Genomic DNA, 57,671 nt, shown 5'->3' with positions numbered 1-57,671 from the left:
CAGGCGACGTCAATGTCGAGGACAGCTTCCCAGAAGATTGGGACGCCAATGCTGGAGCACAGATCCAAGCCGGCATTGAAACCAGCTGTGGCAGCGAGTGTGTCGAAGCCACCGGCAACGGCAGCTACCGCTACACCTTCTCCCTACCGCTAGACCAATATCCCGTCATTGACGGGCTCGACACCAGCTTTGATGCAAACCTGACACACCGCGTGACCATGGAATTACGTCGCTTCCGCGGTGACGTTAAAGAGGCGCTCGTTAACACCTATTATGACTTTATCCCCGCCACCGGCGCAGAAGCGTCCGCTGACGAGACCCGCGAGCTCGTAGTGCTGGAGCAGGCTTGTCTACGCTGCCACAGCAATGACTACGACAACAGTGCCGCTCACCCGCTTATCTTGCACGGCGGTGCTCGCTTCGAGCTGCAAAACTGTACCGTCTGCCACACCACCTACTCGGGCGATCCCGAGACTGGCGCAACCATAGATTTAGGCTCCATGGTGCATCAGATCCACAAAGCCGAATACTTTATGATCGGCTTCGGTGGCAACGGTAACGACTTCCGTGAACTCACCTTCCCCGCCAATGGAAACGAATGCGGTGTCTGCCACCTTGAAGGTGACGATGCCCCAGCTCAGGCCACCAACTGGTACTTCCACCGTCAGGAAGCCTGCTTAAGTTGCCACGAAAAGTTTGCACCTGAAGATTGGGACGGAACAGCCAGAAGCCTATTCCATGACGACAGTTTCACACCCTACGCCGAAGGTAACTGTGCCGGCTGCCATGCCGACGATACCAACCCTGACGGCTCCGCGATTTACCACAGTGCACAATCTCTGGCCATTACTAACGCTCGCGAGGCTTATGCCTACGAGTTGGGTAACGGCACATATGATGCTGAAGCCGGCACACTGAGCTTTACGCTGACGTGGGCAGCGAACACGGCCCCAGAAACCGATCCAAACGTCAGTGCGTTCTGGGTCTCGGCGGCGGCTTTTGACGGCCTCGAGTACGATCTTGGTGGCACACGGGGTGACAGCGACGGCGTATTTGGTCGACACAAATCGCGCATCGCGTTTGATCTCACCACAGCCAACACCGCTGACAGTCCAGTGACCTCCATTGTGAATGAATCGAGTGTCACCTATACCGTCAGCCAAATCGATGCCGAACTGAAAGATCTCTTCGCGCAAACCGGACAAGGCTTCCTCACTGGCAAACTGTTTGTCTGCGCGGATTCGTCCGTCGTCGATATGGATACCTCAACCCTCGTACCAATCGCGTGTGACAACACCGAGACTCGAGTCACCGAAACCATCGTCGCCGGAAATCAAGCGAGCTTCTCTACTGATGGCAGCGATATTGACCTACGTCGCGTCGTGGCAATGGAGATGGGCTGTGTGAATTGTCATGCCGAACAAGCCGACTTTTCAGCGGCTCATGTGGGCACCCGTGGCGACGAAGAGTACCCGCCAAACAGTGATTGTGGCTCCTGCCACGCCGGAACCCCCAACACTGCGGTAGCCCTAACCGATGGCAGTTGCGTTAGCTGCCACAACCCTGGCGGTTCAGCTCACTCCAACAAAGCGTTTGAACGGGGCTTTGACTACAAGGTGATGATCCACCAGATCCATGCGGGTACACGCTCTGAACGTCGCACCACGGATCTTGAGATCACCTATCCGGATACGCCAGCGAACTGTCTTACCTGTCACGCCGAAGGGCAGCTGGATCTGGCAACACTGCCCGCCGTGCCAGCCTTCGTCGCTGACGATGGCGAATTCAGCCCAACGGTCGCAGCGTGCGCCAGTTGCCACGCAACCTCGGAAGAAGCGAACGCCGCAGCCGTTGCTCACTTCCGTCAAAATGGTGGGGTTTTCGCGGGTACCGTCGGTCAGTATGAAGCCGAAGGCAACAGTGAATCCTGCGCCACTTGCCACGCTGCCGGCCGCAGCTCTGGCTATGACGTGGTGCACGGTCTTGAGTGATCCCTGTCGATAACCATCAAAGGGGCGCCTTAACACGGCGCCCCTTCTTTAAGCAAAGCACCACGCCCCAAACGCACCAACTAGCGAAACCTCGCTATACCCAAGCAGCCAAAGATGTAGTGCCATTGTTGCATCAACCAAACAAGTCTTCCTGCGCTCTCCACGGCAGCCATTCATCGATTGAAACATTGCCAACTTCAACGAATGAAGACCATATAAGAGGACGGGAATTGGCTAACCAGTACAGCTTGCGTATCCCGTAATCTCACCGTTGAATTTGCCACAACGGAGGAGACGGCGCCAATGACGGACGTTGATCGACTGGCTACCGTTACGCAGAACTCACGGCAAGCCATCAGCACAAAAATTGCACTGACCTAAGTAGACAACATCTATTCGCTTGCGCACTACACCACCCAATTTCTCACTGGGTGAATTCAATTACCCAAAGGCTGTTGTGGGAGGCCGACTCCCGAGGGAGCCAATCACCATTGAAGCGCAGGAAGGTTTTACTTACCGTCATTTACCTCATATGCCTAAGGTTCAATACCTCTTATCAACTTAGGAAGGTTCCTTACCATTTTGTGAAGCCAGTCACCCCAGCAAATCCTCACCAAAAGATCACACCAGGAATTTCATTTTTTAACATCAGCAAGTTCCACATATCGCAATCGCCGATTCCCCAACCTGATTTTTGAATAAAAACCCATGTTTTCCCGATAATTAATGGGACATTTTGGTCACCAATCTCCTTCCAGTCACGACTAAATGGCCTTCACTGCAACCTCCCGTTTACATTTGCAATAGGCAGATCCCGTTACCCCGATCACGTTACCTCGCAGCCCGCTTAAATAGACTCTATCAAGCCCCACACTTTCTGTGGGTAACCTAATAAATCTTTTCAATTTGCAGGGAAAAGAGATGATCGTAAAAAACAATAACTGGAAAGTGCTGGCGACCGCCGCTGCAGTTTCCGCCATGCTGGCCGGTTGTTCCGACGGCAAAGATGGCTCCGACGGTATCGATGGAGCCCCGGGTGACATCACTATCGACATTACTCGTGCTTCAGCCATTAACAGCACGTTTGGTGCTGTTGCATACGATTCAGCTAGCAACGTATTGAGCGCAGAGTTTTCTCTTAGCGACAACCTTGGTGTTGCTATTTCTGGCGTTCAAATGAGCGACATCAGTACCCAAAAATTTGGCCGTATCGGTGTCGTATCCGAACTGCCAGAAGACCCTGATGCTCCAGAGAACGAAAAAGACGTTGACCGTGAAATCTGGTTGTCTTACCACAACCAAGCAGACACCAATAAAGGTCGTATCAGCGCTTGTAGCGATGATAATTGTACTTTGGAAGCAACTGACGTAGCCGGTACTTATGTACTGACCATCAATGATGCCATCACTGCAGAAGCGGATCGCGAAGACAATATCCTGTACTTCGACTATGATGCGACTCAACCACACGGCCTGATGTTGCGGATCAAAGGTGCTGACTTCAACACCTATCACAACCACTACTTCACCGAAACCAGTGCAGTAGAGCGTCCAAAGACCGTCGTCACTGACGAAACTTGTCAGGCGTGTCACAAGCCAGAGCAGGAAGAAGGCACCTACCGCTTTGCTTCCAACAGCCACTACGGTCTGGAACTGGAAACCTGTATCCACTGTCACACCGACTACTCCCAGAGCAGCAGCACCACGGCAACTGGCGACTGGTCTATCAAGGGTCTGGTTCACCATATCCACACCACTCGCACTACTGCCGACTTCCAGGATGTTGCCAAGTTTGACAATGTAATCTGGCAAGGTGACAAGGGTGCCATTGATGATGGTCTGTACCCTCAATCCGCAGCCAACTGTAACGCCTGCCACACCCCAGCCTTTGGTGACGAAACTGTTGCTGACGACAGTGGCCTGACCGTGCACGCTCTGGACTGGTTCAAAGACGTTGATAACACCTGTATTGACTGTCACGACTACCACAAGCCAGCAGATAACTGCATTGCATGTCACAACGACGACGTACGCCACAGCGGTGAAGATCCAACCCGCAACGGTATCGGCGGTGCTTCCCGCCACTTCGCAGGCCTAAATCTGGCTAACCACTCTCAGGCTCGAGCCATCGAAGCAGGCAAGCTGATTGAAGTCAGCTACAACGGCATCGAAGTAATTGGTAACGAGATTGTCGGTAACGTTGAATTGAGCTACCTGGGTGAGCCGGTTTCCTTGGATCAACTGTCCTCCACCACCGTTTACCTGAATGCCATCTCCAACGAAGCGCCGGACATGTTCGTTAACTACCGTGTCCAAACTCCTTTGGTTGAAATTCAAGGTGAAGCTGGTCAATTCACGTTCAACGCAATTGATAGCGAAGATAAGACAGATGTGGCTAAGCTGGCTGCACTACTGAATGATAACCACACTCTGGCCATCTCCACCTATGTCAATGCATGCTTTGGCAATAAGAAAGATGCGCTGCAAGTTTGTACCGACAGCTCCGTTCAAAGCCCGAATGTGCACCTTGTTGAGTACTTCAACCTGCAAGGCGAAGACGTGGTTGAGCGCGTAAGTGCAGCCAACTATGAAAGCTGCCTGGCTTGTCACAACGAAGATATGGCCGTTCGCTCCGGTGGCAGTTTGCACTACCGTAACGGCGACCTGGCTTCCTGTGCCCAGTGTCACGAAGGTGACACTGACTATAATGCTCTGTCCGTTCGCATCCACGGCACTTTCGGTAAAGCCCACGGTCAACCGATGATCGACGGCAATCGCGAGCGTGACTTCTTCTCTAGCCAACAGTGTACCGCTTGTCACTTGGAAGGCGATTACGAACTCAGCAATGCCCGTCAGTCTGTAATCCGCTGGGATCGTGAGAAGAACTCTGACAACAACTTCTCCAGCCCACAAGCCGGTGTCTGTGCTTCCTGCCACACCAATGCTGACCTGTTTGGTGAATCTCAGGCAGAGACTGCAGCAAATCACATCGCCAAAGAAGGTGGCGTGATTGGTGCAGAGACATACGAAGAAGCGGCCGACGCTAACGAAACCTGTATGGTTTGTCACACCGGCAACAACATCCGTAAGAACCACAAGTTCTAATTGATTTTGCTTTAAGTGGAAAGCGGCCCCGGAGGCCGCTTTTTATTTGATCGAGGTCGTACTACCAATCTGGTAAAGCGAACGCTTTTTACTTGCACAGACAATAGTGCAGCATGTGGAATTCCGTGTTGAAAAAGTCCAGTAAATGGAAGACCTACATCACGGTTTCCCTTGACTCGAATTGCTATAAAACACCCTGACTGCTCAAGTGTCTGCCAGCTTTTGGTGGCGGAAAAACAATAACGCAGTTCGGCATAACAACGTGCCCCATATTCTTTTGCAGGGAATAGATGATGACTAATCAGAAACAACTTTGGCGCCTTGGCGCCATCGCAGCGGTTGTGGCCACCGGCCTGACCGGTTGTAATGACGGTAATGACGGTAGTGACGGTACCGATGGCCGTCCTGGCGGTGCTCCGGCTGAGGTGATCAACACCCTCAACCTCGACGTAACCAATGTACAAAACAATGGCGACACCACCACTGTCACCGTGCTGGCGACCAATGAAAACGATGAGTCTGTGGTTGGCCTTGAAGGCTTTACCGCACGCCGCACCCAGCTGTTACCCGCTGGTGAGCGTGGTGTTGGCGATCGTGCCGGTTGGCAAAGCCTGAACAAGTCCGGTGCTGAAATCTCTGATCTGGCCAACGGCTACTACGAGATTGAATTCACCAATGGCGACACCGTGAACAACAGCCTGACTCAAAAGGTCGGCCTGATCGTGACCCCGGGTACGCTGATCGACGGCACCACCGAAGTGCCATACACCGAGGCGTTCGCGACCTTCGCGGCTGACGGCTCTGCCGCCCGCTTTGACAACAACACCGTCGCAGGCGACGCCTGTATCGCCTGTCACAGCGACTCTGAGACCATCTACCACGGCCACGGCCACGGCAACGATCGCGGTGCGGACTTTCAGACCTGCGTAATGTGTCACGATGACGAAGAAACTCAGCGTCGCGATCTGACCCTGATTGTCCACGACAAGCACATCTTGTCTGGTTTTGACGGCATTGCCGGCACCCCAGGCAGCGAGTTAGGCAACAACTGTTCCACTTGCCACGTTGACGCCGTAGGCTACGGCGAATGGGGCAACTGGATGAACGTGCCGACCATCGAAAGCTGCACCATCTGTCACAATGATGGACACGTAGTTGACGGTTCTCGTCGTTTCCCGATCCCGACCAAGCACATGCAACAGCTGGGCGATAACAGCCAGTGTGCCGCTTGTCACACAGCGGAAGGCACCGGTGTGGTGATCGGTACATACGACGCGCACATGGGAGGTTTTGACTCCGTTAGCCAGCTGATCAACGACATCACCTTTACCGCTGAGTCCAGCATCAATGACGACAACTCCGTCACCGTAACCGTTGAGTTCTTCAATAAAAACGACGCCATCAGTATTGTTGATATTGCAGACAACATCGACATGGCGGAATTCGTTTCCAACATTGGCCCTAACTTCCCTGTTCTGGGTTACTCCGGCAAAGATTCCGGTGTTCTGCACGCTGAAGATATTGCCGGTGCTATCGTTGATGGCCAGCTGAGCTACACCACCAAGGCACTGCCATTTGGCGAAGGCGACGCAGCCACTGCGTTCACCATGATTGGCATGCGTGTTTGTGGCGAGAACGGTGCATTGGTAGCGTGCTCCGACAGCGCGGAAAAGGTAGCTCTAAACGCCTTTACTTCGTTTGTTGCAACTGAGAACAACACCGTTGCTCAGCGTCACAGCACTCTGGATAACGCCAACTGCTTGGCCTGTCACACCGACACCTTCCAACTGCACAACGGCAGCCACCACACCGGTTTTGTCCTGAACGAAAATGTTCAGGTTGGCGATTGTGCTTCTTGCCACACTCCGGAAGGCACGTACGCGCCAACCAACATGGGTGCGATTGAGCTGAAACTGCACAAAGTGCACGGTGAGCAGAAGATCGTTGCTGACTGCGCTCAGTGTCACACCGACTTTGACCTCGCGTCCTTCGAGAACAAGGCTGGTATCAACACCGGTGCCGATGCCTTTGGTGAAGCGCTATACAGCACGCCTCGCGCTGCCACCTGTATCTCCTGTCACAGCGATCTGGACAAGGACATCGGTGGTATCACCCTGAAAAACCACATGGAAGAATGGTCCGGTGCGGCGGTTAATACCGACCGTGAGGTTGCAGATGACAAGGCTCAGTCCGAATCTTGCTTCTACTGCCACAAGCCAACTCTGGAAGATCACACCGTGACTTTCCAGTTCTAAACCAAGCCTGGGAGGGCTAGCCCTCCCTTGTTGTGAACACAGATAGGAAACGCATCATTATGAATGCAAAGAATCTGATCGCTTCTGTGCTTGGCACGGCCGCTTTGGTGCTGGGACTGTCCGTCTCGGCCCAAGCCGGAACCTGGGACGAGATGCCTCAGGCCGAGATGGAGCAGATCCTCGACACCAAGTTCGCCGACGGGAAATACTCTCGCCAAGGCGCCGACGGCTGTTTGATGTGTCACCGTCGCAACGACACCGTCATGGCGTTGTTCGATGGCGTGCACGGCCGTGCTGACCAATCCAAGAGCCCAATGGCGGGCCTGCAATGTGAAGCCTGTCACGGCCCACAAGGCACCCACCGCAACAAGTCCGAGCCGATGATCGTGTTCGGTGGCGACGCACCGCTGTCCGCTGAAAAGCAAAACAGCGTCTGCATGTCCTGTCACCAGGGCGAAGAGCGGATGGCGTGGCACACTTCGACCCACAACCTAGAAGAAGTGGCTTGTGCCGATTGTCACAAGGTTCACGTGGCGCAGGATCCGATCCTCGACAAAGCCACCGAAGTTGAGACCTGCACCAGCTGTCACACCCGTGAAAAAGCGGACATGAACAAGCGCTCTTCTCACCCAATGCAATGGGGCGAGATGACCTGTACTTCCTGTCACAACCCGCACGGCTCCATGGCTGAAGCGGACTTGATCAGCTTCAACCTGAACGACACCTGCTACGCCTGTCACGCTGAAAAGCGTGGTCCGTTCCTGTGGGAGCACCAGCCGGTTGTTGACAACTGCGCGGCGTGTCACAACCCGCATGGCAGTGTTAACGATGGCATGCTGACCCAGCGTGCCCCGCAACTGTGTCTGGACTGTCACCAAGGTCACAATGCTGACCGCGATGGCACCTCCATCCACACTGCAGGCCAAAGCTGTCTGAACTGCCACACCCAGGTGCACGGTTCTAACCACCCAGACCGAGCCGGCAGTAAGCTGCAGCGCTAAGGAGAGCTAAAGATGAAAACTCGTTTAGGTTTGATCGCTCTGGCGGTTGCCAGCAGCTTCTCCGGTGCCGCCATGGCCAACTACGGTCTGGCCAACGCCAACCTGGAAGCTGTCGATACCAGCAAGTGGGAATGTAAGCGCTGTGAGCCAGTGAACGGCTACCACGGTGAAGTCAGTGTTGGTGCTGGTTTTGTGGATGCACAAGACAACCACGCCGCTAACCGTCTGGGCGATACCGACGGTTTTGCTGGCGAAGTTGACGCAGACATCCGCTACCGCAGTGAAACCGGCTACCAAGCCGCCATCGATGCCAACAAGCTGGGCAGCGAGAACGGCTCGGTACGTCTCGCTGCGGGCAAGGCCGGTCTGGCCAATGCCGCTTTTAACTACGGCACCCAGACCCATTGGAAAAACGACGGTGCCATTAGCCCGTTTGCGTTTGCCAATGACGGCTTTGCCCTCACCGGCGCTGACGTTAGCCACGATCTGAAAGTAAAGCGCGAAACCTACGGCTTTGCCTTCGATCTGGGCGGCGACCTGTGGAACACCTACGCCAACTTCCAACGCCAAGACAAGACCGGTGCCCGCAAGGCATCCATCTACTCCGGCAGCATCGCCAACGTGGCGGCGCCTATCGACAGCACCACGGATCGTTGGGAAGCCGGCGCCAAACTGGCGGGCCAAAACTGGCACACCAGCGCGGCCTATGTGGCGTCTAAGTACGACAACAACCTGGCCAATGCGTTTGACTTTGGTTACCAACAGGCTGCACTGGGTACCGCACCGAGCAACGAGGCTTACCACGTTGTATTGAACGGTAACTACAGCCTGAGCCGGACCCACTTTGCCGGTCGTTTTGTCACTGGCAAGATGACCCAAAACGACGATCTGGTTCAGATCGGCGGGCTCAACGGCTTTGATGGCGAAGTCAAAACCACCGATGCCAGCTTCCGTGTGGCTTCCACTGTCGCTCGTGGCCTGCGCCTAACCGCCAGCTACGACTACAGCGACCGTGAGAACAACTCTCACGTGTTCGGCGGCAACGGGATCAGCGTTGACGGTCTGTCCGGTGACATCACCGAATACGCCCGTTACGACATCACCCGTAACACCGCGAAACTGGGTGCCAGCTACCGCATCGCCCAGGGCTACCGTGTGGATGCCGGCTACGAGTACAAGCAGGTTGAGCGCTCCGATCTGGAACGCGAAGAGACCAACGACCACGGTGTCTGGGGTCGTCTGCGTGTCACCGCGCTGGACAACTGGAACTTTGGCCTGAAGGCCGGTTACAGCAGCCGTGACGGCTCTGAGTTCGAAGCTAACCGCGCGACCTCTTCTGAGGACAACGTGCTGCTGCGTCGTTACACCATCGCTGATCGCGACCGTCTGGAAGCCGAGTTCAAGGTAAGCCACACTCCGCTGGCTAACCTGTCCATCGACGCCACCGTTCGCTACGCCAATGATGACTACAGCGACAGCGAGTACGGTCTGATCGAAGCCGATGATTTCGGCTACGATGTCAGCCTGAACTGGGGCGCTTCCGACAAGCTGAACCTGCACGCCTTCGTCGGCCAGCAGTGGATCGAGTCTGAGCAGCGCAACCTGTTCCAGACCGGTACCAGCTTCGACCAAACCGAAGACCGCTTCCTCAATGCGGGCTTTGGCAGCGTCTACCGTGGCCTGTTCACCGACGCACTGAGCGTGGGTGCAGATTACCTGTACAGCGACTCTGAAAGCGAAACCTCCGTGACCATCGGCTCGACCGGTCAGTACGGTGACTACTTCGCGACCAGCCACAGCGTGAATCTGTTCAGCACCTACGACCTGTCCGAGAAGATGGGTCTGCGTCTGGACTACCGCTACGAGCGCTATCAGGACAGCGATTTTGCCAACATCGATAACATCGGTAATGGCAACGTCGTTAACCTGTACACTCTGGGTAACCTGAACCACAACTACAACGCCCACTTGGTCATGCTGTCTTTCAGCTACGCCCTGTAATCGGCTTGTTGTGCTAAAAACCGCCGCCATCCTCTGGATGTGCGGCGGTTTTTTATGTTCAAGAGCAGCGTCAAGCTGGCAGGAGCAGCTGTCAGTTTGAAGCTAAAGCGAGAGCGAGAGCGAGAGCGAGAGCGAGAGCAAGCACCCGCTGGGTAAAGGGCCACCTAAGTCTAGGCTCAACCGACAGCAACCTACCGTCATACTTTTGTTTATTTACTGAATTAAAAGACTTTTTGTGAACATGGCTGCGATCTCCAGCGGCAAAACTCGATAGACTGAGCGATCACACAAGCCGTCAGAGAGGGAGTTCCACCGTGTTTCAGATAGAGATAGAGCCAGAGTTACGATTGGAATTGGTCCACGCAGGCCTAGCCCCTCATCTTGCCGAGTTGGTCAGTGCCGAGCGCGACGTCCTCAGCCAATGGTTGGCCTGGCCACCGCATTGCCGCACCGAAGCGGACTTTATCCAATTTATTCACCGCTCACTGCATGACTACGCCGATGGCAAAAGCATGGTGTGTGCCATTAAGTTTCGAGGCGTCGCCGTTGGCTGCATCAGCTTTAATCGCATTGATCATCAACGTAAAGTCGCCACCATCGGCTATTGGCTGGGCCAGAAAGCGCAAGGCCATGGGATCATCACCCGTTGCTGTCGCAGCCTGATCGACATCGCCTTTACCCGTCTTGAGCTGGAAAAAGTGGAGATCCACGTCGCGACCCAGAACCAGTCCAGCCGAGCGGTTTGTCAGCGCCTAGGCATGCGCCTCGAAGGGGAGATCAGCCGGGCCGAAGCCCTCAATGGCCGGGTGGTCGATCACGCTATTTATGGCTTACTGCGCACCGCCGTGTAGTAACCCAGTTCACCGAACTGCTCAGACTTTCCCACCACAATCACGATCGGGCCGCTTAGCGCCTCTCAATACCGTGTCAAGCAACGTAAATGTCGGCGCCTTTGCGCCGCATTGGCTTAGCCATTTGTTATCGTCCGATGTGCGTTCCCTCGCAAGCACAACTGGATAAACAATAATGAAAAAAACCTTGATGGCCCTGTGGCTGGCCGCTGCCCTTCCCGGCACAGCAGCGCACGCCTCCCCCCCCGCAACCGCATCGGTTCAGCCGGACGCCACCGCAATCCAGCCGGCGCTCAGTGACAGCCAGATCATCGCCAAGTTGACCCGCAACTCCTACGCGTTCTGGCAGCAGATCCGCAACGACAACGGCACCTACAACGATGGCCACCATCTGGGTAAGGCCTCCCATCGCGGCTCCATCGCCAACGCGGGCATGGGCCTGATCGCCCTGACTGTGGGCCATCAGATGGGCTATGAGCCTGGCGCAGAGCAGCTGGCTGAAAAGACCCTGACCATGTTGGCCGGACACGATCCCGACTTCTCCGTGCCACGCAACGCCAGGGGCACTTATATCCACTTCTACAACACCCAGACCGGTGAGACCATCGGCGACGACTGGAGCCCCATCGACTCGGCCATCATGATCTCCGGTGCCCTATTTGCCAAACGCTACTGGCCGGAGAATGCGAAGATCGCCGCCATGGCGGATGAGATCTTCCAAAGCACGGATCTCACCAGCTTTATCGCAGACGTTAAGCGAGGCGAAATTCACCTGGCCGCCTACCCCGATGGCAGCTTTAAACCCAACAAAACGAAGGCGTTTAATGAATATATGATCGTCGCCTCCGTTGCCCGTGCTCAGGCCGAAGCACAAGGCTTAGGCCCAGATTCCGCACCGCAACGATTCTGGGATAAGTGGTACGCCACCACCGAGAATGTACCGAAACCGACCTATAAAGGCATCGAGGTACTGGGGGTGAACAAGAATTGGTTTGTCTCCAAATTCAACTACCTGTTCAACAACTACTTGGTCAATGAGTTCTCCGCCGAGCCCGTGTACCAGCAGGCCATCACCAATGCCGCCAAGGCAGACTTTACCTGGTGGCAGGATCGCGACTGGGGCCAACGCAGCTACGAATGGGGCAGCGGCGCCGGTGCCTGTCAGCGCGGTTATTGCGTTGACCGCATGACCTTGCCGGATCAAAAAGGCAAAAACGACTTCCAGATCGTCTCGCCGCACATCCTGTCCGGCTTTATGCCCTACTCCGATCGTGCCCGTGCCGATCTGCTGGCCATCTACCGAGACGAGCGCCAACTGGCGCACTATCAGTTGGATAACGGCGAAACCGTATTGTGGCGCTACAGCCATCAGGATCACGACTGGCGCGCCAATGCCATTCAGGCGGTGGATTACTCCACCATGCTGTTCGGTTTGGCCGCGCTGGATGAGAATCTGGGGATGGCGTTCTTCAACGCCCACAACGATTACTACAACCCTCAGCAGCCTCAGTACTCTCGTAATTAATCCGCTAGCGCCGATCGGACTCCTCTCCGATCGGCGCTTTGCGTTAAGGTTTAAGGAAAATTCCATGAAACTCAAAGCCAGCCTGACAGCAGCCTTGGTTGCGCTCACTCTGCAAGGCTGTTCACGCCTGACTAATGATGTGCCAAGCGATCCCGTGGCACCTCACGTGGCTCATATGAGCGACAGCGACATCATCGCCGAGCAGTTCCGCAATAACTACCGATTCTGGCAAGCGATCCGCCAGGACAATGGTACCTATCTCGATGGCTACCACCTCGAAGGAGAGTCGGTACGCGGCTCCATCGCCAACGCCGGCATGGGCTTGGTGGCGCTGACCGTCGGCCATAAAATGGGCTGGGAGCCCGGGGCTGAGGCCCTTGCCCTGCAAACCCTGCAGGTAATGGCCGGTAAGGATCCCGATATTCAGATCCCCCGCACCGAGTCCGGCACCTACATCCACTTCTACAACACCCAAACCGGCGCCACCATTGGCGATGACTGGAGCCCGATCGACAGCGCCATCATGATCTCCGGCGCACTGTTCGCCAAACGCTACTGGCCCGACAATGCCGAGATCGCAGCCTTAGCCGATGAGGTGTTCGCCACCACAGATCTGATGCAGTTTGTCGCCGACGCCGATGAAGGGCTGATCTGGCTCGCGACCCACGCCGACGGCAGCTTCAAACAGCATCGCACCAAGGCCTACAACGAATATATGATCGTGGCCAACCTGGCCTACCAACAGGCTCAGGAGCGCGGCTACGGCGCAGATCACCCAGCCATTCAGCTCTGGAACACCTGGTACGCCAACACCGACACCGTGGCCAAAGCCAATTACCGCGGGATCGAAGTGCCATCCGAGAGCCGCAACTGGTTCGTGTCGATGTTCAACCACCAGTTCAACAACTTCCTAGTGCATCACTTCGCCAGCTCCGATGAATACCAGCAGGCCATCAGCAACGCCGCTAAGGCCGACTACACTTGGTGGCAGGATCGTGACTGGGGCCAGCGCAGCTACGAATGGGGCAGCGGCGCCGGGGCTTGTCAGCGCGGCTACTGTGTTGATCGGATCACTCTGGACGGCAAACGCACCAAGCACGACTTCCACGTGGTCACCCCCCACATCGTCGCCGGCTTCCTGCCCTACTCCGAGCACGCCAAAGACGATCTGCTCGCCATGTACCGCGACGAGCGCCAACTGGCCACCTATCAGCTCAAGGATGGCAGCACCGTGCTGTGGCGTTACAGCCTGCTCGAGCCCGAGTGGCGCGCCAACGCCATTCAGGCGGTCGACTACTCCTCCATGCTGTTTGGCCTGGCAGCAATGGATGAGCATCTCGGCATGGACTTCTTCCGCACGCACAACAACTACTTTGCCGAGCAACCGGCTCAGTACGGCGGGCGCTGATCCCAGCAGCGTCGCTGCATTCACCGCGAAAAAAGCCCGGACAGATCGCCGGGCTTCTTCTTTTCGCTCGCGCCTCGCTATAACGCCGCAGCCGGCTCAAACTGGATCATTAGCTGATCCGTCAAGTCCCCAGCGCTGTGCACCTCAAGTTGATTGCGCCCCGGCTTTAGCTGGACATCAAAGTAATGGCGACCGTAGTCCGCCGCTTCGCTGTGCCCCACCACTTCGCCATTCAGATGCAAAGTGACGGCCCCCTCATTGCTGTACACCTTGATCCGCTGCGCCGCCTGCTCACGCCGCTCAAAACGCTTCTCGGCGATATGCAGCATCGGCTCACTCGACCAGTTGGCCTGATAGAAGAAGAAAGCGTCTTTGCGCTCCTTGCGATCAAACGACACCAAGCCCTTATCGTTCTTGCCATTCACTTCGCCTTCGGTGCGATGCGCCGCGCCAAAATCAAACATGTTCCAGACGAAGGTGCCCCACAGGAAATCACGCTGATCGATCACCGGCCAATAGATCTCATGGTAATGGGTCTGCCAGTTTTCTGGGTGCCAGTAGCTCACCGGTTTGGGCCGCTCAAGCGCTTGTTGCTGATGCCACAAGCTGGCGCCCGCGCCATACTCGCTGATCCCAATGGGCGTATCGGCAAACGCCTGATGGGTCCGGTCCGCCCACTGAGCAATGGTTTCCGGCGCGCCGCCGTACCAGCCGTCGTACTTATTCCAGGCCATCACATCGGTGATCCGATCCAGCGGACTGCCGCTCTGGTTACTGGCCGCTGCGGTTGCCCGGGTTGGATCCTCCGCCCGAGCCAGCGCCTGCAACTCACCCACATAGGCCAGCGGATCGTCCCCTTGCTGCTTCAGCTCATTGAAAATGCCCCACAGGATCACCGAAGGATGATTGAGATTTTGCCGGATCATCGCGATCAACTGCTCGCGGCCATTGGTTTTAAAGCTGTCACTGTCGACAAAGCCCTTATCCAGATAGCCACCCGGTCCCACAAAGGGGATCTCACTCCAAGCCAGCAAGCCGCGACGATCCAGCTCCTCATAGACATAAGGATCATGCGGGTAATGGGACAAGCGCACCGCATTGGCGCCCATCTCTTCGATGATATCCAGATCTTCCCGGTGGTGATGGCGAGAGAGGGCATTGCCCAGCTCAGGTCGATCTTGATGTCGATTCACTCCGCGCAGCTTTAGCCGCTCGCCGTTAAGGAAAAAGCCCTGCTGGGGATCAAACCGCACCGAGCGCAGCCCAAGTGGCTGGGTTACCGTATCCAACACCCGTTGGTTGTGCAGCACCTCCACCCGCACGCGATACAGGTAGGGATCCTTCTGTCCCTGCCACAATCGCGGTTGATCCAGGGCAAAGCGCAGCTCACTTTGCTGCTCACCGCCAGCGACGTCGATCTCCCGCCGTAACACCGCCTGACCCTCTGCGTCTTCCACCGTCAGGCGCAGCTGTTTATCTTGCGCTCCCAACGTCAGTACGCGAGCACGGATCTCCGCTCGCTCGGCCGACACCGAGTCCTGAAACAGATACACCCCTTTCGAGCCATAGTCGAGCAAGGAAATACTGTCCTGCTCCGTTACGATCAGTTTGACATCGCGGTAGATCCCGCCATACATATTGAAATCGCCAACCAGCGGCATCACATCCAATTGCGCGGCATTATTAACCCGCATCTGTAGGGTATTTTCCTGATCCCAAATAAGGTAGTCAGAAATATCAAACGCAAAAGCCGAATATCCGCCCCGATGCTCCCCCACGTGTTTTCCATTCACAAATAGATTAGACACAGTATTCACACCAAGAAAGCGCAACACCACCCGTTTATCTTGCCAACTCTGCGGCGCAATTAACTTCCGTTCGTAATTGCCTATGCCGCGATAATAGTCCCAATTTCCCCCTAAGGCGTCTTTTTGATTCCAAGTGTGTGGCAGCTGCACCTTAGCGGCCCCATGCCCGGTGACATCATAGCCGTAGCGAAACTGCCACTGGTCATTAATCACTCGGGTATGGCGCTCAGCCAATGCTGGCGCCGTAATTCCCGCCAGCATCGTGGTGAGCAGAATGGATCGCACCAATTGCTTCATTTTATTCCTATCGGTTTATATCGACTTGCAACCATCCTATATATTACGCCGTGGCAAAGATGCCGTGCTGTTAACAAAAGAAAATGCAACCCCGAGAATAAAAAGAATAAATGCGTAAGCCGAATACACCCTACGTTTATTTAAAGTCGCGCATCCCCCTATACTCAGCTTCAGCGTTTATGGTTATGACCGACCGTAATACAAATGACATGTCACCAGCATAGACTTCTCAGCCAATCAGCGATGACATGCACCGATCGTTGCTCACTGTTACAGATACGCATCCCAACAAGCTATGAATTCAATGTCTTACCAAAATCAAACGGACGCCACACTGATCCGCCAATACGAAACGCTGCTGGGCCGCGAAGAGCAGATCCGACGCGACTTCAGCGCCCTAAAACAGCGTCGTTGGGGAAAATACCTCCAAATGGCCACCTTATCCCTGGCCTTTTGCGTCTTGCAAATGTACCTGATCGCCACCCTCCTCGGCGCTGTGTCCCTTTGGAAGCTGGTCCAGCCGGGTAAGTCCTTCGATTCTGAACTGACGCTGGGCCAAGAGGGCTTGGCGCTAGAGCAGGCGCAGCGCGCCCTTGAGCAGGAATTACACCGCCGCGCGCTGTTGTAGCGAGCCGTTGTAGCGCGCTGTTGTAGCGCATTGGTATAACGCTTTGCCCACACTCCTCCCTAGCGACCACAATTTCCCCAACCATCAGACACAAAAGAGCCGGGCAGTTGCCCGGCTCTTTATGCAATAGGACGCGAGGTTACAGTCCCAGCACCTGTTTAAGCTGCTTGGCATCATCCAGATGGCTCACCTGGGTCAATGCGCCGCCTTCAAACCCCAGCACACTGACCTTGCCGTCTTCAAACGGCAGGGTGGCGGTGGCCGAGCCCTGGCTATCCATCAGGGTCAAAAAGCTCTGCTTCTTCATCTTTGGCAGCGCAAACATCCGGGTGATCAACGCCGGCATGACGCTGGTATCGGCCACGTACACGATCCCGGCTTGCTCCAAACGGCTTTGCTCAATGCCAGCGAGAGCACCGCTGGCCACATCGCTGCCGGCCTTATCGCGGGTAAACAACATAACACTCAGCTCATGCCCCACGCTGTGGGCGTCACCGTGTTGGTCGTCGAGCGTCAAATAGGGCAACGGCTGGCCGATTTCCAGCGCCATCAAGGGCGCACTCAGCCCCAAGGCCAAGCTCCACAGCAGGCCCTTCATTGTCTTTGTCATCAACTACCCCTGCAGCACCGAGTCTGCGACAAACGGGTTGGCACGACGCTCATCGCCGAACGTGGCACCGGGCCCATGGCCTGGCACAAAGCTGACGTCATTGCCCAAGGGCCACAACTTCTGGGTAATGGAGCGGATCAGATCCTGGTGATCGGACATCGGAAAGTCAGTCCGGCCAATAGAGCCATGGAACAGCACATCGCCGACAAACGCCAATTTCTCGCCGCGGTGGAACAGCACCACGTGGCCTGGGGTATGACCCGGCGTATGCAGCACTTCAAACCGCTCCTTGCCCAGACTGAGGACATCGCCCTCTTCCAAATAGCGGGCCGGGGTAAAGGCCGCCATCATTGGAAAGCCAAACATCTGCGACTGATTACCCAACGAGTCCAGCCAGAAATTATCGGCTTTGTGCGGGCCGATGATCTCAATGCCCAATCGTTCGGCCAGTGCCGTCGCGCCGCCGACATGATCAATGTGACCATGGGTCAGCCAGATCTGCTCGATGGTCACGCCATTGGCCTCGGCCGCCGCCAGGATCCGCTCGATGTCACCACCGGGATCAACCACCGCCGCTTGCTTGCTTTCTTCACACCAGATCAGCGAGCAATTCTGCTGAAACGGCGTCACTGGAACAATTTGATGTTTCATGGTGTCGCTCGACAAAACGTTAGTAGCGCGAGGATAGCAAAAACTGTCCAGCGGAAACACGGGTAAAGTCGCACATGAGGCAATGTTAGCAACACCGCTACATTTCCCTTTATAGCGCCAAGGTTTGTGCCTGCTCCGGCACGGTCACGCCCAGTCCCAGCTCCCGCTCTATCTTGGCTTTGAGCACCCGTTGCGCCTCGGCTTCACCATGCACCAGCAAAACCTTGGGCTGGCCAGGCACCGCAGCCAACCAACGCATCAGTTGCGCCTGATCGGCGTGGGCGGAAAAGCCGCCGAGAGTGTGGATCTGGGCGCGCACCGCATAGCGCTGACCAAACAGCTTAATGAACGGCTCGCCTTCAACAAGCATCCGGCCCAAGGTGCCGCGGGCCTGAAATCCGCTGAACAAGATCTGCGTCTTCTCTTTCCAGATCCGGTGCTTAAAATGGTGAACGATGCGGCCGCCGTTACACATGCCACTGCCAGCGATGATGATCAATCCCTTGTCGATCCGGTTCAAACCGGAGGAGTCTTCCGGCCTTGGGGTGAGGTGCAAACAGGGCAGAAACGCTTCGAGGGTGGGGCTCTCTTTGGCGTTAAGCCAGGCCAGATCCTCCGGATCAAACAGCTCCAACCATTGATCGTAGATCTGGGTCACCTCGATCGCCATCGGGCTGTCGAGCACCACGTGCCAGCCTTCGAGTTTGCCCTGATGATACATCAGGCCAAGTTGGAACAAGATCTCCTGGGTCCGCCCCACCGCAAAGGCGGGGATCAACACCACGCCGCCCTTGGCCGCTCGCAGCAGTTGCTCAAACTCCTCGATGGTTTGCTGGTAATTTCGATGATTACGATCGCCGTAGGTGCTCTCCATCATCACCACATCGGCGGCGGGCACCGGGGCGGGATCGCGCATCAGCGGCGAATCGCTGTTGCCGATGTCACCGGAGAACAGCAGTGTCTTGGTTTCGCCCTCAACACTGGCCTTAACATGCACCACCGCGGCGCCTAAGATGTGACCGGCGTCGAGCAGGGTCAACGTCACACCCGGTTTGATCTCGGCCGGCTGGGCATAGGGCAGCACCACACACGCCTCCAGCACCGCCAGCACATCCTCCATGGTGTACACCGGCGCTTGCGGCTTTTGCGCTTTGCGCCGGCGCACCAGATTGTCCCGCTCCAGATCCCGCAGATACAGATCGCAGGCATCGCGTAGCATCACCGCCAGCAGATTCAGCGTGGCACCGGTGCAGTAGATCGGCCCTCGATAGCCCTTACGCAACAAGCGCGGCAGCGCACCGGAGTGATCCAGGTGCGCATGAGACAAGATCACCGCATCCAATTGCCGCGCCTTAAACGGCAGTGTATCCCGGCGCAGATGCTTGGCCAGATCCCGCCCTTGATGCATGCCACAATCCAGCAGCAACCGGTGCTCACCGATCTCCAACAGATGGCGCGAGCCGGTGACCTCGCCCGCCGCGCCGTAACAGGTTACTTGGAACATACCGCCCTCACTTTTCACCAGGATCCATTGACCCTTAGTTAAGTGTGACAGTGAATCGATCAACCGGGGAACATTTACCAACAGCCTTTTCGTGCCCGGAAAATATACTCAATACAATCAACGAATTGAGCGCTTCGCGACGCTTGAAGGCAACGCTGCTCGTCGCTCCCCCAGTACCGCGCCGAGCATTGGGGGCTAACGATCGATCGGCCGCGCGCCAGCGCGACACCAATAGCTACAAGAGATCGACGCCATCGGTTGAGGTTCAAGCTAGCAAAGCGGCCAACAGTCAACTCAGAAACATGTGTAAAACACCGGGGTCATCAGCCGTCGCCATACTGAAAATTTAGACGCTAACCTGCGCTAATTTAGCCCCCTAAATTGTTCGTTTCGAAGTACCAAGATGCTAATCTATCGAATATTTTTAACACTACTTGCTCCACTGTGCCGATGAATGATGATTTCCCTATAGAACTGTCACTGTTGTGCCAGCTCGCCGAAGACGACACCCCCATCGATGCCTTGACGCCAGCCCAACAAGCGCTGCTGTCCTCTCCTCAAACCTTGCTCTATGCCCTGCAGTTTGGCCTGATCCTGTCCAAAGCACTGGAGCAGAAATGGGGGGAACGCTATCTGCAATACGTCGAGCTGATGGTCAGTGAAACGCGGATCTACCTGCGTGGTCATCAAGACCCAGATCTATTGGAGGCACTCGCGTCAGCCTGCCACATCGATGTCGATGAGCCGGAGCTAAACATAGATTTCGCCTATCAGCTGTTCTCCATCTTGCGAGCCTACCGTTTTACTCTCCCGCCGCAGGCACTGCGTGAACTGGAACAGCGTCAGAATAAGACGCTCGCCGAAAGCGAGGATCAGCCGCAGGATCTGGACAGCCATCTGGCGGGGATCAACCAATTCCTCAACGAAATGATCCGGCAAGAGCAGATCACCTCCGGCCATCACTTTGTCTCGGTAGCCGCCAACGAATTGGCGATGTTTCCTGAGCAAGGGATCGAAGCAATCTTCGGCCAACTGCTCACCTACCCTTGGGCGATTGAAGCGTTGCTGATCTGCACGCTGCACCACGAACCGGCCGTTTCCAACGCAGCCATTTCTGTACTCAATCACGTGCCGCCAAAAAAATGGAAGCAACTGACGAACAGCCAGTACCTGATGTTGATCCGACGCTTTGGTGGTGACACTGTTCAAAAACATCTTTCAGCGTGGCAAAAACAGGCAATGAAGCATGTAAAAGCCAGCGTTCCGGGGCGGGTCGAATCGCTACATGCCTGCTTTATCGATGGCAATCAAGCCATGATGTTCTCCGGTACCCTCAAGCTCGGAAACCAACACCATCAATTTGGGGGCGTGTTCCGTCTGGGCCTTGGCTTGATCGACGCCTATTTCCATGCCGACCTCGATCCAAACCAGATCGATCAACTGACCCAACGCCTGCGCAGTGAAATGCGAGCCATTCCTTGCGACCCATTACTACTGGCGCACCTTTTGCCTTGGGCACTGCACACGCAATTGCATGGCCCGGAACCATTGGGGCTGGACGCGCTGCCGATGTTAGCGCACCTGCCGCATCATTGGCTGGAGCCACAGGCGATGACGCTGGATCGGATCCGCGATGTCTGCCAACTCCAGCCCCTGTCAACGGACGAACTAGAACGCTTTCGTAAAGGCAGTAAGATGCTGCTGAATACGCCACACACCATCGACTGGGTCGTAGACGAGATCGCGCCGGGTCTCAACAAACAGAAGCAAGTGCGAGATCATCACTATCTGGCACAGCCCCAGCAATACATCGATAGCCTCGGCATGAATGCGCTGATCGCCCACTTTGCTGGAGAAAAAGCGACGCTAACTCATCTTCAGCCGCAGTGGTATTTGGGGGCTGCTTATGTACTGCAGCTAGGTGAGATCGGCCGTAAGTCCTTCCCGCTGTTTGATCATCTGGCCGAACACAGCCTAGAGTGGCAACGTCAAGCGACCTTCGCCGACAAGTTGCAAGGCGATATAAGCGCTCCCAAAGGCTATGTCATCAAAGTCGAACTGCTCGACAGCAAACCCAAGATCTGGCGCCGCTTTACCGTCTCCGGCGCAGTGCATATGGCCTCATTCCACTCTCTGCTGCAGCGGGTAATGGGCTGGGAACATGCCCATCTGTTTGCCTTTCAGACATCCCAAGGCATGTTGGATGAAGATGTAGCGCTGGATGAGATCCCGCTAATGGCGTTATTAAACGAACCCGGTGATAGCATTGGTTATCTTTATGATTTTGGTGATCATTGGCAGCATGCGATCACGCTAGAGAAGATCCAGAGTAAAGATTGCCGTACGCCGAAAGTCACCGCCGGCCGGGGTGCCTGTCCGCCGGAGGATTGCGGTGGGATCTGGGGCTATCAAAACCTACTGGCCCTGCGCCGCCGTAAAAGGCTGAATGAGGACGAGGAAGAACAACTGGAGTGGTATGGCATGGATGGGGATTTCGACCCAGCCGCCTTCGATAAGACCCAAGTTGAGCTTTGAGCGCACAGCGCGTTGAGCGGGGCAGGCATTGCCTGTCCCGTTAGCATCAGGCCTGCAGACATTCTGGCGATCGCCAACACGAAACTACCCCTAGACCAATCCTCATCGCCTCTGCAAAGGCCGAGCAGACCCGACAAATCACTCTCTGAGGGATCAGAACGACATACATTGAGATGAATAAGCCTGATGAGCTAACGCCGCATTAAGGCTTTGTTCATTCCGCTGAATGGCGAAATATCTGATGAAGTTAGTCTTATTTAGGGCACCGTTGGCAAAAGCCCTCGCTTCGGGCGAGGGCTTAATGGGTGGAGACTATCGGCTCACAGACGCTGAACGTGGAGATCCGCCAGGCGGTGCGCCGCCAGGTTCAGGCGTCCCTTCATGATCGGCTGCCACTGCTGCTGGTAGGCCTCACGCTCCGCTTTGCTCTCGATCGGGCCGTTCAATACCGGGCCATAGATCCCTTCGGCGTATTGGCTGGACTCTTGCGACAACTGCGCGATCGGCAGGTAGCTGCGGCTCTGATCTGCCGGGGTTTCGCTGGCCGCGATCTCGGCGATCGCGTCATCCATGCTCATGCCCAAGCGGTAGGACACGGTCCAGCCCGCCAGCGAATCAAACAGGGAGTGCAGGTTGCGGGCACAGCCGCCTTGGATAGGGTCAGGCTGGAAGCAAGTCGCGTTGCCGCCCAGATCGCCAGCCGGGTAATCTTCGTTGATCCAGGCAATGGCGTGCATCGGCTGGGTCGCATCAAACACCAGATGGGTAATGTAGGCGTTGACGATCGCGCGCTGAACCCCTTCCACCTCAGGCAAAGCCGCTTTAAACGCCGGCAATACCGTGGTGACGTTCGGTACCCGGATGCTGCTGTCGTTGGCGGACTCACCCGGCACATAGCCAATGTTGATATAGTGGCCCATGCTGCCCGCCTTTTCCGGCAAGGCGGCAATGCTGTCGGGCATCGTCTGGCCAAACAGGGCAAAGGTGTCCGGCAACTCAGTGCGGCGCAATAGATCAGGCAGGATGCTGATACGGGCAAACGCCGACGCGTCGTAACGGTTGAGATACTGCAGCATCTCTTCGTCGTCGATTAGAGCCAGTAGCGCCTGGGCTTCGGCTTCGTAGGTTTTCTGCAACTGGGCTGGCAGCATGCGGAAACTGTGCTCAGCACCAATGACGTGGGCATCAAAACTAAAGGCGGCGGCAGGAAGGGCAGCGGCTAGGCTCAGGGCCAGACCCGCGGAAACAGTGGTAAGGGCTCTCATGGTGTTTTTATCTGTCTTGTCAGTTAGGATCACCGCGAAGTGTACTGATCCGACCGGGCAGAACAAGATAAAAGCCGCGAACTCATCGAGTTCGCCGCTTTCTTTGCCTTAATTTAATCTCACTGACTTAGAACTCGTAAGTCACGTCCAGACCAAAGCTGCGTGGGTCGCCCCAGGTGTAGCCACGGTATGTACTAAAGTTGGCACCGTGTACGATGTATTCTTCGTCGGTCAGGTTACGTCCCCACGCGGAGAACTTAAGCATCCCGTTAAGCGCTTTCACGTCATACAGAGACACTCGACCATTGAGCAGCGTGTAGGAATCCGACTTAAGCAGTGGATCCGCAGCAGAGAAGCCCTGCTCACCCTGATACAGCGCATCCAGACGGGCATTGAGATAGCCGAAATTACCCAGTTGCCACTCATAGGAAACGCCAAGGGCACCGGTTCCTTCTGAGTCTTCTGGTGTCACCGCCGTGTCATTTTCGGTTTTCAGGTAACCGTATGAACCATTGATAAACATACTGGCCACCGGGTTGGCGACAAATTCCACTTCCACACCCTTAGTCTCGGATTCACCTGAGTTGGTCGCGACACGAATGCCATTAACAAAATCCGTCACCTGCAGGTTGGTATTGTCGTTGTAGAACGCAGCAACGTTAAATTGCAAGCGGTCATCAAACCACATTGACTTCAGACCCAGTTCGTAAGAATCGGTATCCTCTGGATCCGCCGCCACCAACGCCGGAGCATGATCCGCCGGGCCTCCCAACAGTGCGCCAAAGCGGCTGACCGTTCCGGGATTGAAGATCCCCGCAGCATAACCCTGCGCGTACTTAGCGTAGACACCGAGATCATTATTAAACTGATAATCAACGATGAAGGTGGTGGTCACTTTCGACCAGTCACGCTCGGCGCTCATATCTTCATCCAACTGAGGATCCCACTCAGAAACCAAAATCAGCTCTTTAGTGTCTTTGGAGTAGCGGATCCCCGCCGTCAGCCCCAACTTATCGGTGGCCTGGTAGTTTAACTGCGCATAAGCGGCTTGCGCTTCGCTGGTGGTCTTGTAGAAAACCCCCCAATCTTGTGCCAGGAAGTTTGCTCCCGTCGGAAAACTGCCAGGTTCAACCCCGCCCAAACCCAGAATGTAATCCAACGTCTGCGCATCGAGGTTGAGCATCATCTCCCATGGGTTGTTTTCTTGGCCCTCTTCCTTGAAATAATAGAGACCCGCGACATAGTTCAGCTTGCTTTCAAACGCGGCACCGACAATCTGGAACTCTTGAGAGATCTGATCCTGCTCCTTTTGGTTGACGGTCTTAAAGATGGGCAATAATTCCGGATCCCCCAGGGTCGGCACTTGTCCCTCAAAACCCAAGACCGGACTGGAATAATACGCCCCGCCATCGGTATTCAGACCTTCGCTGACGTCCGCTTTGTAGGCTCGGTAGCCAGTGATGGACTTCAACTGAATGGCGTCATTGACGTCCCAGGTCATGGTCAAGTTGTGACCATAGATGTCGACAAATTCGCGGCCCTGGTTAGCCAAATTAAAATCTTCCACCCGCTTGTTCGGCTCGGCGAGATCCGCCATCTGGGCAAACGGGTTACCCAAGTACATGCGCCCTTGCAGGCCACCGACAAACAACGGGGTTGCCGGGTTCACGATGGATGGCTCCACGGTCGCGATCTGCAGCGCTGGCGCGACGGCTTCACCGTCGGTGTAATCAAACGAGTAATCGATCCCGACACTGTCGAAACCGTCATAACGCAGGGCCGCGCGGAAGGCATCGGCGCGTTCGCTGCCCAGATCTTTGCCAGTCGAACCGGGGAAGTGGTTGGTGGCCCAACCTTCACGATCTTTATACATATAGGTAAAGCGGGCAGAGAGATCGCCCAGCATCGGGGTGTCGATAGAAGTGATGGACTTCTTCTCACCAAAGCTGCCGACAGTAAACTGCTGCTTAAACGCAAACTCACCCAGCGGCTTTTTGGTTTCCATGGTCACCGCACCGCCCGTGGTGTTCTTACCCCACAAGGTGCCCTGTGGGCCCCGCATGATCTCGATACGTTCCAGATCAACAATATCGAAGACGGCCCCGGCATTACGCGCAATGTAAACGCCATCCAGATAGACACCGACTTTAGGATCCACCGCCAGAGAAGGTTCTGCGGTCGAGTTACCACGAATGTTCATCGCAATGTTAAAGGCACTGCCCAAGGTCGGCTTCATCACCACGTTAGGGGCATAAGCGCCGGCGTCAGCGACATTCTCGATACCCAGATCCTGGATCATGCTCTCATCGAATGCAGAGACCGCCACCGGTGTTTCCTGCAGGGGTTTGGCCGTGCGCTGGGAGGTGACATTGATGCGCTCGATACCGCTATTTTTCTCTTCAGCATCCGCTGCTTGGATGGCGGAGGTGGATAAAACGGAGACCACAGCCACCGCCAATGTCGTTAACCGCGGGATCATTTTAGTTTGCTGTAAATCCTTTACTGACATGTTCGGCCTCTCTTCCTGTTATCGTTATAGACATCAGGCTGAAACCGAATGGGCCACAACCTGAACGCCCGTCACTATTTGGATTATGTTCGTGACTTAACGCTAATTTAAATAGGCCGGCCTCTGGCAACATCACTCATTTGGACTAAGCCAAAATCAAATAACACGTAAATTTTTAATGCATTGTTTTTAAACAGGTCTTTCCTATATAGCAATCTAATAAAAATCAAAATCGACCAAAGTCTAACCCCCGATTTATCTACCAGAAAACCGTCTTACGCGGCCATCCGACTGACACAAATAGTCACTCCCCATCAAATTGCACCAATATATAAACGAAACCTCCAGCAACTGGCCAATGTCTGAAATTAAATTCCACTTGCTGAGGTGATAGCGCCAAATAGCCTCGCTGCGCCTTCATTTGAACTCAACCAATTAGAGAAAAGCCGTGCCTCTTTTTTATTGGAAAAAAGGGCGCCTCTCGGCGCCCTTTTCAGTACAACCGCAAGGCTTAAAACTCGTAGGTTACATCGATGCCATAGGTGCGGGGATCGCCCCAGTTGTAACCTTGGTATACCGCAAATTGGGCGCCGTAGACTCGGTATTCCTCGTCGGTCAGGTTACGTCCCCAGGCGGCAAACTTCAGGTTCCCGTTAAGCGCCTTAACCTCAGACAGTTGAACACGGGCGTTGACCAAGCCGTATGCTTCCTCCATCAGTGGATTGGCCAAGTCGAAGTTGAAGTACTGATCGCTTAAGTAGGTGTAATCAACCCGCGCGTTCAGATAACCCAGCTTGCCCAGTTCCCACTCGTAGGAGACACCGAGTGACGCCGAATCATTGGGTTCGAAGTCAAACTCACTGGAGTCATTTTCCGTTTTGTAATAACCGTAACTGCCGTTAATGAACAGATTCGCAAACGGATTGGCCACCATCTCCAGCTCGACACCACGGGAGGTGGAACTGCCGGAGTTGAGCATCAAGCGGACGTTATCGCGAAATTCGGTCACCTGAAGGTTCGAGTTGTCGTTATAGAACACCGCCACGTTCAGCTGCAGACGATCATCCGCCCACATCGACTTCATACCCAGCTCATAGCTGTCGGTCCGCTCAGGATCCGCCGGTGAAAAAGTGCCAGCAAAGACACCACTGAAATCACCAGTCTGCATGCCGCTAAAGAAAGCCCCGAGATCCTTGGTGCCTGGATTAAAGATCCCCGCCGCATAACCTTCCGCATACTTAGCGTAGAAGTTCAGATCGTCTGTGGGCATATAGTCGACAATGAAGGTGGTGGTGACCTCACTCCAATCCTCCTTACTCGACATATCCGCTTGCAGCAGCGGGTCGTTCGCCGTCAGAGTCAGCTCTTTTTCATCGTAGCTGTAACGTATACCGGCCGTTAAACCCCACTGATCGGTCAGCTGGTAGTTCACCTGGGCGTAAGCCGCCGCCGCATCACTCTGAATGTTATAGAAGTTGCCCCAGGTATCCACCAGTAGGAGCGTAGGGATAGGTGTGCCGGCAGGCACCCCAAACATGCCACCCAGCTGAGCCGATGCGGGTACTGCGCCAGTAGGTACCGTGATCCCCCAAGGATTGTTCTCCGAACCCTCCTCACTGAAGTAGTACAAACCGGCAACGTAATTCAGCTTGCCTTCCATCGCAGCGCCCACCAGTTGGAACTCTTGTGACCACTGATCCTGCTCCTTAGCCCCTACAGACACAAACGCCGGGATAGGGTTACCCATCATGCCGAAATAGGCGCCGCCATCGGTGTCGGTGCCGCCGCTGCGATCCGAATCGTAGCTTCTATAGGAGGAGATGGAGCGCAGGGTCACCGCAGGGCTGAGATCCCAGGCGATGTTCAGGCTGTGGCCTTGGATCTTTATGTCTTCACGACCCTCACTGTCCAGTGCGATCTTTTCGGGACGCCCGGCACCGCCTGCGGTTGTCTGCGCCATCTGATAGAAAGGGTTGCCAAAATCGTAGGGGTTCATATTCCCCACCATCAAATCGCTGACCCGCATAAACATGCCAAACGGTGCCGCGGCCACTTGAGGATCCACGTTCTCCGCCTGCATCGGCGAGGCTACGCCCCAGCCATCGCTGAGATCGTAGGCATAATCAATAACGATGTTATCGGTGGCGTCGTAGCGCAGCGCAACCCGGAAAGCATCGATGTCTTCCGCGCCCAACTCCTTCTCCTGCGCAAATTCGTAGGTGTTCTCGGCCCAGCCATCCCACTGTTTCTTCATGTAGGTAAACTTGGCGGAGAGATCGCCCAACATTGGCGTGTCCACCGAGGTGATAGATTTAAAGCGACCAAAATTACCGAAGGTCAGCTGTTGCTTGAAAGCAAATTCGCCCAGTGGCTTTTGCGAGGTCATCGATACCGCGCCACCTGTAGTGTTTCTTCCCCACAAGGTGCCCTGCGGACCCCGCATGATCTCCATCCGCTCCAGATCAACAATGTCCATCACCGCACCGGCACTGCGGGCCAGGTAGACGCCATCCAGGTACATCCCCACCTTGGGATCGACCGCCAGCGACGGCTCCGAGGTCGAGTTACCGCGGATGTTCATCGCCACGTTAAAGGAACTGCCAAAGGTACGCTTGAGCACCACGTTAGGCGCATAGGCACTGGCATCGGTCAGATCTTCGATGCCCAATGCCTCAATCGCACTGTCATCAAAGGCCGATACCGCCACCGGGGTTTCTTGCAGCGGCTTTTCCCGACGCTGAGAGGTTACGGTGATGCGCTCAATACCCCCGGTACTCGCCCCTTCACCGTCGGCGTCGGCGGCCATGGCGGGTGCGCCCCCCAACACCAATGCTGATGTAATGGCCAGTGCCAGTGGAGAGAAACGGCTGAGCGTTTTACGCTGTCGATCCACATTTGGTGTCATAGTTAACCTCATTTTCCCTGGATAGAGTTTTTGTAATTACGGCTTACCCTGTTAATGACACTTTTCCTCAATATTGATCGTCGCTGAATGATCAAATGATTGATGCGAATGCACTGCAGTGTACTTCCATGTAAGCAGGTGGAGTTGTTTCACTTGTGATAGTGGTTTTGGCTCTGTTGGCTAACCTAGAGAGGGGCCCCAATAGCAACATCGTCCGTTCGGACTACCTTGTGAAAACACTTTAATACAACCTCTTAACTCGTTGTTTTACTTGATCTCTAAATTCTACGGCAGAACAAAAAAAATAACTAAGACAACAAGCTGAAAGCGCTTTCTCTCTTGGCGACAGCCCCCTGCATCCTTGCGAAATGCCACAAGAACAAAAAGGGAGATCCTCAGATCTCCCTTGTTTCTGGCAAAGCTAAGCCCGATTAAAGGCGAATTTTTACTGCACAGGTTTTCAGCGCGGCGATTTTCGCACTGGGATCCAAATCGTCCCGGGTTAATAAATTTGCCGCCGCTTCATGGAAGCTAAAAGGCATAAACAGATCCCCAGATCGCAATCGGTTCGACAGACGCAACCGGGCCTGCAGCTGGCCCCGTCGCGACACCAGGGTGATCCGCTGATCCACCTCCAGTCCCAGTCGATCCAGATCTTCCCGGTGGATCCCCACCACTGGCTCGGGCTCAATCGCATCGAGTACTCGCGAGCGCCGCGTCATGGTGCCGGTATGCCAATGGGCCAACTGACGGCCGGTGATCAGGGTAAAGGGATAATCGTCATCACAGGGTTCCAATGACACCGGCAGCGGCGCCGGGACCAGGCGGGCCTTGCCACTGGGCGTGTTAAACCGCTCGGTAAACAGCACCGGCTGATCCGGCGTGTGAGGATCCGCCGCCGGATAGGTGACCGCGCGCGCCTCCGCCAGACGCGCGTAAGGAATGCCACTTAAGCTCGGCATCAGCGGTTGCATCTCGGTGTAGATCTCCGCTGGACCTTGATAATCCCAATCCAGGCCGAGCCCCTGAGCCAGGATCTGCAACAGTTGCCAGTCCTGCCGCGCCTCACCCGGTGGGGCCAATACCTGGCGGCCCAACTGCACCAAACGATCGGTGTTGGTGAAACTGCCGTCTTTCTCGGCAAACGCCGACGCGGGCAGAATAACGTCTGCCAGCGCCGCCGTTTCGGTCAGGAAGATATCCTGAACCACCAGATGCTCTAGTTGGGTCAACGCCGCGCGGGTGTGGTTCAGATCCGGATCCGACATCGCCGGATTCTCCCCCATGATCATCAACCCCTTCAGCGCGCCGTCACTGGCCGCCTGCATCATCTCCACTGTGGTCAAACCCGGCTCGGCGTCCAGCGCCATGCCCCAGGCCGCTTCAAACTTGGCCTGCGCCGCAGACTCGCTCACCTTCTGGTAGTCGGGATAGCACATGGGAATGAGGCCCGCATCGGACGCGCCCTGTACGTTGTTCTGACCCCGTAGCGGGTGCAGCCCGGTGCCGGGTCGGCCGATCTGCCCGGTCAGCATGCACAGGCTGATCAAGCAGCGCACATTGTCGGTGCCGTGAGCGTGTTGGGTGACGCCCATGGCCCAAAACATCATCGCCCGGCCGGCTTTGGCATACAGCCGGGTCACAGCTCGGATCTGCGCCGCTTCAACGCCACACAGCGGCGCCATCGCCTCCGGGCTGAACGGTGCCACGTTGGCGCGAATGGCCTCAACCCCCTCGGTGCGCCGATGGACAAAGTCCCAATCCACCAGATCTTCATCAAACAGGGTGTGGATCATGGCATTGAGCAGTGCGATGTCGGCACCGGGCACAAACTGCAGATGATGTGCCGCGTGTCGAGTGAGATCGATGGCCTGAGGATCGAGCACGATCAGTCGAGTGCCCCGCTTGATGGCGTTCTTCATCCAGCTCGCCGCCACAGGGTGGTTGGCACCTGGGTTCGCGCCCATCAGCAGGATCACGTCCGTCTCGGCCACATCCGCCACCGGATTGGACACCGCCGCCGAGCCGACCGCCTCCATCAGTGCCGCCACCGAGCTGGCGTGGCACAAGCGGGTACAGTGATCGACGTTGTTGCTGCCAAAGCCGGTGCGCACCAGTTTTTGAAACAGATACGCCTCCTCGTTGCTGCCCTTGGCACAGCCCAATCCCGCCAGGGCTTTGGGCCCGCTCTCCTGCTTGATACGGGTAAAGCCCGATACGGCCAGCGCCAGCGCCTCCTCCCAGCTGGCCGGGCGAAACTGCGCCGCCAGATCGCCGCTCAGGCTGGGATCCTTCGGCGCCCCCTCTCGCCGGATCAACGGCGTGCTCAACCGCTGCGGATGGTGAACGTAATCAAAGCCAAACCGCCCCTTGACGCACAAACGCCCTTGATTGGCCGGCCCATTGCGCCCCTCGACAGCGATGATCTGCTCATCCTTCACCTTGTAGGTGACGCCACACCCCACCCCGCAGAAAGGACACAGAGAATCCACCGAGCGATCGGCCTCTTGCCGAGCCGAGGCGGCGATCGGCGCCAATGCTCCGGTCGGACAGGCCTGCACGCACTCCCCGCACGCCACACAACTGCTGTCACCGATGGCATCGTCCAGATCAAACACGATCTTGCTCTGCGCGCCGCGCTTGGCCATGCCCAATACATCGTTGACCTGCACATCACGGCACGCGCTGACACAGCGGTTACAGTGGATGCAGGCATCCCAGTTCAAGCTCAGCGCCGGGTGGCTGAGATCCTCGTTGTAGCGAACTGGGGCTTGCGGAATGGTCACATCCATCTGCTTGGCCCACCGCACCAGCTCCGATCCCGCCTGTGCCGCCGCCGGGGCCTCATCGAGCATCAGTTTCAATACCCCTTGCTGGGCCGCCAGCACCCGCGCGCTGCGGGTATCGACCGTCATATTCGGCTGTGCTGTGCGACAGCAGCTGGGCGCCAGTGTGCGCTCTCCGGCCACCTCCACGACGCAGGCGCGACAGTTGCCCTGCGCCGGTTGGCCCGGCTGATAGCACAAATTGGGGATGGACTCGCCGTGGCGCTGGGCCAGCTGCAGCAAGCTCTCGCCCTCGTTTGCCTCAACCTCTTGGCCATTGAGCGTCAACCGAATGCTCATGCCTGCTCCTCCTTGGACGCCGCGACGTCCGCCAATCCCACCTCGTGCGGGAAATAGGTCATCACGCAACGGGCCGGATTCGGCGCCGCCTGACCCAAACCACAGATGGACGCATCGCGCATCACCTGAGACAGATTGTCTATCGGCGTCGCATCCCACACGGGTTGGTTCATCATTTTCGCCATCTGGCCGCAGCCGACCCGACACGGCGTGCACTGACCACAAGATTCATCGGCAAAAAACTCGATGGCGTTCTGGGCCAGATCCCGTGCCCGATCCGCCTCGGAAAATACGATGATGGCCGCCGAGCCAATAAAACAGCCGTAAGCCTGCAGCGTGTCAAAATCCAGTGGCACATCGGCCTGGGCCGCACTGAGCATGCCGCCGGAGGCCCCGCCGGGAAAGTAGCCATACAGGGTGTGGCCCGGCGCCATGCCGCCGCAATACTCATGGATCAGCTCAGTGAGGGTGATCCCCGCTGGCGCCAGATACACGCCGGGCCGTTTCACCCGGCCACTGACCGAGTAGGATCGCAGCCCCTGACGGCCATGACGGCCGTGAGACAGAAACCACGCCGCCCCCAGCTCCATCACCGCCGGGATCCAATACAGGGATTCTAAGTTGTGCACCAGTGTCGGCCGGCCAAACAAGCCCACCTGGGCCACAAACGGCGGACGCAGGCGGGGCAAACCGCGCTTGCCCTCGATGGACTCGATCATCGCCGACTCCTCGCCGCAGATGTAGGCGCCAGCCCCACGGCGCACAATGATCGGCGCCAGAGTCGGATAGCGCGCCTGCGTCTCGCCCAGCGCGACGCTGAGCAGCCGGCGGCACGCCGGGTATTCGTCCCTGACGTACAGGTAGATGGTGTCGATCCCCACCGCATACGCCGCCACCAGCATCCCCTCGATAAACCGGTGGGGATCCCGCTCCAAGTAGTAGCGATCTTTAAAGGTGCCCGGCTCCCCTTCATCCACATTCACCGCCATCAACCGCGGCGCGGGCTCACTGGCCACCGCGCGCCACTTTCGTCCGACTGGAAAGCCCGCGCCACCCAGCCCCCGCAGTCCGGCGTGCTCAAGCTCACTGATAATGGACTCGGCACTGCGTGTCCCATTCAGACACGCCTCTAGCAATTGATAACCCCCCTGAGCCAGATAGCCTGCCAGATCCAGCGCATGTTCCGGCATAGGCTCCGTCACCGCTTCACGGGCAATGGCCTGCTCCACCCGGGCCAGCTTGGCGGGCGCAATGGGGTTTTGTCCAACGACCGCCACCGGGGCCTGGGTGCAGCGCCCCACGCAAGGCACCTTTTGTACCCGCACGCCCGTGCCCAGCGCCGCCTGCAACTGCTCGGTCAACGCCTTGGCGCCCTGCATCTGACAACTGAGCGACTGGCAGACGCGTACCGTCAGCGCCGGCGGCGCAGCTTCCCCCTCCTTAACGATATCGAAGTGGTGGTAGAAGCTGGCCACCTCATACACCTCCACCGGCGCCAACTTCATCAAGGCGGCCAACGCCACTAGGTGTCGGCCGTGCAGGCAGCCAAAGTGATCTTGCAGACAATGCAGATATTCGATCAGCGCATCGCGCTGTAGCGCATCGCCCCTGCCCGACAGCAATAACGCCTTTACCTGAGCCAACGCGGTCTCATCCACCGCTGGCCCCCGGTTAGCCCCTCGCTTCCTACCTTGATCCATGCACCGCACATCCCGTCGTGATCCTTCTCACCATTAAACCGCTTTTTGGCGAAGATTATTACCCCGACCTTTGGGGAAAGAACGCCGCTGTAAAGAACAAACGACAGCAGATACAAAGTGATACGATTTACTACAGCGCATGACAGGCTTAATCAGCCACAGGCGCTAGGGTAAAACCTGCGATAGGTTCAAGGAGGCACACCCCATGTCGATTGACGCTCACCACATTGCCAGCACTCGGTTTGGCCTGGGCCCCCGCCCAGGCGAGCTCGCGCAGATCAAGCAAGTCGGCGCCCAGCGCTGGCTGGAGCAACAACTGACGCAGACCGGGCCGCAGTTCGACAACGGCCCGCTGCACGCGCTGCTGAGCCAGCCCGGGCGCAGCGACGAGCCCGAGGCGCGCAAAGCCCGCAGCAAACGGGCCCGCCAAGAGGCACAGCGCCAGGTGCAGTACCGACATCAGTACGCCCTGAGCAGCGACGCGCCGCTGCTGGAGCGGCTCAGTCACTTCTGGACCAATCACTTCGCCGTCTCCATCGACAAACGCCCGGTTCTTATGTTGGCCGGTGCCATGGAGCGGGATGCCATCCGCCCGCACCTGACCGGTCGATTCAGCGACATGCTCAGCGCCGTCTGCCGCCACCCCGCCATGCTGCTCTATCTGGACAACGCCCAATCCGCCGGTCCAAACTCCCGGGTAGGGATGAAGCGCAACAAGGGTCTGAACGAAAATCTGGCGCGGGAGATCCTGGAGCTGCACACTCTGGGCGTCGACGGGCCCTATGGGCAACCGGATGTGGAGGCGCTGGCCGCCATGCTCACCGGTTGGAGCGTCGACCGAGGGACAGGCGGTGGCTTTGTCTTTCGCCCCGCGATGCACCAGAGCGGCCCGCAAACCCTGCTCGGCAAACGCTATCCCGACACCCAAGAGCAGCAGGCACAACAGGCGCTGCAGGCTCTGGCCCGCCACCCTGCCACGGCGCAGTTTCTCGCCACCAAGCTGGCCCGTCACTTTATCGCGGACGAACCCTCAGCCGAGCTGGTCGCCACCTTGGCCAAAACCTATCGGGATCACGACACCAGCCTCAAAGCCATGACCATCGCGATGATCCGCCACCCCCATAGTTGGCGAATTGAGCGGCAAAAATGGCGCCAGCCTATCCAGTACCTCTATGGTGTCGGCCGCGCCATCGGGCTTGATGACGGCGCCCAGCTCGAGCGACTCGCCCGGCAACTGGCCCAGCCGACCTATCAGCCCGGCTCGCCGGCCGGCTGGCCGGACACCGCGCAAGCATGGCGCTCCGCCTCGGCATTGGCCAGCCGGGCCGAAGTCGCGCAACTGGCGGCCAAGCGCAGCGACCACTCCGCCGAGCAACTGGCCGCCAGCCTCGGTATTGAGCCACGCTGGCCCGACTCGCCCCTGTCCGCCACCGATCAACGCTATCTGCTGCTGATGCATCCGCAGCTGCTGGAGGTGTAACCATGAAACGCCGTCAATTTTTGCAAGGCAGCGCCAGCCTGCTCGCCCTCTCTGCCCTGCCGATGCAGGTATGGGGCAGCGGTGAGCAGCAACAGCGCTTTATCTGGATCACCCTGCGCGGCGCCTGGGATGGCCTGTCGGTGGTCGTGCCCACCGACGAACCGCAGCTCAAAGCCGCGCGCCCAACCCTGCTGCCGGCGCTGCTAGAAGCCGGACCGACGCCGCTGGGCCAGGGCTTTGCCCTCCATCCGGCCCTGCCCACCGTCGCCAAACTGGTCAAACAGCAGCAGGCCTGCGCCCATCTGGCCGTCGCCACCCAATACCGCCAGCGCTCCCACTTCGATGGTCAGGCGTATCTGGAATCCGGCGCCACCTCGGGCAGCACAGGCTGGCTCAATACCCTGGCATCGGTGCTGGATGTGCCAGCGGAAGCCGTCGGCCCGCGCCTGCCCCTGATCGCCCGGGGCGAGGCGCCGATCGCCCATCAAATTCACAACCGCCTCGCCAGCCCCAGTGAGCAGCGCCTGGCGTTGCTGCGCGAATGGTATCAGGATGAGCCCTATCTCACCGGCTTGCTGCAACAAGCCCAGGCACTGCCAGAGCAGCAGCCGGGCAAGATGGCGGCTCAGGCCCGGGCTCTGGCCGAAGCGATGGCGGACGACCGCGGTCCAGTCTTGGCTGCGCTGGAGCTGTCCGGCTGGGACAGCCACGCTAACCAGCACGGTTTATTGATCCGGCGACTGGAACAACTCGACGGGGTGATCGCCGCGCTGATCGCCGGGCTGGGCAAACGTTGGCCCGACACCCAGATCTGGATCGCGTCGGAGTTTGGTCGTACCGTGAAGGAAAATGGCACCAAGGGAACGGATCACGGCACCGGCGGGCTGGCCCTACAGTTATCCGGCGCAGGTCAACTGCCCCCGCTATCTGGCCGCTGGCCCGGACTGAGTGAGCAAGCCCGTTATGAGGGACGCGACTTGATGCCCACCCAGGATCTGCATGACATCGTCCACGCTGGCCTGGAGCGGCACTTTGCCCGCCCACTGCCGCCGCTGCTCAGTTAAACAGATGAAATGAAAAGGACGGACCGTGAAGATCCGCAAAGCCCTGAGTCGGGATGCCGACGCACTTTGGACATTACGCAACCGCGCCATCCTCACCGGCTGCGCCGCTCATTACCCGGCTGACTTGTTACAACGCTGGATCGAGGGGGAGATCACCGACAAATTCCGTCGGATCGTCATCGAACAGTTCTGGCTGATTGAGCAAGCACAGCACCCGCTGGCCTGCGGCATGATCACCACGTCTCACCCAACCACCGCCAATGCCCCTATCGGCCAGTTGGACGCGATCTTTGTCGATCCCAAAGCGATGGGACAGGGGGCGGGCAAAGCGATGATAGGTCATCTGGAGCAACTGGGGCGTGACGCGGGACTGACAGAGCTGACTCTAGAGGCGACCTTAAACGCCGCACCGTTTTATCGGCGCTGCGGCTTTATCGGCGAAACCGTCGAGCAGTACCCGTCGCCTCGAGGCTTTACGCTGGACTGCATTCCCATGGTGAAGCCGCTCAAGTGACGGGGGATACACCACCTCAAAGCGTTCCAGCACTAACGTCATGTCGAGGCTGGCCGTCAGCCCGACCTCTCGGCACCGCAACCGCAAAACGCGCCGCAAAAATACGAATAGTGGTACCCTTAACGCCAATTTGAAGCTGGAAATTCAAAATGATGACCAAATCCCTCCTGATCCCCTTAACCGCCCTACTTCTGCTCACCGGCTGTGGCGACAACACAGGTAAGGTCAGCCTCGGCTGGTTTACCATGAAAGATGTGGTCATTCGCGACTTCGCCGATCCGCTCATTCCCGGCGTTACGTGCCACATCGCCTCGGTGGAAGCCAACCTATCCCTAGCCGATCCCTCCAACTCCTCCATCGCCTGTCGTCAGACCGGCGAGATCTTCGCCGCCAATATCGCAGAGATCGACCAAAGCAAAAACGGTGAGTTGGTGTTTAAACAGAGCAAGAGCATTCTGTTCAAGTCGCTCAAGGTTCGCCGGATCTATGATGCCGACAACCAAACGCTGCTCTACCTGTCCTACTCCACCAAGGAGACGGAAGGCAGCCACAAACACTCACTCAGTACCGTCGCTTTGTGGGGCACCCAGGCGTATCAAACGGCGCAGGCGATCGACTGAGCGCGGCAGCGGGTTCCAAGCGCGGGGGAGCCCGCGTTTTCCCTTTGGCCGCCCTGCCAGTCAAACAGGTAGGGGGCCCATTGCGTCATCCGCTCAACCCCATGGCTGGGCTGGCGGATCCCCAACAGGCTCACCTGCGCCGAAGCCAAAGACAGATAGCCAGGCAACAACGCATTGAGCCAGGCCGCATCAGGATCATCAAACCCCAACGACCAACCAGCAAAGGTGCGCGCAGCAATGGGGCCTTTGTAGGCCAGCTCGATATGCTGGTGACGAGGATCTTGCCGTAGCCGCTGAAACTGCTGCAATACCACGTCCCGCTCCCCTTCAAGCAGTTGCATCACGGTCTGCTGTTGGTACAGCAACATGCCGGTGAGTCCAGTGCGCTGATTGTGTTCGCGCACACAACACAGCAGTGCCGTCAGTTCCGCCCGGCACAACGGCTTAGGGCAGAGGCTGGTGTATAAAAGTTCAAACATCCCTGTCACTCTCTCGCTTGCTTCTCCTTCAACCATAGAGCAGAAAAAAGCCAATGGCGGCGCGGGGCACTGGCGCAGCCCGCATTCGGAGTCAATCGAGGGTTAATAAGGGTGTTTCTTATTGATATACCTAAGTAAGGCGGCGAACGTGGTGCCCTGAACCAGCAACGAGAACAACACCACAGCAAACACCATCGACTGCACCGTCCACCACCAGGACAGCGACAACGGCAATGACAGCACCAAGGCCACGGCGATCGCCCCGCGCAGCCCGCCCCAGCCCAGCAACAACGGCCAGCCCTGAGGCAGTCCCTGGCCGATCCCCTTAAGCCCGCCCTGACACACAGCCAAAGCAACAAAGCGCCCCAACAAGGCGGCCCCGATCGCCAGCCCCATCGCCAGATAGCGCTCGGTAAACATATCGAAAGTGATCACCAGGCCCATCAAGCAGAAGATCAGCAGGTTAAACAGCAGACCCAGCCAATCCAATGCCAAGGCGATCCCGCCAAACTTGGGCGCTTCCGCCTCGGCGGGTGACGCCGGCTGCGCACGCTGTAACCCCGCATTGGCCACCAATGCCGCCGTCGCCACGGCCATCATGCCGGAGACATGGAGGACGTGCTCGGCTAGGTAAAACGCGCCAAACGCCAGCAGCAGGATCAGCACCACCGACATCTCTTCATGATTCAGATAACGGATCAGTCGCTGCGTCAAATAACCTAACGCCGCCCCGACGACCAAGCCGCCGAAAAATACCTGGGCAAACAGCCACAGCACCGAGCGCGCTGTCACGCCCTCCTGCTCGCCGGTCGCCAGCATCAGGATCAGAGAAAACAGCACCACGGCGGTTGCGTCATTAAGCAGGCTCTCGCCCTCGAACACCGTGGTCAGTTCCTTTGACGCCTTGAGCTCCGTCAGCTTGGTCACCACCGCCACCGGATCGGTTGCCGCCAGGATCGCGCCGGTCAGCAACGCCGCGATCCAAGGGAATCCGCTCGGTGATCCCATCGCCCATTGCAGCGCACCGGCGATCACCCCGGCGGTGATCAACACGCCGAGCGTGGCCAGCAAGATCGCCGGCAGCAGCCAGCGCTGCAACTGCTCGATCTGCAAATGCCAGGCCGCCTGGAAGATCAGGATCGGCAAAAACAGATAAAACACCAGATCGTGCACATGCTCGAACCGCAAGCCAATATCCAACGACAGCCGCTCGATCAGCACACCGCCAAGCACGCCACTGAGCAGCGCAGCCAAGGTAAGATCCAAGCGCAGCAAACGGTGCAACACACAGCCAAAGATGGCCATTGAACAGAACGCCAAGACCGATCCCATCCACACGGAGATCGCCATATTGCCCCCTACGCCCTACCTAAACTTAGCCCTCAACAGTCTCGCTCAGCTGCGCCAACGGCACCCGTAACGCCTGTTGGATAAGATTGCGTTTAGAGAAGTTATAGCCGCTCAGACGCGAGGCGATCCCCTCGTTACCGAGCAAATGGGGCACGATCTGATCCGTATCCAACCCCTGAGCGTGCAGGGCTTGGGCCCGCTCACACAGGTCAAGGATATAATCGAGCTTCTGCGCCAGCTTCTCCTTGCCTTGAGAGATCACCCCGCTGTGGGCACACAGCAAGGTATCAAACTCCAACGTCAACACATGCCGTATGCTACTGATGATCAGGCTCAGATCTTCATCCGAACGCAGAAAACGAATGGAGCGAGCGATATAGAGATCGCCGGTAAACAACACACCGTGGGCGGGGATGTGAAAGCAGTGCAGATCCTTTGCATGACCCGGAGTATGTACCGGGATGATCTGCGCACCGTCCGATAACTGCAGCACCTCCGGCCAAGGCTGCGTCTTTACCCCGACGGGTTTGCCCCAGATCATCCGCTGCAGCAGCGGAGTCGCAAAGCCCTGAGCTAACTTGGCCTGGCATTGGGGAGGGGCATAGGGCAACAGATCACAGTGCTGTGCGATCCGAGCGGCATTGCCACTGTGATCTTCATGATGATGGGTCAACAACACTTGCCGCACCGGATCCTCATCAATAAAAGGACGAACGGACGCCCACTGATTATTCGGACCGGTATCGATCAGGGTGTCGTCGATGCGATAGAGGATAAAGGTGGTGTTGATCCCAAAGGCAAACCGCCCGACGCGGATCGCCGAGATCGCGCCATGTTGAAAACGCTCCCGTATTGGCACAGGCTCTCCATTGCCGACCGTAAAACCTTCAACCTAACTCAATTCACCCGTGCATGAAATCGTCTGTTTTATCGATATCTACGCCTAACTATCGGCGCAGCCCAGCAGCGTACGCAGACCGCCCAACCAGCCCGGCTCCGCTTCGCCCTTGATAAGCGACTCCTCTCGCTAAGCGATGCCCGACTCGACCCACAATAATCGATTGCGGCCCTGATCCTTGGCCTGATACAGGGTGGCATCCAATTGGCTGTACAGCGCCTGAAACGACATCAGCTGCTCCGGCGTGGCGGCGACGCAGGCAAAGCTGGCGGTGATCAACAAGGAGCGTTCACCGATCTGCAGCGGCGAACCCGCTAAACGCTGCCGCAAGCGTTCACATAGCCCGTCAACAAACGACGGATCGGACTCATGGAAACACAGCAAAAACTCTTCACCGCCGATCCGGCCGATCAGATCCGACTGACGCAAGGTCTGCGTCACCAGTTGTGCCACATGCCGTAATGCCGCATCCCCCACCACATGGCCATAGCTATCGTTGATCCGCTTAAAATGGTCGAGATCGAACAAACACACCACCATGGATCGCTTCTGTTGGGCACTGCGCTGTATATGGGACAAGATGGCGCGCCGGTTTAACACCCCGGTAAGATCGTCCCGCTCAGACAGACGCTGGATCCGTTCTTTTGAACGTGACATCAACACCAGATAGGCGGTCAGAATGACCACCGCCAAACCAAACCCCAGCGCGGTCAGCCAGGCTTGTTGCTTCGCATTATGTTCCTGCTGACGTAAGGAATCTTGTAGCGCCGTTTGCTGCCTCAGCAATTCAATTGCCTGCTGCTGAAAGTCGAAATCCCCTTCATTATTGAGCATCTCTTCCATCGCCCGCTTCTGCATCGCTTCAGTCTGTTCATACCAAGCCAATAACGCATCCAGTGCGTGCTGTTGTTGCCCCAGCTCCCCGGCGACAGCCAACGCCAGCTCCAGCTCTAACCGCCTCTGGTAGTGAACCAACTTACCCGGCATGCCCTCATACGCCGTAAGATCGCGCGCCTCGATCAATCTTTGGGCGGCCGCCAGCTCCCCCTGCCGCAGCAGCCCAATCGTCAGAAATTGATCATGCAAGGTCGCAAACGCACTGCCAAGCAGTGCGTCACGATACAGCTCGTTCGCGCGGCTGATCTGCAACAACTGAGCGTAATTTTGCTGTGTAAGCGCGATCTCCGCCCGCACCCGATGGCTTTGAAAGTGCCAATAATCCTGGCTAAATATTGCATCCCCTTGACTTAAGGTGGTCAGACTCTGCGCATACTTGCCCAATGACATCTGCGCCAACGCCACATTTAAGGTTGCCGTCAGCCGGTCGGCCGAGGCGTCCAACCGTGTGAAGCCGTCCAGCCCTTGCTGATAATAACGTTCAGCCAGAGTGTGGTTGCCAAGTCGGTTATAAAACTCCCCCAACTCCACCAGCAGCTGGGCCTCGAGCAAAGCTGACTGGCCCGCGGCCAGGCGAATCGCGGTTTTCAGCAGTTGAGCACGATGCGACTCTTTCTCAAACAGATGCTGGCAGCGGGAATAACGCTGCATCAGCTCGGCGCGAACGACCGGAGAGGTTACCGTCGACAAGGAACCCATCGCCTGTTCAAACAACCGGCAGCCCTCGGCGTTGTTTTGCTGTAATTGCGCATACTCGCCTTGCACCACCAACCAACGAAAACGTTGATCATCCGTGAGTGCCATCGCTTGGCTGACGCTATCTAAACGCTGTAGCAACCCGCCGGCGGCCTGGCGTTCCAACGCGTTATTGGCCGCATCAACGCCATGCCAAAACAGTTCAAAGCGCTCGACTGCCGCCCAATCTGTGCTGTCCTTCGACGCAGCCTGAACCAAGTCGAGACGTTGTCGATACTCGGTTTCCGGCAGTGCCATCAATTGATGTTCAAACTCGGCAAACGTCATCGCCTGACCGAATACGGGTAGCCACGCCAACCCCAGCAGCCCCAACAGCCCCAGTGTCGCTTGCAAGCCGCCCTGCCTCTTCCGGTGTCTATCCATGGCACCTTATTCCCAAATGTTACTGTATTAAAGCCAATTTCAGTGTCTACACTCTGCCCACCCAACAACCAGATCGCAACCGAAAATGGTTCTAATACAATCGGCTAGGACAGTTTAGATGCGTTCGAAAGCTCGATTGTCGGGCATTTTTCCTGTGTGATTGCCAGCCCCAAGCGAGCAACATACCAGCGACAAGCCACTTGAATTCATATTTCAGCGCTGACCCTCGGAGCATGATAATGAGCTAGACTTATTACAATTCCATATTTTGTGATCAGGGAGCGATCATGAAAAACAGCCTGCGGATGCTCATCCCGGTCGTTATGCTTACCTCACTGCTTGTCGTCTCACTCGGCTTTCTTGAGATCCGATTTGAGCAGATGCTGGAAAACAATCTTGAAAATAAACTGGTTCGGATCACCCGACTCACATCCGTCATATTTGGCCATGAAATAGAGGAAAATTCTGCGTTCGATATAGACCGTTTCGTCGATGATTTTGGCTCTTCACTCAACCTGCGTATCACGATCATTAATGGCGATGGTTACGTCGTCGCGGATTCGGAGCTCAACAACAGTGCGATCATGCAATTGGGAAATCACAACGAACGCAGTGAAATCCATCAAGCCAGACTGGAGTCTTACGGTAAAAGCACACGCTTAAGCGAGAGCTTGGGCATTGAATTTCTCTATCTCGCCATGCCGCTTTCCGCTATCAATGCCAATGGCGAATTCGATGAATTCGTCATTCGGGTTGCAAGTCCCATGACATTACTTAACCAACAGATGCAGCAACTCCGGATCTGGGGGTTCTCCGCCGGGACGGCGGGCATTGTGCTCATTTTTGTCTTGGTTATGTTCTTCAACCGCCTCATCGACAGGCAAGCGAACGCCTCACGCCAAGATCTCGAGTCCAAGGTGCAGGGTCGAACCCACGAACTGATGATGATGCAGCAACTGGGTGGACTCATGACCGCCTGCACCAGCATCGAGTCGGCCTGTAAAGTGGTGGAGCCTATTTTTGCCCAGTTGCTACCACAATGCCGCGGCACCATCACCATGCTCAAAGCCTCCCGCAACCGTCTGGATGTGGTCTACCACTGGGGCCAGCGGATGATCGAGGGCGAATGGTACGGTAGAGACGAATGCTGGGCACTGCTAAAGGGCCATACCCATATGAGCCAGGAGAGCCAATTGGTGATCCCCTGCAACCACACCCAGCTTAAAGATGAGGGCTTTGAAATGTGCATCCCACTGCTCGCTCAAGGCGAGACCTTGGGGGTGATGCACCTGCACTTCGTCAACGAATCCGACATGCTTACCGGTCGCTCCCTGGCCGAGTCCTTGTCCGAACAGATAGGCTTAGCACTGGCCAACATCCAACTGCGCGACAACCTGAGCCAGCAAGCCGTCCGCGACCCACTCACAGGCTTGTTCAATCGCCGCCACTTAATGGAAGTGTTGGAACATCAAATCGCCCAATCGAGCCGATTCAACAAGCCACTCAGTCTATTAATGCTGGATATCGATCACTTTAAACGCTTCAACGACACCTTCGGCCACGACGCTGGAGACTATGTCCTCAAACAGGTGTGTCAGGAACTCAAGACCAGCGCCAGAAAAGCGGATCTGGTCTGTCGCTATGGCGGCGAAGAGTTATGTATTTTATGTCCGGAAACCGACATAACCCAAGCGCAAGAACTGGCTGAGCGTTTACTGATCCGCATTGGTGCTCAAGAGCTCATTCATAGTGGCCAGTCACTCGGCCGTGTTACGGTTTCAGGCGGGATAGCCTGCAATGAAGGTAGTGAGATCAGTGTCGAAGCCTTGATCAAGCAATCCGATGATGCCCTATACCGCGCCAAAGAGAACGGTCGCAACCGGGTGGAGCTGGCGAACCAGCCCACGCTAGACGCGGTCACAGATGCCCCAGAACCCGCGAACAATACCACACGCTTCCCGGTCATCACCGAGCACCACGACGACAAGGCGATTAAGACGTCTGCCTAACGATAAAACGCGATGAGCATTCAGAGTACCAAGGTTTTCTGAATGCTCATCTCGCGGATCGCGTACTTCACCCCTTCCCGACCGACACCCGATCCTTTAACGCCGCCAAAGGGGAAATGTTCGGCCCGAAACCCAGGACCGTCGTTGGCCATCAGCGATCCCACATCTAAGGCCTCAAACAGCTGTCGGATCACCCGCAGATCCTGGGTGAACACCCCGGCCTGCAAACCGTATGGGGTATTGTTGATCCGCGCTATCAGCTCCGTCAGCGAGTCAAAAACCGCCAGCGGGATCACCGGGCCAAACAGCTCCTCGGTCATCAAAGCACACTGATCGGTCACTTGATCCAAAATGGTCGGCAAGATCACATTGCCCTCACGCTTACCTCCGCACAGCAGGCTGGCCCCGGCTGCGACGGCCTGCTCGATCCCCGCCATCACCGCCGCCGCCGCATCGGCATGGATCACCGGCCCCACAAAGGTCTCTTCCAGGCTGGGATCGCCCACCACCAGTTGCCGCGTTCTCGCCAGCAAGCGCTCTCGAAACGCCGCATGCACATCTCGGTGCAGAAACACCCGTTTCGCCGCAGTGCAGCGCTGGCCCGCCGTGGCAAAACGCTGATTGATCGCCGCCTCAACCGCCGCATCCACGTCACCATCCGGCATCAGGATCAGCGGATCATTGCCGCCGAGCTCCAGCAACAGCTTCTTATAGCCCGCAGCGGCGGCGATGGCATCCGCCGCCGCCGTGCCACCGGTAAAATTAATGGCATCGATATCTGGATGGCCGATGATCGCCGCCATGTCCGGCAGACTCGGGATGCACAACTGCAACACATCCTGCGGGATCCCCGCTTGGTAGCACAGCTCGGTCAGTAACCTCGCCGACGCGGTGTTGGCTGGGCCCGGTTTGAACAGGATGCAGTTGCCCGCGGCAAACGCGGGGCCGATCTTATGCATGGCGATGTTGAGCGGGAAGTTAAACGGCGTGATGCACAATACGGTCCCCAGCGGCCGCCAACAGACCAGCCCGATCCGCCCCCGACTGGGCGCGTAGGCATCGGAGTCTAGGGCCTCCCCGTGGATCTGGCGTGCCTCCTCAGCACTGGCGATGGTGGTATTGACCGCACGCGACAGCTCCACCCGAGCGTCACTGATGGTCTTGCCCGTCTCCGCGGTGATCAAGCGCGCCAAGGTTTCGCCATGGCGCTCCAGCAGCCCCGCCAACTTGCGCAGCACATCGGCGCGCTCGTGTGCCACCATGGCCTTGGCCATGCGCTGTCCGGCCTTTAATGTCGCGATCGCGGCCAGCGCCGCCTCGGCAGAGGTATAACCATATTCCCCGATCACCTCCCCCTGATAGGGGTTCACCACTTGATAACGCGTTGACATGCCTTTCCTCCTCCCTCATCCATTTGTTGTCGCGAAACTAGGCAACCATACTGCCAAATATTTGAAACCCGATCTGCCACGCCGCCAGCATTAATGCGAGCTTCATCAAGGTGATAAAGCGCTTTACATCGATGCGATGCAATAGCTTTAGCCCCGTCCAATTGCCCGCCATGGCTGCCAAAGCAAACACAGCGATCAACGGCCAATGCTCAACAAACGAAAACCCCAAATAGAGAAATGCCGGGATCTTGGTCAAGTGAGTCATCAACTGCATCATCGACTTATTCGCCACGATCTGCTGCTTGCTCATATCATCGCGAACAAAGAACACCGCCAGAAACGGGTCGACGGCCCCGGCTAGGATCCCAAGGATCCCCGTGGCCAAACCGACCCAGAAGAAACCGCGCCCGCTCACGCGGATGGCCGGCATCCGTTTGGGTTTAAACAGGGTATAGCCAATCAGTGCCAATAGGATCCAGAGCGGGATCAACTCACTGGCAAACTGCGCGATCAGTGCCGTCGCGAGTACGGCCCCCAGAGCAACACCCACGCCAAAATAGCCACACAGGCGAGCATCAACACTGTGCCGTAACCACCAAGTTCTATTGAGATTACTAACCAACTGCACACTGCCATGCAATGCGACCAAAGCGCGCGCCGGGATCACGGTCCCCATGGCAGCAAACATCAAAACGCCTCCGGCCGAGCCGGTAACCGAACTGATCAAGGAAGCAAGGTAGATCGCCATCATCAATAGCAGCACCAGATCCAAGCTCAGTGTCACGGACTCCATCTCATCTCTCCTTGATGGGAAGAGATCTCAACCTACCGCTCAGGCGTCAGCACGGGTAGAGCCAACCCAGCCACAACCATAGGGCCAGCATTGCGACTCTGGTCAGAAGCCCCCGTTTTCACCGCAATAGCCATCATAGTCAACGTCGCCATCGGCTTTGGCATGATCCGCGCCAATAAACACCAACTCAACGGGCTCGATGAACTGCAACAAAGGCTCCAACTGGAAGCCATGGGCTGTCGCTCGGCGTCGGTCTGGTGTTGGGCCTGGCCTACGCCAACCTAGAGCGGACCGGCCTGCTCCCCTTCAATGCCGAGATCGCCCATCTGGTGATCCTAATGGCGCTCACCTACCTCCTTGGCATCCTACTTGGCCTCAGGAAATACCAATGAAGAACCGATTGAAGGTACTCAGGGCCGAGCATGACTGGACACAAGCCAACCTGGCCGAGCGACTGGAGGTCTCGCGCCAAACCGTCAACGCCATAGAAAAGGGCAAGTTCGATCCCAGCCTGCCGCTGGCATTTAAGATCGCCCGCCTATTTCAGCTGCCGATCGAACAGATCTTTGAAGAGCCGACCGACGACCGTTGATGCGGCGGCTCAAACGCCCCGTCCAGTGGAGACACACAAAACCCACCAGAGCACGGCCAAGCCGAGCGTTTCACTTGGCCTTCAACCGGCTCACTCGGCGAGCCACCGCGATGCATTGAGCGCCGCATTCCATCCAAGCAGACGGTTGCCTCCGGCTCCACGGAACGGCAGTGACGAGGAGATCCGGCACAAAAAATACCGACCGTTCGTTCAACTACATTATTGAACGAACGGTCGGTATGCATTAAGCTTCGCACCATTGAAGAAAGAGACATCCTATGAACCTAAAAACCCAAGCCGCCGAACTGACCCGACGTAAGATCCTCGATACTTGCATCCAGATCTTAGGGACCGAAGGCTTTACCGCGTTAACCGTGGGGAAACTGAGCAAGCAGGCGGGGATCAGTAAAGGTGCGCTGTATCACCACTTCGCCAGCCTGCATGAGGTGCTGTTGGCGGTGCTAACCGATTTGATCGAAACCTATGGCGCCCATCAGGAGCTACAGGGCTGTGAAACATTGGCGGCGTTTTTTCAATCAACCGGCGACAACCTCTTTAATTTGCTAGAAAACCACCCAACCATCGCTCGGGCGATGCAAGCCTTTATGAGCCAAGCCGTGTTTGACAACCAAGCACAAGCGCCCATTTTAGCATTGTGGCAAGACAACCTAGAAAGATACCAAGTGATCGTGGCACAACTGGCGCCTGCAATACCTCAAGCCACGTTGACGGAAGTCATATACATGATGGATACCTTCATCTGCGGCACCTTAGGTCAGTGGTTTGTCTGCAACAATGACCAGATGCTGCGCGCCAGCTGGCAACGTTTCTCCAGCATGATGATCGTCTCCCTCAATAGCGCAAAGACAATACCGGGCAATGAATAGACACCGTCGCAATCCCGCACCATGGCTCAGCTGTGTGGCGCTTTACCTGAAGTTACTGCTGCTTAGCTATGGGTTGGTGCTCGCCTTTATTTGGCTGGATGAGCACACCCAATTTCGCCCTTTCCCCGGCGTTTTATCCCAGCAGTGGCAACACAGCGTCGGGTTTTCGCCAACGCTCTATCAGACTATATCTGACGTAGAGATCCACGTTGCGAGTTGCATGGTCGGGTTTCCCACTGAGCCATCCGCATTCTTGTTTGCGTCGCTGACGACCTAAGTGGTCAGTTCGCGGCTAACACTCACCCGCGAACAACGTTGTCTTTTAGCCTGAGTTCAGGATAAACCAATCATGAAAAACACCTCAAACTCCCGAGCCATGGCGCCTCTGGCCCTCAGCGCACTGGCATTGACCCTGCTCACCGGCTGCTCCGAGCCGCCGGTGGTTCAAACCGACGTCATTCGCCCGGTTGCCCTCTACACCATCGCGCAGGCGCGCGGCACCCAACTGCGGGAGTTCCCCGCCCGGATCGAAGCGCGCGAGGAAACCCAACTCTCGTTTCGTGTCCCCGGCGAGCTGTTGGAGTTGCCTGTGTTGGCGGGGATGAACGTCGAAGCCGGTGATCTACTGGCTCGCCTCGATGATCGCGATTACCTCAACGAGGTGGCCGCCCGTCAGGCGGATTTCGATCTGGCCAGTGCGGACTTTAACCGCTTAAAAACTCTGCGTGCTCAAGACGTGGTGTCCCAAGCCGATTTCGATAATGTTAAGGCCCGACGCAGCGCCGCCCAAGTGGCTCTGCAGATGGCCCAAGACCGCCTAGCCGATACCCGATTGGAAGCGCCCTACTCCGGTCGCATCGCCCAGCGCTTGGTGCAAAACCATCAGGCCATCCAGGCGATGCAGCCGGTGCTGTTGATGCAAGACAGCATCAATCTGGATGTGATCATTCAGGTACCGGAGAATCTGCTGAGCCAGATCCGCGAAGACCAGATCGATTACAGCTATCAACCTGAAGTGGCCTTTGCGGCGGATCCCGCTTTGCGCTTCCCGGTCAGCTTTAAAGAGCTGGCTACCCAGATCACCCCGGGCTCCCAGTCCTTCGAGGTGCGCTTCGCACTGACCAATCCGGAGCAGTTGACGGTACTGCCGGGCATGGCTGCCCATCTGACGCTGGATCTGGAACGCCTGCAACCCGACGTGGCTGGGCCACAACGCCTGCTGGTGCCGGTCACTGCCGTGCTAAAAGACAATGCCACTGGGGTGGATCAGCTCTGGGTCTACCGCGACGGACAGGTCGATCCTATCACCGTGACCGTGGGCGAGATCACCCAAGATGGCGTTAAGATCGAAGCCGACCTGCGCGATGGCGATCAGATCGTTGCCGCCGGTGTCAGCCAGTTGCGTCCAGGCATGCGCGTCAAGCCGCTCAAACGTGAACGAGGGATCTAAGCGTGAAGATCACCGAATACAGCCTGCGCAACAAAGTCATTAGTTGGACCCTGGTGTTGCTGCTGCTGGTGGGCGGCATTATCTCCTTTAATGGCCTGGGCCAACTGGAGTTTCCCGAATTCCCAATGCCGCAAGCGATGGTCAATACCGCTTATCCGGGTGCCTCGCCCCAGCAGGTGGAGGAGGAGATCACTCTGCCGCTGGAGCGGGCGCTGCAACGGATGGAACAGATCAAACATGTGATCACCATTTCCAGCGCCGGTATGTCGCAGATCATGGTCGAGTTGAAAGAGGAGTATGGCGCCGATGATCAGCCGCAGATCTGGGATGAGCTGCGCCGCAAGGTCAATGATACGCAAAGCCAGCTGCCACCCGGATCTTATCCCTCTGAGGTGAATGATGACTTCAGCGATGTCTACGGCATTTTGTACAGTATCACCGGCGCGGATTTCAATTATCGTCAGCTGGAAGATTACGCCAAGGTGCTGCACCGAGAGCTTAGCCTGGTACCCGGCGTTAAGAATGTCTCCATTGCCGGTACGGTGCAGGAGCAGGTGGTCATTGAGATCGCCCAAGACAAGCTGGCAGCGCTGGGGATCGATCCCAGTTGGATCTATGGTCTGATCCAAAACCAAAATCAGGTGTCCAATGCGGGCAGTATGCTGATCCAAGGCCAGTCCGTGCGCATTCACCCTACCGGTGAGTTCTTGAATATTCAGGAGTTGGCACGACTGGTGATTAGCTTGCCCGGCAGCAGCGAGTTGATCTATTTAGGCGACATTGCCCAGATCAGCACCCAATTTGAAGAAACCCCCTTTACCCTCTATCGAAGCAACGGCGAAAAGGCCCTGTCACTCGGGATCTCCTTCGTCTCTGGCGTCAACGTAGTGGACGTGGGGGTTGCGGTTGACGCCCGCCTAGCGGAGTTGGAAAACATTCGGCCGCTGGGCATGGAACTCACCCGCGTGATCGATCAGCCTGAGATCGTTCGCGATTCCGTCAGCACGTTTTTGATCAGCCTGCTGATGGCCGTCGCCATTGTTATCGTGGTGCTAATGCTGACCATGGGGCTGCGCTCAGGCCTATTGATGGGGGCCATTTTGCTGCTGACCATCCTCGGCACCTTTATTGGCATGAACTTTCTGGATATCGAGCTGGAGCTGATCTCCCTCGGTGCCCTGATCATCGCTTTGGGGATGCTGGTCGATAACGCCATCGTGATCACCGAAGGGGTACTGGTCGGATTGAAACGGGGTCAGACCCGACTGCAAGCGATCAAGACCGTCGTGGATCAACAGGCGATGCCGCTACTGGGCGCCACCGTGATCGCCATTTTGGCCTTCGCCCCTATCGGCCTGTCCCAAGACGCCACCGGCGACTTTATGGACTCACTGTTCAAGGTGCTGTTGATCTCCCTGTTTCTCAGCTGGGTTCTGGCGATCACCCTGATCCCCTTCTTCTGCAACCTGATCTTCAAAGAGCAGCCGGCTGAACAGGCGGACGACAGCGATCCGTACCAGGGTCTGCTGTTCGCCATCTACCGTGCCACATTGACCAAGGCGCTGAAGCATCGGATGATCGCGCTAGGCCTCATCATCGCCTCCCTGTTTGGGGCACTGGTAGGCATGGGTCAAGTGAAGGAGCAGTTCTTCCCACCGTCCAACACGCCGCTGTTCTTTATCGACGTGTGGATGCGCGAAGGCACCGACATACGCCAAAACGAAGCCAACATGAAGAGCCTGGAGCAACAGGTACGGGGCTTTGATGACGTGCTGAACGTGACCTCGGTGTTGGGTATGGGCGCACAGCGTTTCACCCTGAGCTACGCCCCGGAGATGGCCTACAGCAGCTACTCACAGATGATCGTTGAAACCGACAGCCTGGCCACCATCGAGCGGATCTTACCGCAGATCCGCGAGCGCCTGAACGCCACCCATCCGGAGTTTAATTACAAATTCAAGCTGCTGGAAAACGGGCCAGCGCCGGCCGCGCGGATCGAAGCCCGCTTCTACGGCCCCGATCCAGACGTTCTGCGTCAGTTAGGCGCTCAGGCCATCGCCGCCATTGAGCAGGTGCCCGGCGCAGTGGACATTCGCAATAACTGGCGCGAACCCGCCCCGATTGTCCGTCCGCAGCTCGATGAAAACGCCGCGCGCCGCAGTGGCATATCCAAGCAAGCATTGGATCAAGCCCTGCTGGTGAACTTCGACGGCATGCCCGTCGGCCTGTATCGGGATGGCAGCTACCTGATGCCGATCATCGCCCGCGCGCCAGACGCCCAGCGCCTCAATGCCGACAGCCTCAATGATCTGCAGGTGTGGAGCCAGGAGCGCAATGCTTATGTGCCGATCAGCCAGGCGGTCAATGGCTTCGTTACCGAGATGGAAGATCCCATCATCATGCGCCGTAACAACAAGCGCGTACTGACGGTACTGGCCGACGTCGCCCCCTTCGCCGACGACACACCAGAGTCGATGCGGCAAAAGCTGATCGCTGGCGTCGAAGCGATCGACCTGCCAACCGGCTACACCTTCGAGTGGGGCGGCGAATTCGAGGTTTCGGCGCAAGCCAATGAGATGGTGATGGCCTCCGTCCCCTTGGGCTACCTCACCATGTTCTTGATCACCATGCTGTTGTTTGGCACACTGCGCCAGCCGTTGGCGATCTGGACCACGGTGCCGTTGTCACTGATCGGCGTTGCCACCGGTCTGCTATTGCTGGATCTGCCCTTCACCTTTACCGCCCTCCTTGGCCTGCTTAGCCTGTCCGGTATGGTGGTGAAAAACGGCATCGTTCTCGTGGAGCAGATCAACATCGAAACGGCCAAGGAGAATAACCCGATCCAAACCGCCATCATTGATGCGGCGGTCAGCCGGGTTCGTCCGGTGTCCATGGCGGCGTTAACCACCATGCTGGGGATGATCCCACTGGTCGCCGACGCCTTCTTTCAGTCGATGGCGGTCACCATCATCTTCGGCCTGGGTTTTGCCACCGTGCTGACCCTGATCGTGCTGCCAGTGGTCTACTCATTGATGCACTGCATCCGCTACGATCAAGGCGGTTACACCGCCTAGTCCAAGTCCGCTCCTGCCAGAGGGTGACTTTGGCCCAACGAAAAAGCCCGGAGCGTTTGCTCCGGGCTTTTCATTGGTCCCCTCCGCAGCGCCGCGCCCTAAGGCGCAAACGTGACAGACAGCCAAACACTATTTCTTGCGGTTGGCTTCGCGCTCCAACATCTTTTGGTAGATCTCTTCATGCTTAGGCCGGTAACCCTCAAACGGCCCGATGTGAGTACCCCAACCAAAGCGCGGTGCTTCATTGTCAGCACGCCAGGCTTCAAACGCGGCCTTCAGACGGGCTAGCTCCTCCGGATGCTCCTTGCTCAGATCGTTCTGCTCAGAGATATCATCGCTGATCCGGAACAAGCCGCTGAAAGGCGTCGCCTTGCGCTCACCCTGTACCAGACGAACCCGGGTATCCAGATACTTCCAGTCCCGATCCCGCACGGCATAATGGGAGATGTTGTCCCAGAACAGGTAGCGATCCTCCAACTGCTTCTGCTCGCCGGTGAGGTATGGCATCAGATCCACCCCTTCCAACTGCCACTCGGCCTTAGGCTCGGTGCCCGCGTGCAGCATGGTGGCGGTCAGATCGATGCCGTTCACCGGCTCATCCAAGACCTGACCTGCGGGAATGGTGCCGCTCCACTGGACGATGGTGGGCACCCGAATGCCGCCCTCTGTGGTGGTGCCTTTGTGGCCAAACAAAGGGGCATTGCCGGAATACTTAGGCGCACCCGCGCCGCCATTGTCGCTAGTGAAGATGATGAGTGTCTCTTCCATCAGCTCTTCAGCTTCCAGCTTATCCAGCAACAGGCCGATGTTCTTATCCATGTTGTAGATCATGGCCACCGCGATACGGCGATCTTCGTTCTCAATGTGGGCGAACTTAGCCAAGTCCTCCTCGGTCGCCATCATGGGATCGTGCGGCGCATTGTAGGACAGCATCAGGAAGAAAGGCTCGTCCTTATTGGCCTCGATAAACCGCAGCGACTCCTGACCAAAGGCATCAGTCAGGTACTCATCAAAGTTCGGCACCCGCTTGCCGTCTTCCCGATGGATGGCGTACCAGGACTCGACTTGGTCATTCTTGTTGCCGACCCAGTAGTCCACCGCGCCATCGTTAAAGCCATAGAAGGTCTGGAAGCCGCGGTTATAAGGCCAGTAATCCGCGTCGTCGCCGTCATGGTACTTGCCGATCAATCCCGTCGAATACCCCGCGTCCGAAAAGTAATCGGCGATGGTATCCATCTCCAGCGGCAGACCCCGCGGCATGCCGCTTTCCCGCACCCGTGGGCCCACGTTATCGTGATAGCCAAATCGCTGCTGGTAGCGCCCAGTCGCCAGCGCCGCACGGGAGGGGCCACACACCATGTTCATGGCGTAACCCGCGGTCAACGCCGCGCCATTGGCCGCAATGCGATCGAGATTTGGAGTGACAATGTCAGGCTCGCCCCGAGGGTTGTAACCCACATCGCCGTAGCCTAAATCGTCTGCCAAGATAAAAATGATATTGGGCTGAGAAACCGGCTCTTGTGCCGCCAGACCGCAAGCAAAACCGACGCCCATCAAGGCGGTCGTTGTCCCCAGAAGCGTTGAAAACCTCATGAAATATTCACTCTTTTTAGTGTTATTGGCTTAAAGCGGGTGTTTCACAACTACCGAAAATACGGTCTAGGCGGAAACATAGAAGCAGTGTAATCAGCCAGACAATCGCCCTGAAAGCGCCTTTACCCAACCTTACCGAATCCTCGCTGGCCCCCACACACTGGTGAACCAATAGCACGAGACAGCATGCCTATTTGAGCTGCATACCAATAGGGGTCGTCACCGAAGTATCCTCAAGCATCATCATGAGTTGATGAACGAGGGAGGCCATTCGGGGACGACCGCGACCTACTGCGGAGGATGCGTAGACGGTATGGCCAGTCTCGTCATTACCATCAATAAGACTCCAACTGGATTTCGCCCGCTGCCCAGGGAACCAACCTTTACCAAAGATATGAACGAAAATGGGGCCACATGGCCCCATAATTTCAGTGCAGTAAAACTAATCAGCCTAAATCGCTACTCAGCGGAGAACGCTGCGCTTGGGCTAACAATAACCGCCCGATAGTTTGGCTCCTTCGGGCCGGTCGCATCAATATGCAACTCAACCTTGACCTCTTTGGTGTCATAATCAATTTCGTTCAAGATAGGACGAGTCCAGTCTTTATTAAACAGTCCAGCCGAAGCCGAATATATGAACATCGTGTTGCTTTCTGGGCGGAATTCGGAGATGGATGTGATCGGTCCGTACCAATCGAAACCACGCTCTTTACCGTACTCCCAAGTTTGCTCAACCGTCATTTTATCCTCGTCGATCCGGTATTCTACCGCTCGCGAGTAGTTCATCGTTGGCATTGCGGGCTGTTCGAAACCACGACCACCGCCATTATCGAAAACCGTCAAGGTGTTATTCGTTGGATTGAGCCATGAAGTATGCTGTGACCAACTCCAATCAAAATCACCTTCACACTTGCCATAACTGCACTTAATCTTCTTACCTTTTGCGTCCACCGGTTGCAGAACTTTTGTTGCTAAGTCTTTTTCCCACCCCTCGGGCGCGCCCAAGATCCATTTTACTTCTTTATCACGTCCAATTTTAATTGCCGTCGCTTGGTGCCGAGGACTGATAATAATCGCGTCATCTTCAGGATCATAATCGATCGAATTGACATGGGCCCAGTTCCTTCCTGTACCGACGCCAGCATGATCACCAAATGGCGCATCCGGCTCGATTTTTACAGTCTCGCCTATCTTGCCTTCATCGACATTTAGGCAAACAGCACTGGCATCCAGCGCTACAAGAAAATCGTCGCGCATCGGATCTAATATTTTATTCAAATCCCATACATCAACCAGGTTACCATGCGTATCCACCTCCAAGATATGATCGCGAACGGTCGTTACCGTAACGCCATCAGGGCGTAGATAGTTCTTCTTGGCAGCACGAAGCAGATAATTACCATTATCTAATTCGCGGACCTCATGTGAGAAATCAACATAACCTCGCGGCAAACGGCGCTCCGTTATCATCCTCCCCATCAGATCCATGCGGTAATAGCTTTGGCTTTTACCAAAAATGATTTCTCCATTGGCAGTCTGGTGAACGCCCATAATCGTCCCCCGACTATCTAACGCCTCAGCATTATTAATCGAAGTATCATCCAATACCCAACGTATGTCCCCTTGAGTATCAGTAATACAGTTCAGGGATTGAAAGTTCCAATCCAGTGCGCCACCATTCGCCCACATGATATCTTTAGAGGTAAAATTGGCAGGCACCGTTGAGTTAATCCAATAAAGTCGATCCTCAAATCCCTTAGCAACCGTCACTGGATTGACCTTAGGGAAGGCACGCACCATGTCATTATGGTATTTTATCGGCAAACCACCGGTTTGGATCTTATATTTCTCATTGACCATTTTTCCATTTAACTTGTAAGTGACATCAACCTGATTTAAATAATCTGGATACAAGCCAAACACTGGGATCCCATCATGGGTAAGCAATGCGGTATCAGCGACATCGTAGCTAATATCTAGGCCGTCCTTGCCGCGGCCATTAACCGTGACCTTAACCGCTTCAACATCTACGCCCCCCCGATCGATAACCGCGCTGAGTGGCGACAGACCATAAGGGTTAAGCTGTACTGCCCCCAGCATCCCTTGAGCGGACTTACCGAACAGCTTCTTCTTGGTCGAGTTCAAATCATCTGCAGCCATCACGCCAAAACCTGAACTAGCTACGATGCACAACACCACAGCTTTCGATAATTTACTCAATTTCATTGTCAATTTTCCTCATATGTAGGTCATCTCCATAATCCAATGAAAGCTGCTCCCCTTTTCGTGATGTTCTTATCATCGCCCTATCACTGAGCAACACCCCCTCTTGCACGTGAATAAGATCACGCAACGGTAGGCTTGATGTGAACGTAAGACCATAAAGCCGGGAGGGTATTCACAGGGCACATCACGAACACCACTCGACAAATAGGCACATTCGAACCGTTATCGAGATTTCTTTCAAATTACCCAAAGGACACGCATCAATAAGTACAGATTTTTGACTGACTGGCATGTCATGATAGGCACGACCACAGGATTGATGCTTACTGCAGGAGCACTTATGTCACCAAATAACACTAAGATAAAGATACTGGTTACTGGCAAAAAGATCATTGAAAAACAAGGTGTGGTCGCATTTAACTTTGCTGACATAGCTAAATTAGCCAACATTTCTTCTGGCACGCTCTACAAATATTTCCACAAAAAAGAAGACCTGTTCGTCTATCTCTTTACCGGTAAGATAAGAAGTTATATTGCCTGCCTTGAGGAAGTGAAAAATTCTCCACTGACCCCCTTGGAGAAATTGGTTTCAAGACATCTGGTACTTATCACAATCGCATATCACCAGGACCCCAAAGACCCTTTTAATTATGTCTTCTCCAACTACTCTCTTTGGATGAATGCCGAAGATAATTTACTCGTCACCATGAAGCAGACTTTTATCGAGCTAAACACTCTGTTACTCGAACCATGGCATCATGATTTACGACCTGCGCTACTCTCTTCCGATGAATTTATTGAGGACCTCAGAAATCGGTTATTATGCTTTCAGCGCGGCGCATGTATTCGCAGCAGCAATTCTTTACTTAAAGATGCGGGCCAACGAGTGTCCATCGACAAACACCTGGACTCTTTTATTGAGTTAACGAAACCACTTGAGTGGATGCATACACCACTGGACATCGACCGTATGAAGATCAAAACCCTCTGCAATACCATCAGCGATCACTATGAATGGCATGGAGAATGGTGAGCTGGCAGCGAAGCTCACTCCAGACTAAATTTTGTTCTCTGGTTCGCATCTACATTCCTAAACATTCTTTTGATTAGAATGAGCCCCCCATTAGTAAACTTGCTGTCCGAGTGATCGTAACTGTTCACCCGAGTGAGCTTGACGTTAGATCTTGAGGCCTTCTGGTATCGGATACGGACGTTGCTCGATACAGGCTCGAGTGATCTGTTGAAGCCACTCCAGTGGATTGAGTTTCAGCCGCTTAGCTGTCTCTACTAAAGACAGGATCCGCTGCCGGAACAGCTCGCCACGGTGCGATGAAATGCCATAACTTCCCTTTCGCCATAGTACGTAGCCTCGAAGGGTGCGCTCCGCTTCATTGTTGGTTAGTGGCAACTCGGCATGGCGGGCGAACGTCCACTCCATATCGTCGTCCTTAAGCAAATGTTCACAGCGCCCCCTGTATCGTTTGCTGCACCGATAACTGCCCAGCTGCAGCAGTGCTCGCCAGCTTTTCTGTAATCGTCGTAATCGACGCTGATAGATATC

Annotated in this window: 40 protein-coding genes (1 of these 40 running past the window's edge); 22 read left to right on the top strand and 18 right to left on the bottom strand. The window is 56.3% G+C overall.

All coding sequences use genetic code 11. The features are described 5' to 3' along the window. The 8 genes from ABEA08_RS06000 to ABEA08_RS05965 all read left to right on the top strand — a co-directional run. Positions 1–1,991, top strand: the 3' portion of a protein-coding gene (locus tag ABEA08_RS06000; RefSeq protein ID WP_345334273.1) for an OmcA/MtrC family decaheme c-type cytochrome. Its footprint begins 475 nt before the window's first position; only the last 1,991 of its 2,466 coding nucleotides appear in the window; the start codon falls outside the window, past its left edge; its stop codon occupies positions 1,989–1,991. A gap of 921 nt (positions 1,992–2,912) precedes the next feature. After that, the gene (locus tag ABEA08_RS05995) at positions 2,913–5,096 is read left to right on the top strand and encodes a multiheme c-type cytochrome (protein WP_345334271.1); all 2,184 of its coding nucleotides are present in this window, start codon (positions 2,913–2,915) and stop codon (positions 5,094–5,096) included. 293 nt (positions 5,097–5,389) lie between these two features. After that, positions 5,390–7,351: a multiheme c-type cytochrome gene (locus ABEA08_RS05990; protein ID WP_345334269.1), complete on the top strand. Its 1,962-nt coding sequence runs from the start codon at positions 5,390–5,392 to the stop codon at positions 7,349–7,351. Between the two features lie 59 nt (positions 7,352–7,410). Then, positions 7,411–8,352: a DmsE family decaheme c-type cytochrome gene (locus ABEA08_RS05985; RefSeq protein ID WP_345334267.1), complete on the top strand. Its 942-nt coding sequence runs from the start codon at positions 7,411–7,413 to the stop codon at positions 8,350–8,352. 12 nt (positions 8,353–8,364) lie between these two features. Continuing rightward, positions 8,365–10,353 carry an MtrB/PioB family decaheme-associated outer membrane protein gene (locus ABEA08_RS05980; RefSeq protein ID WP_345334265.1) on the top strand — a complete coding sequence of 663 codons (1,989 nt, stop codon included), beginning with the start codon at positions 8,365–8,367 and terminating at the stop codon, positions 10,351–10,353. 314 nt (positions 10,354–10,667) lie between these two features. Further along, entirely contained in the window at positions 10,668–11,204 is a 537-nt protein-coding gene (locus tag ABEA08_RS05975) for a GNAT family N-acetyltransferase (protein WP_345334263.1), read from the top strand. A gap of 175 nt (positions 11,205–11,379) precedes the next feature. Further along, positions 11,380–12,729, top strand: a complete 1,350-nt coding sequence (locus ABEA08_RS05970; protein ID WP_345334261.1) for a hypothetical protein — start codon at positions 11,380–11,382, stop codon at positions 12,727–12,729. A 64-nt stretch (positions 12,730–12,793) separates the two neighbouring features. Next, positions 12,794–14,137 (top strand): hypothetical protein, encoded by a 1,344-nt coding sequence (locus tag ABEA08_RS05965; RefSeq protein ID WP_345334259.1) that lies wholly within the window; start codon positions 12,794–12,796, stop codon positions 14,135–14,137. Positions 14,138–14,214: 77 nt separating this feature from the next. Here ABEA08_RS05965 and lacZ4 read toward each other — a convergent pair whose 3' ends face one another. Further along, positions 14,215–16,242 carry a beta-glucuronidase LacZ4 gene (gene lacZ4, locus ABEA08_RS05960; protein WP_345334257.1) on the bottom strand — a complete coding sequence of 676 codons (2,028 nt, stop codon included), beginning with the start codon at positions 16,240–16,242 and terminating at the stop codon, positions 14,215–14,217. Positions 16,243–16,546: 304 nt separating this feature from the next. On the opposite strand from lacZ4, the gene ABEA08_RS05955 reads away from it, so the two are divergent. After that, positions 16,547–16,870 carry a hypothetical protein gene (locus ABEA08_RS05955; protein WP_345334256.1) on the top strand — a complete coding sequence of 108 codons (324 nt, stop codon included), beginning with the start codon at positions 16,547–16,549 and terminating at the stop codon, positions 16,868–16,870. Positions 16,871–17,009: 139 nt separating this feature from the next. Here the strand turns inward: ABEA08_RS05955 and ABEA08_RS05950 are convergent, their stop codons facing one another. From ABEA08_RS05950 to ABEA08_RS05940, 3 genes are all read right to left on the bottom strand, one after another. Beyond that, positions 17,010–17,480, bottom strand: a complete 471-nt coding sequence (locus ABEA08_RS05950) for a hypothetical protein (protein WP_345334254.1) — start codon at positions 17,478–17,480, stop codon at positions 17,010–17,012. Between the two features lie 3 nt (positions 17,481–17,483). Beyond that, entirely contained in the window at positions 17,484–18,131 is a 648-nt protein-coding gene (locus tag ABEA08_RS05945) for an MBL fold metallo-hydrolase (RefSeq protein ID WP_345334252.1), read from the bottom strand. Between the two features lie 109 nt (positions 18,132–18,240). Beyond that, positions 18,241–19,635 carry an MBL fold metallo-hydrolase RNA specificity domain-containing protein gene (locus ABEA08_RS05940; RefSeq protein WP_345334250.1) on the bottom strand — a complete coding sequence of 465 codons (1,395 nt, stop codon included), beginning with the start codon at positions 19,633–19,635 and terminating at the stop codon, positions 18,241–18,243. A 483-nt stretch (positions 19,636–20,118) separates the two neighbouring features. On the opposite strand from ABEA08_RS05940, the gene ABEA08_RS05935 reads away from it, so the two are divergent. Continuing rightward, positions 20,119–22,170 (top strand): plasmid pRiA4b ORF-3 family protein, encoded by a 2,052-nt coding sequence (locus ABEA08_RS05935; RefSeq protein WP_345334248.1) that lies wholly within the window; start codon positions 20,119–20,121, stop codon positions 22,168–22,170. Between the two features lie 320 nt (positions 22,171–22,490). On the opposite strand, the gene ABEA08_RS05930 is transcribed toward ABEA08_RS05935, so the two are convergent. From ABEA08_RS05930 to ABEA08_RS05910, 5 genes are all read right to left on the bottom strand, one after another. Next, positions 22,491–23,435, bottom strand: a complete 945-nt coding sequence (locus ABEA08_RS05930; protein ID WP_345334246.1) for a S1/P1 nuclease — start codon at positions 23,433–23,435, stop codon at positions 22,491–22,493. 127 nt (positions 23,436–23,562) lie between these two features. Beyond that, positions 23,563–25,944 carry a TonB-dependent receptor gene (locus ABEA08_RS05925; protein ID WP_345334244.1) on the bottom strand — a complete coding sequence of 794 codons (2,382 nt, stop codon included), beginning with the start codon at positions 25,942–25,944 and terminating at the stop codon, positions 23,563–23,565. A 511-nt stretch (positions 25,945–26,455) separates the two neighbouring features. Beyond that, on the bottom strand, positions 26,456–28,849 hold the full coding sequence (locus ABEA08_RS05920; protein WP_345334242.1) for a TonB-dependent receptor: 2,394 nt from the start codon (positions 28,847–28,849) through the stop codon (positions 26,456–26,458). 431 nt (positions 28,850–29,280) lie between these two features. After that, a complete protein-coding gene (fdhF, locus tag ABEA08_RS05915) occupies positions 29,281–31,974 on the bottom strand; it encodes a formate dehydrogenase subunit alpha (protein WP_345334240.1) in 2,694 nt (897 codons plus the stop codon). Continuing rightward, complete coding sequence (locus tag ABEA08_RS05910) at positions 31,971–33,674, bottom strand: NAD(P)H-dependent oxidoreductase subunit E (RefSeq protein ID WP_345334238.1); 1,704 nt, start codon at positions 33,672–33,674, stop codon at positions 31,971–31,973. Before ABEA08_RS05910 ends, fdhF begins: the two co-directional genes overlap by 4 nt. A gap of 205 nt (positions 33,675–33,879) precedes the next feature. On the opposite strand from ABEA08_RS05910, the gene ABEA08_RS05905 reads away from it, so the two are divergent. The 4 genes from ABEA08_RS05905 (at position 33,880) to ABEA08_RS05890 (ending at position 37,352) form a co-directional block, all read left to right on the top strand. After that, positions 33,880–35,154: a DUF1800 domain-containing protein gene (locus ABEA08_RS05905; protein WP_345334236.1), complete on the top strand. Its 1,275-nt coding sequence runs from the start codon at positions 33,880–33,882 to the stop codon at positions 35,152–35,154. Between the two features lie 2 nt (positions 35,155–35,156). After that, positions 35,157–36,218: a DUF1501 domain-containing protein gene (locus ABEA08_RS05900; RefSeq protein WP_345334234.1), complete on the top strand. Its 1,062-nt coding sequence runs from the start codon at positions 35,157–35,159 to the stop codon at positions 36,216–36,218. A gap of 25 nt (positions 36,219–36,243) precedes the next feature. Continuing rightward, positions 36,244–36,732, top strand: coding sequence for a GNAT family N-acetyltransferase (locus ABEA08_RS05895; protein WP_345334232.1), 489 nt, complete (start codon positions 36,244–36,246; stop codon positions 36,730–36,732). Positions 36,733–36,881: 149 nt separating this feature from the next. Beyond that, on the top strand, positions 36,882–37,352 hold the full coding sequence (locus ABEA08_RS05890) for a CreA family protein (protein WP_425557336.1): 471 nt from the start codon (positions 36,882–36,884) through the stop codon (positions 37,350–37,352). Here the strand turns inward: ABEA08_RS05890 and ABEA08_RS05885 are convergent. From ABEA08_RS05885 to ABEA08_RS05870, 4 genes are all read right to left on the bottom strand, one after another. Next, the gene (locus tag ABEA08_RS05885; RefSeq protein WP_345334230.1) at positions 37,328–37,831 is read right to left on the bottom strand and encodes a BLUF domain-containing protein; all 504 of its coding nucleotides are present in this window, start codon (positions 37,829–37,831) and stop codon (positions 37,328–37,330) included. The genes ABEA08_RS05890 and ABEA08_RS05885 overlap by 25 nt on opposite strands. A gap of 102 nt (positions 37,832–37,933) precedes the next feature. Continuing rightward, positions 37,934–39,181, bottom strand: coding sequence for a cation:proton antiporter (locus tag ABEA08_RS05880; RefSeq protein ID WP_345334228.1), 1,248 nt, complete (start codon positions 39,179–39,181; stop codon positions 37,934–37,936). Between the two features lie 25 nt (positions 39,182–39,206). Further along, positions 39,207–40,040, bottom strand: a complete 834-nt coding sequence (locus ABEA08_RS05875; RefSeq protein ID WP_345334226.1) for an MBL fold metallo-hydrolase — start codon at positions 40,038–40,040, stop codon at positions 39,207–39,209. 168 nt (positions 40,041–40,208) lie between these two features. Then, positions 40,209–42,095 carry a tetratricopeptide repeat-containing diguanylate cyclase gene (locus tag ABEA08_RS05870; RefSeq protein WP_345334224.1) on the bottom strand — a complete coding sequence of 629 codons (1,887 nt, stop codon included), beginning with the start codon at positions 42,093–42,095 and terminating at the stop codon, positions 40,209–40,211. 287 nt (positions 42,096–42,382) lie between these two features. Between ABEA08_RS05870 and ABEA08_RS05865 the strand changes: the two genes are divergently transcribed. Next, positions 42,383–44,104: a sensor domain-containing diguanylate cyclase gene (locus ABEA08_RS05865; protein ID WP_345334222.1), complete on the top strand. Its 1,722-nt coding sequence runs from the start codon at positions 42,383–42,385 to the stop codon at positions 44,102–44,104. 20 nt (positions 44,105–44,124) lie between these two features. Here the strand turns inward: ABEA08_RS05865 and safD are convergent, their stop codons facing one another. Then, positions 44,125–45,495, bottom strand: coding sequence for a sulfoacetaldehyde dehydrogenase SafD (safD, locus tag ABEA08_RS05860; RefSeq protein ID WP_345334220.1), 1,371 nt, complete (start codon positions 45,493–45,495; stop codon positions 44,125–44,127). Positions 45,496–45,532: 37 nt separating this feature from the next. Next, positions 45,533–46,288, bottom strand: a complete 756-nt coding sequence (locus ABEA08_RS05855; protein WP_345334218.1) for a sulfite exporter TauE/SafE family protein — start codon at positions 46,286–46,288, stop codon at positions 45,533–45,535. 257 nt (positions 46,289–46,545) lie between these two features. Here ABEA08_RS05855 and ABEA08_RS05850 point away from each other — a divergent pair, with 257 nt between their 5' ends. From ABEA08_RS05850 to ABEA08_RS05825, 6 genes are all read left to right on the top strand, one after another. After that, the gene (locus ABEA08_RS05850; protein ID WP_345334216.1) at positions 46,546–46,680 is read left to right on the top strand and encodes a hypothetical protein; all 135 of its coding nucleotides are present in this window, start codon (positions 46,546–46,548) and stop codon (positions 46,678–46,680) included. Next, a complete protein-coding gene (locus ABEA08_RS05845) occupies positions 46,677–46,880 on the top strand; it encodes a helix-turn-helix transcriptional regulator (RefSeq protein WP_345334214.1) in 204 nt (67 codons plus the stop codon). The genes ABEA08_RS05850 and ABEA08_RS05845 overlap by 4 nt, the downstream gene beginning before the upstream one ends. A gap of 278 nt (positions 46,881–47,158) precedes the next feature. Further along, on the top strand, positions 47,159–47,767 hold the full coding sequence (locus tag ABEA08_RS05840) for a TetR/AcrR family transcriptional regulator (RefSeq protein WP_345334212.1): 609 nt from the start codon (positions 47,159–47,161) through the stop codon (positions 47,765–47,767). After that, on the top strand, positions 47,760–48,044 hold the full coding sequence (locus tag ABEA08_RS05835) for a hypothetical protein (protein ID WP_345334210.1): 285 nt from the start codon (positions 47,760–47,762) through the stop codon (positions 48,042–48,044). Before ABEA08_RS05840 ends, ABEA08_RS05835 begins: the two co-directional genes overlap by 8 nt. Positions 48,045–48,116: 72 nt before the next feature. Then, complete coding sequence (locus ABEA08_RS05830; protein ID WP_345334208.1) at positions 48,117–49,217, top strand: efflux RND transporter periplasmic adaptor subunit; 1,101 nt, start codon at positions 48,117–48,119, stop codon at positions 49,215–49,217. A gap of 2 nt (positions 49,218–49,219) precedes the next feature. Next, positions 49,220–52,291, top strand: coding sequence for an efflux RND transporter permease subunit (locus ABEA08_RS05825; RefSeq protein ID WP_345334206.1), 3,072 nt, complete (start codon positions 49,220–49,222; stop codon positions 52,289–52,291). Between the two features lie 129 nt (positions 52,292–52,420). Here ABEA08_RS05825 and ABEA08_RS05820 read toward each other — a convergent pair whose 3' ends face one another. Beyond that, positions 52,421–53,884 (bottom strand): sulfatase-like hydrolase/transferase, encoded by a 1,464-nt coding sequence (locus ABEA08_RS05820; protein WP_345334204.1) that lies wholly within the window; start codon positions 53,882–53,884, stop codon positions 52,421–52,423. Between the two features lie 459 nt (positions 53,885–54,343). Next, the gene (locus ABEA08_RS05815; protein ID WP_345334202.1) at positions 54,344–56,110 is read right to left on the bottom strand and encodes an aryl-sulfate sulfotransferase; all 1,767 of its coding nucleotides are present in this window, start codon (positions 56,108–56,110) and stop codon (positions 54,344–54,346) included. 340 nt (positions 56,111–56,450) lie between these two features. On the opposite strand from ABEA08_RS05815, the gene ABEA08_RS05810 reads away from it, so the two are divergent. Next, positions 56,451–57,143: a TetR/AcrR family transcriptional regulator gene (locus ABEA08_RS05810; RefSeq protein ID WP_345334201.1), complete on the top strand. Its 693-nt coding sequence runs from the start codon at positions 56,451–56,453 to the stop codon at positions 57,141–57,143. 144 nt (positions 57,144–57,287) lie between these two features. Here the strand turns inward: ABEA08_RS05810 and ABEA08_RS05805 are convergent. Then, positions 57,288–57,671 (bottom strand): IS66 family transposase (locus tag ABEA08_RS05805; protein ID WP_345334200.1); only part of this gene is annotated, 384 nt, incomplete at its 5' end.

It is taken from the genome of Ferrimonas pelagia (assembly GCF_039543565.1).
Lineage (GTDB): Bacteria > Pseudomonadota > Gammaproteobacteria > Enterobacterales > Shewanellaceae > Ferrimonas > Ferrimonas pelagia.
The sequence above is the reverse complement of the archived record's forward strand: the minus strand, read 5'-3'. Positions and strand labels throughout refer to the sequence as shown.

Excerpts from the sequence above, each read along its gene's own strand:
- ABEA08_RS05865 (WP_345334222.1), top strand. The coding sequence starts at position 42,383 with ATGAAAAACAGCCTGCGGATGCTCATCCCGGTCGTTATGCTTACCTCA.
- ABEA08_RS05995 (WP_345334271.1), top strand. The coding sequence starts at position 2,913 with ATGATCGTAAAAAACAATAACTGGAAAGTGCTGGCGACCGCCGCTGCA.
- ABEA08_RS05880 (WP_345334228.1), bottom strand. The coding sequence starts at position 39,181 with ATGGCGATCTCCGTGTGGATGGGATCGGTCTTGGCGTTCTGTTCAATG.
- lacZ4 (WP_345334257.1), bottom strand. The coding sequence starts at position 16,242 with ATGAAGCAATTGGTGCGATCCATTCTGCTCACCACGATGCTGGCGGGA.
- ABEA08_RS05955 (WP_345334256.1), top strand. The coding sequence starts at position 16,547 with ATGTCTTACCAAAATCAAACGGACGCCACACTGATCCGCCAATACGAA.
- safD (WP_345334220.1), bottom strand. The coding sequence starts at position 45,495 with ATGTCAACGCGTTATCAAGTGGTGAACCCCTATCAGGGGGAGGTGATC.
- ABEA08_RS05900 (WP_345334234.1), top strand. The coding sequence starts at position 35,157 with ATGAAACGCCGTCAATTTTTGCAAGGCAGCGCCAGCCTGCTCGCCCTC.
- ABEA08_RS05940 (WP_345334250.1), bottom strand. The coding sequence starts at position 19,635 with ATGTTCCAAGTAACCTGTTACGGCGCGGCGGGCGAGGTCACCGGCTCG.
- ABEA08_RS05920 (WP_345334242.1), bottom strand. The coding sequence starts at position 28,849 with ATGACACCAAATGTGGATCGACAGCGTAAAACGCTCAGCCGTTTCTCT.
- ABEA08_RS05990 (WP_345334269.1), top strand. The coding sequence starts at position 5,390 with ATGACTAATCAGAAACAACTTTGGCGCCTTGGCGCCATCGCAGCGGTT.
- ABEA08_RS05950 (WP_345334254.1), bottom strand. The coding sequence starts at position 17,480 with ATGACAAAGACAATGAAGGGCCTGCTGTGGAGCTTGGCCTTGGGGCTG.
- ABEA08_RS05885 (WP_345334230.1), bottom strand. The coding sequence starts at position 37,831 with ATGTTTGAACTTTTATACACCAGCCTCTGCCCTAAGCCGTTGTGCCGG.
- ABEA08_RS05845 (WP_345334214.1), top strand. The coding sequence starts at position 46,677 with ATGAAGAACCGATTGAAGGTACTCAGGGCCGAGCATGACTGGACACAA.
- ABEA08_RS05810 (WP_345334201.1), top strand. The coding sequence starts at position 56,451 with ATGTCACCAAATAACACTAAGATAAAGATACTGGTTACTGGCAAAAAG.
- ABEA08_RS05855 (WP_345334218.1), bottom strand. The coding sequence starts at position 46,288 with ATGGAGTCCGTGACACTGAGCTTGGATCTGGTGCTGCTATTGATGATG.
- ABEA08_RS05830 (WP_345334208.1), top strand. The coding sequence starts at position 48,117 with ATGAAAAACACCTCAAACTCCCGAGCCATGGCGCCTCTGGCCCTCAGC.
- ABEA08_RS05815 (WP_345334202.1), bottom strand. The coding sequence starts at position 56,110 with ATGAAATTGAGTAAATTATCGAAAGCTGTGGTGTTGTGCATCGTAGCT.
- ABEA08_RS05965 (WP_345334259.1), top strand. The coding sequence starts at position 12,794 with ATGAAACTCAAAGCCAGCCTGACAGCAGCCTTGGTTGCGCTCACTCTG.
- ABEA08_RS05820 (WP_345334204.1), bottom strand. The coding sequence starts at position 53,884 with ATGAGGTTTTCAACGCTTCTGGGGACAACGACCGCCTTGATGGGCGTC.
- ABEA08_RS05980 (WP_345334265.1), top strand. The coding sequence starts at position 8,365 with ATGAAAACTCGTTTAGGTTTGATCGCTCTGGCGGTTGCCAGCAGCTTC.
- fdhF (WP_345334240.1), bottom strand. The coding sequence starts at position 31,974 with ATGAGCATTCGGTTGACGCTCAATGGCCAAGAGGTTGAGGCAAACGAG.
- ABEA08_RS05945 (WP_345334252.1), bottom strand. The coding sequence starts at position 18,131 with ATGAAACATCAAATTGTTCCAGTGACGCCGTTTCAGCAGAATTGCTCG.
- ABEA08_RS05890 (WP_425557336.1), top strand. The coding sequence starts at position 36,882 with ATGATGACCAAATCCCTCCTGATCCCCTTAACCGCCCTACTTCTGCTC.
- ABEA08_RS05870 (WP_345334224.1), bottom strand. The coding sequence starts at position 42,095 with ATGGATAGACACCGGAAGAGGCAGGGCGGCTTGCAAGCGACACTGGGG.
- ABEA08_RS05835 (WP_345334210.1), top strand. The coding sequence starts at position 47,760 with ATGAATAGACACCGTCGCAATCCCGCACCATGGCTCAGCTGTGTGGCG.
- ABEA08_RS05985 (WP_345334267.1), top strand. The coding sequence starts at position 7,411 with ATGAATGCAAAGAATCTGATCGCTTCTGTGCTTGGCACGGCCGCTTTG.
- ABEA08_RS05930 (WP_345334246.1), bottom strand. The coding sequence starts at position 23,435 with ATGAGAGCCCTTACCACTGTTTCCGCGGGTCTGGCCCTGAGCCTAGCC.
- ABEA08_RS05925 (WP_345334244.1), bottom strand. The coding sequence starts at position 25,944 with ATGTCAGTAAAGGATTTACAGCAAACTAAAATGATCCCGCGGTTAACG.
- ABEA08_RS05970 (WP_345334261.1), top strand. The coding sequence starts at position 11,380 with ATGAAAAAAACCTTGATGGCCCTGTGGCTGGCCGCTGCCCTTCCCGGC.
- ABEA08_RS05840 (WP_345334212.1), top strand. The coding sequence starts at position 47,159 with ATGAACCTAAAAACCCAAGCCGCCGAACTGACCCGACGTAAGATCCTC.
- ABEA08_RS05905 (WP_345334236.1), top strand. The coding sequence starts at position 33,880 with ATGTCGATTGACGCTCACCACATTGCCAGCACTCGGTTTGGCCTGGGC.
- ABEA08_RS05910 (WP_345334238.1), bottom strand. The coding sequence starts at position 33,674 with ATGGATCAAGGTAGGAAGCGAGGGGCTAACCGGGGGCCAGCGGTGGAT.